Here is a 57,671-nt window from a genome sequence, read left to right as displayed (position 1 = left end):
GGATGCGGCCCTGCAGCCAGACCGCCTCGGGGCCGCTGCCCACGGTCGCGACGTAGAGGTCGCGACCCGTCTCGGAGGTGTTCACCGCAGTGCCCGCCTCGGCGAGCGTGAAGGCGTCGAGACCGAAGCGCGAGGTGTTCTCGAGCTGCTCGAGCTGGGCGACCAAGTCGGCGTAGTCGACGATGCTGGCGGTGTTGGTGTTGCCGTTCGGCGACGGGAAGTTCGCGTCGGCGAGGGCGGGAGAACCCGCGGCGAGCGGGGCGGCGAGCGCGAGCGCTGCCGTGGCGGCGAGCGTGATCGAGCGTCGGTTGCGTGAGTGGGACTTCGAGCCGTTGGTCATGTGCTTCTCCTCTTCGAGATAGGCATGGCGCGTATGCGACACGAATCCAAGGGAGTCGGTACGACCATTCCCCCCAGGACGTATGGGCAGCCTAGGGATCGCTGCTATAACGATTCAAGAGACGGGTGTCCGGATTGTTGAACGATCTGCACCCGTTCGTCCCTGCTTGGCACGGACCCCTTCGGGCATCACCCCGACCGAGTACGCTGCGCCCCGCGAGCGGACCCGGCCCCAGCGGCACCCGGACTCGGTGGTCCGCGGGGTCAGCGGTACGCGGGGTCCGCGGTACGCGCGGTCAGCGGTACTCGGGATTCGCCTCGAAGCCGGAGTGGTCGCCACCGTCCCACTCGGCGCGCAGGTTGCCGCCGACCGGAAAGCCGCCCGCGTCCTTCAGCAGCCGCGCGAGGTGCAGCAGGTTGTACGTCATGAACGTCGTGTTGCGATTGGTGAAGTCGTTCTCGGGCCCGCCGGAACCGGGGTCGAGGTAGCTCGGTCCGGGCCCCGCCTCGCCGATCCAGCCGGCATCGGCACCCGGCGGAATCGCGTAGCCGATGTGCTGCAGGCTGTAGAGCAGGTTCATCGCGCAGTGCTTGATGCCGTCTTCGTTGCCCGTGATGATCGCGCCGCCGACCTTGCCGTAGTAGACGTATTGGCCGCGATCGTTGAACTCTCCGCTCATCGAGTAGAGCCGCTCGACGAGCCGCTTGGTGATCGAGGAGTTGTCGCCGAGCCAGATCGGACCGCCGACGACGAGGATGTCGGCTGCTTCGACGAGCGGCCACACCTCATCGGGCCAGGCATCCGTCGCCCAGCCGTGCTCGCGCATGTCGGGGTAGACCCCGGTCGCGACCTCGAGGTCGACGAACCGCAGCTCGTCGACGTGCACGTCGCGCTCGCGCATGAGGGCGATGCTCGCGTCCATGAGGCCCTGGGTGTGGCTCGGTTCGGGACTTCGCTTCAGCGTGCAGTTGACGTAGAGCGCTCGCAGGTCTGAGAAATCCGGCAGCTCGGCCATGGCGCAGATGCTACTCGCGGGTCGGATCGACCGACAGGGCTGCGAGTGCCTCAGCCGCGTCGGTCGAGCAGTTCCTCCTGCGTGGGCCGCTGATCCGCGGCGCTCCGGCGCGGCCAGTACGACAGGGCGCGCTCGGCCATGGCGGTGATCGTGAGCGACGGATTCACGCCCGGGTTCGCCGGCATCGCGGCACCGTCGACGACGTGCAGCCCCGGGTGGCCCCACACGCGGTGGTACGGGTCGACGACGCCCCGCTCGGGAGTCCCTGAGACGACGGCGCCGCCGAGGAAGTGCGCGGTCAGGGGGATGCCGAACACCTCGGGCCACGAGCCGCGCGCCTCGACGGGCACACCGCCCGCCGCCTGCATGCGAGCGGCGATCGCCTGGGCCGCGAGGTGCGCACCAGGCAGGTGGCTCGGGTTCGGCTCGCCCTCGCCCTGGGCGCTCGTGAGCACCGTTCGCCCGAAGCGGCGTCGGAGCGAGAGGGTGAGCGAGTTGTCGGCCGTCTGCATGACGAGCGCGATGATGCCGCGTTCGCTCCAGCGCCGCAGCGAGGTCAGACGCAGGGTCGTGATCGGATGCCGCAGCGCCCCGCCGATCAACGCGCCGAGCCGTCCGAGGAGGGGGCGACCGCCGGGCACGAGGCCCGTCGCGAGCGCACCCATGAGATTCGACCCCGGGCCGTACCGCACGTTCTCGACGTGGGTGCGCTCATCGACGTGGAACGAGGTGGTGATGGCCACGCCGCTCGCGAGGCCGAGCTCCTCGGGCACCGAGACCGCGACCGCGCCGTCGAGCGCCTCGGAGTTCGTGCGGGTGAGGCGGCCGAGCGCGTCGGACAGGCCGGGCAGCGCGCCCGAGTCTTTCATGCGGTGCAGCAGCTGCTGCGTGCCCCAGGTGCCGGCGGCGAACACCACCTGCTCCGCGCTCACCGCGCGGCGATCGCGACCGAACCATGCGCCGCTCCGCACCGTCGTGACCGTGAAGCCGCCGCCGGGGCGCTCGCGCACCTCGACGACGGTGCGGAGCGGCTCGATCGTCGTGCCGAGTCGTTCGGCGAGCGCGAGGTAGTTCTTCGCGAGCGTGTTCTTCGCGCCGACCCGGCAGCCGACCATGCAGTTGCCGCACAGCGTGCACCCGGTGCGGTCGGGACCCTCGCCGCCGAAGAACGGGTCGGGCACCGTCTCGCCCGGGCGGCCGAACCAGACGCCGACGGGTGCCCGTCGGAACGTCGCTCCGACGCCGAGGTCGTTCGCGGCATCCTCCATGATCTGCTCGACCGGCCCGAAGTGCGGGTACTGGGGCACGACGCCGAGCATGCGCTTCGCCGTCGTGTAGTGCGGGGCGAGCTCGGCCTGCCAGTCGGCGAGGCCGCGCCATTGCCGGTCCTCGAAGAACGACGGGCCGGGTTCGTACAGCGTGTTCGCGTAGTTCAGCGATCCGCCGCCGACGCCGGCGCCGGCCAGCACCATGACGTGCGGCAGCTTGTGGATGCGCTGCACCCCGAAGCATCCGATCGCCGGCGCCCACAGATAGCGCCGCACATCCCACGAGGTCTTCGCGAAGTCGGCGTCTGCGAAGCGGCGACCCGCCTCGTAGACGTGCACGCGGTAGCCCTTCGAGGCGAGGCGCAGCGCCGCGACGGAGCCGCCGAAGCCCGAGCCGACGATGACGACGTCGTGGTCGAAGCCGGTCATGCCGCGACCTCCCCACCGGACTCGGTCTCGGCGCCGGCGCCGGCGCCGGCGCCGGCGCCGGCCTCGCCGTACCCGTCATGCTCATCGGCCGCGCCGACCGTAGCGGGCACGAGCATCGTGAGCGCACCGGGCACCACCCGGATGCGCGCCCGCCCGGCGCCCACCCGCTCGCCGTCGGCATAGACCACGAGGCCCGGCGCGTCGACCTCGACGTGCGTCGCCCGCACCGTCGTCACCTCGGGTCGTTCGCCATGCGTGCCGCGCAGCAGCAGCGGGAAGAGGCGCACGAGCTTCGCACGCCCGAGCGGTGCGACGTGCGTGACGTCGAGCAGGCCGTCGGCGGGGTCGGCGTCGGGGCACACCGGCATGCCGCCACCGTAGCTGCGCGTGGAGCCCACGGCGATGAGGGTGCCGGGCATGGACTGCATCGCACCGCCGTCGAACGCGACGGCGAACGGCATCGGGCGCAGCCGGGCGACCTCGATGAGGATCGCCAGGTAGTAGCGGACTCGCCCGCGCGGCCACTTCAGCCGATTGGTGCGCTCGCTGACGTGCGCGTCGAAGCCGAGCGCGGCGACGGTCAGGAAGCGCGCGATGCCCGCCGCCGACTCCACCTCGCCGACGTCGATCGGGCGGGGCGTGCCGTTCAGGGCGAGCTCGGCGGCGGCCGAAGCGGCGTCGGATGCCTCGAACGGCAGGCCGAGGGCGCGCGCGAGGTCGTTGCCCGTGCCCGCGGGCACGAGTGCGATCGGCACGCCGGAACCCACGACGGCGTCGAGCACCGACGAGAGGGTGCCGTCGCCGCCGACGACCACGAGCGCGCGCGGCGCGCCCGCGACGGCCTCGCGTGCGAGCCGCCGGGAGTCGTCGACCGAGTCGCCTGCGAACACGCGCACCTCGTCGGTGAGCGCCTCGAGGCGTTCGACGGCCCGGGCTGCCGCGGCGGCGCCGCGACCGCGACCCGAGCTGGGGTTCACGAGCACGGCGATGTGCCCGGTCATGTCAGTTGCTCCCGGGCTCGAGGAGCGCGCCGGGGTTCATCACACCGGCAGGGTCGAGCTCCGCCTTCACGGCGCGGAGGATCCGCAGCCCAACCGGACCGATCTCGCGTTCGAGCCACGGGGCGTGGTCGCGCCCGACGCCGTGGTGGTGGCTGATGGTGCCGCCACCCGACATGAGCGCGTCGTTCACCGAGGCCTTCACGGGCTCCCAGGCGGCGAGCTGGTCGCCCTTCACCCCCGCGAGGATCGTGAAGTAGAGCGCGGCACCGGTCGGGTAGATGTGCGACACGTGGCAGAGCACGAGCGACTTGGCACGCTGCTCGGCGAAGCCGTCGGTGATCGCGGCGGTGACCTCACGCTTCAGCCGCTCGAGGTTCGCCCAGGTGGTCGCGGTCTCGAGGGTCTCGCAGAAGACCCCGTGATCGAGCAGGGCGTCACGGAGGTACGGCGCGTTGAACCGCCCGTGCACCCACTCCTCGGCGGGCGCGGTGCCGGCCGAGACGCCGCCCGACTCGCGCAGCACCTGCGCCGTGCGGGCCTGCCGCTCGGCGGCGAGCTCGGCGTCGCCCTCGAAGATCGTGACCGCGCTCGCGCCCTTCGCGAGCGCCTTGCCGATGCGGCCGACCTGAGCGAGGGAGACGCCCGTCTCCGCCTCGTCCGAGAGGCGGATGACGGTCGGGCCGGTGCCGAGCTGTGCGACCCGGCGCAGGGCATCGGCGCCTGCCGCGAAGTCGGGGAAGGTCCAGGCCTCGGCCAGCCGCGCCTCCGGTGCACGGTGCACGCGCACCCGCACCTCGGTGATGACGCCGAACGCCCCCTCGGAGCCGAGGAAGAGCCGCAGGAGGTCGGGGCCGGCGGCCGATCCCGGCGCACGACCGAGCTCGAGCTCACCGGTCGGGGTCGCGACGCGCAGGCCCGTGACCATCGCGTCGAAGCGGCCGTTGCCGGCCGAGTTCTGGCCGGAGGAGCGCGCGGCGGCGAAGCCGCCGATGGTCGCGTAGCGGAAGCTCTGCGGGAAGTGCCCGAGCTCGAACCCGTGCTCGCCGAGCAGCCGCTCGGCCTCGGGCCCGGTGGTGCCGGCCCGCAGCGCCGCCTCGCCGCTCGTCTCGTCGAGGGAGACGAGCCCGGTGAGCCGGCGCAGTTCGAGGGCGATCACCGCGCGGTGCGTGCCGCGTTCGGGGTCGAGTCCGCCCACGACACTCGTGCCGCCGCCGAACGGCACGACGGCGATGCCGCGCTCGCCCGCCAGTCGCAGCACCTCGACGACCTGGGCGTGGTCGGCCGGCGAGACGACCGCGTCGGGGGCATCCTGTCGACGCGCGCGACGGCGGAGCAGGTCGGGCGTCGAGCGCCCACCGGAGTGACGGATGCGCACGTCGTCGTCGCTCGCGACGTGCGCGTCGCCGACGATCGCGGCGAGCGCGGCCCGGTCCGCGCCGTCGAGCGCCGACGGCGCGAGCTCGACCTCGTCGAGGGCGACAGCGGCATCGGGCTTCGGCGTGCGCCCGAGCATGACCGGCAGCAGCGCCCGCACTGCGAGCGGCAGCTCCTTCGCCTTCGCCGGGTCGCCCCAGCCGTTCCACCGCATCGGGGTGGATGTCTCGTCGCCGACGCTTGCGGCAGTGGGTGAGGTGTCTCCGTCGACCATGCGTTACAGTGTGACACATCATGGAAGATCGTCAAGCAGTCCTGCTCGACCGGCCCGTCTGGGACGAGGCCGAGACGCGCATGCTCGACGCCGCGGTGGAACTCATCGCCGCGCGCGGAGTCGGCGGGGTCACGGTCGCCGAGGTCGCGCGCAACGCCGGGGTCAGTCGGCCCACCGTGTACCGCCGCTGGGCCAGCGCCGACGAGATCGTGCGCGCGGCACTGCTCCGCGCCACGGTGTCGCTCATCGAGCAGTTCCCCGAACCCGCCCGTTCGCGGAGCGACCTCGTGCGCGACGTGATGCGCTTCTCCGAGCTGTTCCGCACCGACCCCCTCTACGGACGCCTGCTCGAGCGCGAGCCCGAGGTCTTCACCCGGTACACGTTGCAGCGCATCGGCCAGAGCCAGCGCGTCATCCTGCAGTGGCTCTCCACCGCGATCGAACTCGCCCAGCAGGGCGGCTCGGTGCGCGCCGGCGCGCCGGGCGATCTCGCGGTCATGCTCCTGCTCATCGCCCAGTCGGCGATCCTCTCTCACAACACCGTCTCCGCCCTCATCGACGAGCCGCATTGGAGCAGCGAACTTTGGCACGCACTCGACGGACATCTCCGCCCCTGAACCCGAAGGGCACCGGTGCGCGGGAGCAGCCGAGCCCTGCGGCGCACTCCCCTGCGCTGAACGCCGCCCGCCGAGCCCGGGACCTCGACGCACTCGCCGCGCGCAGCGAGCCGGTCGACCTGCTTGTTATCGGCGGTGGCGTCACGGGCGCCGGCGTGGCGCTCGACGCCGCGAGCCGCGGACTCTCGGTGGTGCTCGCCGAGGCGCACGACCTCGCGTTCGGCACCAGCCGCTGGAGCTCGAAGCTCGTGCACGGCGGGCTGCGCTACCTCGCGACCGGTGACGTCGCCGTCGCCCGCGAGAGCGCCGCGGAGCGGCACATCCTGATGACGCGCGTCGCGCCGCACCTCGTGCGGAGCCTCCCCCAGCTACTGCCGTTCGTGCCCTCCGTCTCGACGAAGCAGCGCGTGTTCGGCGGCCTCGGCATGGGCATGGGCGACGGGCTGCGCATGCTCGCGCGCACGCCCGGCGATGTGCTGGCGCACCCGCGCCGCATCGGCCGCGACGAGGCGCTGCGACTCGCCCCCGCCCTGCGCCGCGAGGGCCTGCGCGGCGGGGTGCTCTCGCACGACGGCCAACTCGTCGACGACGCCCGCCTCGTCGTGGCGCTCGCCCGCACCGCAGCCGCATACGGTGCGACGGTGCTCACCCGAGTTCGCATCTCGAACGCGGATGCCGACGGCGCGACGCTCGTCGACACGATCGGCGGCGGCTCGCTGCGCGTGCGCGCCCGGGTCGTCGTGAACGCCGCCGGAGTCTGGGCGGGTGAGCTCGACCCCGGCATCCGCATGCGCCCGAGTCGGGGCACCCACCTCGTGCTCGACGCCGCCGCGCTCGGCCACCCGACCGCCGCACTCACCGTGCCGCATCCGGGCTCGATCAGTCGCTTCGTCTTCGCGCTGCCGCAGCAGCTCGGTCGAGTCGTCGTCGGCCTCACCGACGAGGAGGCTCCGGGGCCGGTGCCCGACGTGCCGCAGCCGCAGGACGCCGAGATCGACTTCCTGCTGCGCACCGTGTCGGCGGCCCTCGAACGCCCCCTCGGCCGAGACGACGTGCTCGGCGCCTTCGCCGGGCTCCGCCCGCTCATCGACACGGGTGGCGACGGCTCGACCGCCGACATCTCCCGCCGGCACCACGTCGCCGTCTCGGAGGCGGGCCTGCTCAACGTGCTCGGCGGCAAGCTCACGACCTACCGGGCGATGGCCCGTGACGCGGTCGACCTCGCGTGCCGGCACGCCGGCCTCGCCGACCCCGGCTGCCGCACTGCGACACTCGCCCTGGTGGGAGCGCCCGGCTCGGCGGTTCCGGTGGCGACCGGCGCGACCGGCGCGACCACGCCGGCGGACTCGCCGGCCCACGCGACCACCCGCCCCGAGCTGCCTGCGTCCCTCGTCGCCCGCTTCGGCGCCGAGGCATCCGCTGTGCTCGACCTCGCCCGCTGCACCGACCCCGCCGAGCGCGTCGCACCCGACCTCGACGTCACGCGCGCCGAGATCGAGTTCGCGGTGCTCGCCGAAGGGGCGCTCGATGTCGACGACGTGCTCGACCGGCGCACCCGCATCGGCCTCGTCGCCTCCGACCGCGAGCGGGCGCACACGGCGGTCGCCGAGATCGTCGAGGAGGCGTTGGCCCAGCAGTCGAGATGACGCGACGTGCCGCTGCTCGCCCGCACCTCCCGACGAGTCGTGTCGTTTCGACGCCCATGCACCCCGGACGCGCAGAACGGGCGGCCCGATCGGGCCGCCCGTTCCGCGTCTCTCGACTACGGCAGGTCGAACGCCTGCACCTCGGCGAGTTGCAGCCGGTAGAACCCGATGCGCCCCTCCTCCGCGGTCGGACGTCCGAGCTCGGTGACGAGCACCCGCAGGTACTGCGCCTGCACGGCGTCGAAGCCGTAGGTCTGCGGCCTCGGGCCCGGGTCGGCCTGCCCGGACACCTCGTGCACCGTCGTCCACGTGGTGCCGTCATCGCTGACCTGTACCGCGAACGACTTCGGGAAGTGCGCCCCGTCGGTGCCGTCGGCGGCCTTGTCGTCGGCGGTCGCCGTCCTCGGGTAGAGCACGACCGTGTCGAACGACTTCGGCGCTCCGAGGTCGAAGGCCAGCCACTGGTCGACCCCCGTCTGCGACCGGTCGGGGCCATCTGAGGTGTACCCCTTCGCGCCGCCGGCGAGGCTCTCGCGCTTGCCGTCGACGAGGTTCGCCGTGCCCCAGCCCGGAGCGGCCTGCAGGCTCGTGCGCGCCGTGACGGCCGATCCGGCCAGCACGTTCTCGGCCGCGTCGAGGCCGCCGGCGAGCGGCAGGATCCACACGTCGGCGATCGACGGGTCGTACGCGCCGTCCACATCCTGGAACCGCAGTCGCACCGTGCCGTCGGCCGTGGCCTCCGAGTCGTCGACGACGAACTGGTAGGTCATCGTGCCGGCGCCGCCCTCGGTCCGGGTGTAGCGCTGCCCGAGCACCGTCTCGCCGTCGGCGGAGATGTCGTAGGTCTTCTGCCGCGCCGCGTCGAACGTCTCGACCGCGCGCACCACGAACGGTTCGCCGGCCGGAACCGCGACGTCGAACTCGAACCAGCCGCCCGGGTAGGAGGTGTGGGTGTACCGGCGGGTGAGCCCGGCCTCGGGCGACGTGCCCGAGTGCTCGGACGCGGTCAGCCCGTGCGCCTGCTCGGAGGCCGCGAGGCCGAGGTCGACGTGGTCGACGACGACGGCCGGCGTGCTCGAGAGCTCGACCGCGAGCGAGGCCGTGCCGCGCTCCTCGGCCGACGAGCCGACGGCCGCGGTGAGCACGGCGGCTCCCGCGGTCACCGTGTGGGGAACGGCGACCTCGACGGTCGAACGAGCGGATGCCTCAGCGCCCGCCTCGAACGGAACCTCGACCTCGCCCCAGCCCTCGGGCCCGGTCACCCGGACCGAACCGGAGCGCACGTCGGCCGTGCGGTTCACGAGCTCGACCGAGACCGCCACGACGTCACCGGGGTGAGCGGCCGCGGGCTCGACCGTGACGGCCCCCACCGTCACGGGCGCCGCGACCGTGAGCTGCGCCGCCAACGGCAGCGTCACCTCGGTGCCGTCGTAGCGGTAGCTGAGGGTGCCGTCGAGGCCGTAGCCTCCCGGTGCCGCATCGGCGGGGATCGCGATATCGAACGCGAACGTCGTCGACGAACCTGGCGTGTACTTCCTGGCGCCGTCGGCTCGCACCGCGGTGACCTTCCACCCGTCTGCCGACGTCAGTTCGGCCTCGACGTCGCTCAGCTTCTTCTTGCCGCTGACGTCGACGACGATCTCGGCGCGCGCCGCGTCTCCCGGGAAGCTCCCTTCGGCAGGCGTGGTCAGCGAGACCGACGCACCGGCGAGCGTCGCGCACGCGGCGGCCAGCTTCTCGGCTGCCGGAGCGAGGATCGCCCGGAGCGAGTCGGCGGTCTCGACCGCGAGCGTTCCGCGCCCGACCTCCCGATCGAGGTAGGCGGTGATCGCCTGCATCGAGCTCAGCGTCTTGTGCGCGGCGACCGCGGTGCGCACGTCGCGCTCCAGGCCCTTCTTGCCGTCGACGAAGGCGTCCCAGGCCTTGTCGGCCCGGTCGTCGAACGTGTCGGCCAGGTCGTCGAGGGCCTTCGCCTGCGACTTCGTCAGCGCGCCGTCCTTGTGCAGCGCCGCCACCTGGACCTCGGTCGCCGACGCCGCGTCACGGGTGTCGCCGAGGTGGCCGAGCGTCACGTTCTGCGCGAACGCGTACTCGCCGGAGCCCACCGCGAACACGGCGTCGCCGTCGGCGTACCGCACGAACTCGATGCCCTTCACGGATGCCGCGGGCTTGCCGCCCTCCGTGATCGCCCAGCGACTCGTCGTCGGGATGCGGATCTCGGCGGTCGTGTTCGCGGGAACGGTGACGTCGAGCTGCATCGCGCCCGAGGCATCCGTGCGCCACGACGATGCGACCTCGCCGTACGGCGTGTCGACCGAGGAGGCGACGTGGTCGATACCGGCGCCCGTCTCGGGTGCGATGAGCACCTTGCGGTAGCCGGGTTCGAGCGCGGAGATGCCCGCCATCGTGCGGTACATCCATTCGCCGACCGCACCGTAGGCGTAGTGGTTGAACGAGTTCATCTCGACGGGCCCGAAGGTGCCGTCGGGCATGATCGAGTTCCAGCGCTCCCAGATCGTGGTCGCGCCCTTGCCGATCTCGTAGCCCCACGAGGGGTAGTCGGTGTTCTGCAGCAGTGTGTAGGCGATGTCGGTGCGCCCGATCTCCGTGAGCGCCGGCAGCAGCCCGTCGACGCCGAGGAAGCCGGTCGACAGGTGGTTGTTCCGCCGCTCGAGCGTCTCGACGAACTGCGCAGCGACCTGGTCCTCGAGCCCTGCCGGGATCAGGTCGTTCGTGATCGTCAGGATGTAGGCCGTCTGCGAGTCGCCCCGCACCGTGCCGTCCGCGCTGACGAATGCCGCGCCGAATGCCGCCTTGATCGCCTCGTAGCGCTCCATGTAGAGCTGCGCGTCGTCGTCACGACCGAGCGCCGCCGCTATCTCGGCGAACTCGCGGGTGCCCTTCGCGACGAACGCGGTGTCGATGACCGTCGCCGGGGTGTCGTCGTCGAGGTTCAGCCAGTCGTTGTAGCCGCCGACGTTGCGGATGTGGTCGGTGGAGGTGGCGTCGAGGTAGTCGACGTACCGCTTCATCGAGTCGTAGCTGTCGACGAGGATCTGCGTGTCGCCGTAGGCCTGCCAGAGCGAGTAGGGCACGTGCACGCCGGCGTCGGCCCATCCGGCTCGACCGTAGCCGCCGTCGAACCTGCCGGGCACGACCGGGGCGACGCCGGGGAAGGCGCCGTCGGCGCTCTGGGTGTCGCGCAGGTCCTGGAGCCACTTGGTCAGGAAGAGCTGCGAGTCCATGTTGTAGTTCGCGGTGTTCGCGAACACGTTGATGTCGCCCGTCCAGCCCATGCGCTCGTCGCGGGCCGGGGTATCGGTCGGGATCGACAGGAAGTTGCCGCGCTGACCCCACACGATGTTGCTCTGCAGCTGGTTGACGAGCGGCGAGGAGGTCTCGAGCGCGCCGGTGGAGATGTTGTCGGTGCCGACCACGACGCCGGTGATGTCTTCGGCCGAGGGGGCCTCGTCGACCCCCGTGATCTCGACGTAGCGGAATCCGTGGAAGGTGAAGTTCGGCTCCCACGTCTCGGCGCCGTCTCCCGCGAAGGTGTAATAGTCGGTCGCCTTCGCTCCGCGGAAGTTGGCCGTGTAGAGGGTGCCGTCGGAGTTCAGCACCTCGGCGACGCGGATGCGGGCCGTCTGTCCGGCCTCGCCCTTCAGCGTCACCCGCGCGTGGCCGACCATGTTCTGGCCGAGGTCGTAGACGTGCACGCCGTCGGCCGGGCTCGCGAGTTCGGTGGCCTGCAGCTCCTGGGTGACGCGCACCGGCGGGTCGATCTGCGGCTCGAGCTTCGCGGTGGCGGAAGGCCGCACCACGACCTTCGACCACTCGCCGTCGTCATAGCCGGCCTCCGACCAGGCTCCCAGCGCTGCGGCGCGGCGGGCGTCGTACGTCTCGCCGTCGAGCAGGTCGGCCGAGGTCGTCGCGCCGTTCGTCGTGCGCCAGCCGTCGTCGGTGGCGACGAGCTCTTCCGAGCCGTCGGTGTACCGGATGCGGAGCTGGGCGATCAGGGAGGTGTCGCTGCCGTAGACCGAGTCGCCGAACATCGCGACGTTGCCGGCGTACCAGCCGTTGGCCACCTCGGCGCCGAACGCGTTGTCGCCGGCTTCGAGCTGTTCGGTGACGTCGTAGCTCTGGTACTGGATGCGGGTGTTGTAGTCGGTCCACCCGGGGGCCAGCTGCTGGTCGCCGACGGGCTCGCCGTTGAGCTGCAGCTCGTACACGCCGCGCGCTGCGGCGTAGATGCGCGCCGACTCGACCTGCTTCTCGACGTCGAACTCCGTGCGGAGCAACGGCACGTCGGCGCCGAAGGCGAACCACGGCTCGGTGTTGCCGGCCACGAGGAGCTTGCCGTCCTGCACCGTGCCCGAGGTGAAGGTGCGGTCGCCGGCAGGGAATGTCGTGTCGACCAGCACCTCGCCGGACTCGGACGTGACCTTCACCTCGGAGACGAGCCCGGTCTCGGCCCCGTTCGTGCGGAAGCCGACGAGCCCCGGCGCGGTGTTCGCCGTGACGGTGCGCGTGTCGAGCACCTCGCCGTCGACCTTCGTCACGACGGTCGTGCCGTCGACGGTGATGGAGTACTCGTGCTCGGCGGCGAAGTCGAAGCCGGCGGGGAAGGGCGTCGCCGGGAGCACCGCGAAGCCTCCGTTGGTCTTCACGTGCGGGCGAAGCGAGCGCTCGCTCTGGCTCAGCTGCCACATGTCCGCGTTGCCGCTGTCGCTGCCGCGGAAGTACACGCCGAGCGCGCCGGAGATCTTCGACGCCGTGAACGTCAGGGTGTAGTCGGTCCATTCCTCCGGGATCGACGCGTCGGCGCCGATCCACTCGGCACCCGCCCAGTCATCGGTCGAGGCGAGGGCGGTCTCGAAGGTCGCGGCGTCGCTCCACTCCGAGGCCTGACCGCGTGCATCCCACACGCGCACCTGCCAGGCGTACTCCGTCGCCCCCTCGAGGTCGGGGCCGCCGAACGGCACGTCGACCGAGGCATCCGATGCGACCTTGCCGCTGTCCCAGACGTCGGGACGCTCCAGATTGCGCTCGCTCGACGCGACACGCACCTGGTATGCGGATTGCATCGCGCCTCGACTGGTCGAGGTGAGCTGCCAGCTCAGCCTCGGGGCGGTGAGCGGGATCCCGATCGGGTCGGCGGCCGAGTTGGCCTCGAGCGCCCCGACGGCGACTCGATCGGTGTGACGTGACGCCGCGACGGCCGGAGCCGGTGGTGCGGTGAGCACTGTTGCGAAGACCGTACCGGCGATGAGCACACCGGCAGCGGCACTGCGGAAGTAGGGTCGCACGCGTTTCTCCTCTTTGATGAAACGATTCATTTTGCAGCGAACAGTCAGGAGCCTATCCAGCTCGTGAACGCCCGGTCAACCCCGAGTCGGCGAACCGGGGTCCGCCATCCGGCACGCCTGCCGCAACCCCGGGGACGAGAGCGTGCGGTTCGTCCGGGGCGCCCGCTCTCCCGGTATTCGCGCGCGCGATTCCGCGCGCGGGGCGCCGAGGAGACGCCGGATCAGCAGTCGAGATGACGCGAATCGTCGCTTCTCGCCCGCGCGTACCGACAGGTTGTGTCATCTCGACGAACTGCGAGCAGCGCAAATACGCGAGCACGCGAACCGGGCGGGCAGCGCGGGCCGCGCGAACACGCACGCACGCGAACCGGGCGGGCAGCGCGAGCAGCGCGAACACGAGGGCAGCGCAAAGCACGCGAACAGCGCGAACACGCGAACGGGCCCGGATGCCGCGCGGCATCCGGGCCCGTTCGGGCGTGAATCGACTACGCCCCGGCGCCGTCGGCGGCAGCCGTCGCGTGCGCAGCCCGCAGCGCGGCGCCGAGGTCGGCGTCGACGTTCGTCCAGTACTGGAAGAACCGCTCGCGGATCTCGTCGATCGTGATCGACGCCGCCTGGCCGGCGAGGGTCGCCTGCAGGCGCAGCTTCGCCTCGGGCGAGTAGACCTCGCGGTAGAGCGTGCCGGCCTGGCCGAAGTCGCTGTCGTCGGAGCGCAGCGTGTACGCGGCGCGCACGAGCTCGCCGTCGCTCTCCCAGCCGCCCTCGGCGGCCGCCTCAGCCGACGCCACCGGGCCGCCGAACGAGTTCGGTGCGTAGACCGGCGTGGTCGGCGCGTTGAACCCGTGGCGCTGGGCGCCGTCCTGCGAGTAGTTGGCGACGGATGCCGCGTGCGGCGCGTTCACCGGAATCTGGTTGTAGTTCGTGCCCACGCGGTAGCGCTGCGCGTCGGGGTAGCTGAACACGCGCGCCATCAGCATCTTGTCGGGGCTGATCGCGATGCCGGGAACGGTGTTCGCGGGCGAGAACGCAGCCTGCTCGATCTCGGCGAAGAAGTTCTGCGGGTTGCGGTCGAGGGTGAGCGTGCCGACCGGGATCAGCGGGTAGTCCGCGTGCGGCCACACCTTGGTGAGGTCGAACGGGTTGAACCGGTACGTCTTCGCGTCGTCGTAGGGCATGACCTGCACGTGCAGGTCCCACTTCGGGTGGTCGCCGGCCTCGATCGCCTCGTGCAGGTCGCGGCGGTAGTAGTCGGCGTCGGCACCGGCGATCGCCTCGGCGCTCTCCGCGTCGAGGTGCAGGTCGCCCTGCTGCGAGCGGAAGTGGTACTTCACCCAGAACCTGTCACCCTCGGCGTTGATCCACTGGTAGGTGTGCGAACCGAAGCCGTGCATCTCGCGCCACGACTTCGGCAGGCCGCGGTCGCCCATGAGGTACGTGACCTGGTGGGCCGACTCGGGCGAGAGGGTCCAGAAGTCCCACTGCATGTCGGCGTCGCGGAGGCCCGACCCCGGCAGGCGCTTCTGCGAGTGGATGAAGTCGGGGAACTTGATCGCGTCGCGGATGAAGAACACGGGCGTGTTGTTGCCGACGATGTCGTAGTTGCCCTCGGTCGTGTAGAACTTCAGCGAGAAGCCGCGCACGTCGCGCCAGGTGTCGGGCGAGCCCTGCTCACCGGCGACGCTCGAGAAGCGCAGCAGCGTCTCGACGGTCGAGCCGGGCTGGAACACCGCGGCACGCGTGTAGGCCGAGACATCCGCGGTCACTTCGAAGCTGCCGAACGCGCCGCCGCCCTTCGCGTGCACGATGCGCTCCGGGATGCGTTCGCGGTTGAACTGGGCGAGCTTCTCGACGAGGTAGCGGTCGTGCAGCACCGTCGCGCCGTCGGCGCCGATCGTGAGGGAGTGGGCGTCGCTGGCGACCGGGGTTCCGGTCTGCGTCGTCGTCGTGGTGGGTTCAGACATGGCGTCCTTCTCTCTTCGTTTCTTTCTCTGGGGTCGCCGGCCCTGGGGCCGACGGGGCGCAGGTAGGGAAGCGCCCGAGTTTCGGGGCGCGCCGGATCGACCCGGCGCGGGGTAGGGGTGTCGACTTCAGGTGCGAGGGTGTGCCGGTGCGACCGGCTTCGGCTCAGCTCAGCGCGCCGCTCGCACTGCACTCGGGGCAGAGGCCCCAGAAGGTGACCTCCGCGGTGGCGATGCGGAAGCCGTGGGTCTCGCTCGGCGTGAGGCATGCGGCCTCGCCGACGACGCAGCCGACATCCAAGACCTTGCCGCACCCCGTGCAGACGAGGTGGTGGTGGTTGTCGCCGACGCGGGTCTCGTAGAGCGCCGGCGAACCGGCCGGCTCGATCTTGCGGAGCAGCCCGGCCTCGGCGAGCGCGCCGAGCACGCCGTAGACGGCCTGGCGGGACGTCGTCGGCAGCGCCACGGCGACGCGGGTGTAGACGTCGTCGGCGTCGAGGTGCTCGCCCGCGTGGAACGTGCCGAAGACCGCGAGACGCGACTCGGTGACCTTGAGCCCCGCGGCGCGCAGGCGGGCAGCGGCCTGTTCGCGTTCGTCGGCGGCAATCGAGCTCATGCCTCGAACCTAACAGTTGTATTGATCTTATCAAAACAACCGAGCACGACTCGACTCTTCCCCCGACCGCGCGAATGCCGCATGATGGCTTGCACCCGCAGATCGAAGGAGATCTCAGCATGGCCAGGAGCACCTACCCCGACCTCACGGTTCCCGACACCTCGATCTACGAGTTCCTCTTCGGCGACCTCACCGACGCCGAGCTCGATCGGGTGGCGCTCATCGACGGCGCCAGCGGCGCCGAGACGAGCTACCGCCAGCTGGTCGGCCAGATCGGACTCCTCGCCGGCGCGCTCGCGGCCCGCGGCGTCGGCGTCGGCGACGTCGTCGCGCTGCTCTGCCCCAACGTGCCCGCATTCGCCACGGTCTTCCACGGCATCCTGCGCTCGGGCGCCACCGCGACCACGATCAACTCCCTCTACACGCCCGACGAGATCGCCAACCAGTTGACGGATGCCGGTGCCACCTGGTTCTTCACGGTGTCCCCGCTCCTCCCGGGCGCGAAGGCCGCGGCGGCACGCCTCGGCATCGCCGACGACCACCTCGTGGTGCTCGACGGAGCCGAGGGCCACCCGTCGCTGCGCGACCTGCTCGGCGAGGGGCATCCGGCACCCGAGGTCTCGTTCGACCCGGCGACGCATCTCGCCGTGCTCCCCTACTCGTCGGGCACCACCGGGCGCCCGAAGGGGGTCATGCTCACGCACGCGAACCTCGTCGCGAACATCGAGCAGGCGCGAGGCTCCATCGGCCTCGTGCCCGACGACCGCGTGCTCGCGGTGCTGCCGTTCTTCCACATCTACGGCATGACGGCCCTCTTGAACTACGCCCTCAAGCTCAGGGCCGCACTCGTGACGATGCCGAGGTTCGACCTCGTCGAGTTCCTCCGCATCATCAGCGAGCACCGGGCGACCTGGGTGTTCATCGCGCCGCCGATCGCGGTGGCGCTCGCGAAGCATCCGCTCGTCGACCAGTACGACCTGTCGAGCGTGCGGGTCGTCTTCTCGGGCGCGGCTCCGCTCGACGGCGCCCTCGCCGAGCTCGTCGCCTCCCGCATCGGCTGCACGGTCGCCCAGGGCTACGGCATGACCGAGACGAGCCCCGTCACGCACGTGATCCCGACCGACCGCGACGACCTCGACCGCTCGTCCATCGGCTTCCTGGTGCCGAACACCGAGGCGCGCCTCGTCGACGTCGAGACGGGCGTCGACGTCGAGACGCCGGCCGGCGGCGGCACGAGCGAGCCGGGCGAGCTCTTGATCCGCGGCCCGCAGGTGATGCAGGGCTACCTCGGCAACGCCGCGGCGACCGCCGAGATGCTCGACGACGACGGCTGGCTGCACACGGGCGACATCGCCACGGTGACCGCCGACGGCGTCTACCGCATCGTCGATCGCCTCAAGGAGCTCATCAAGTACAAGGGCTACCAGGTGGCGCCGGCCGTGCTCGAGGCCGTGCTGCTCGGACACCCGGCGATCGCCGACGCGGCCGTCATCGGCGTGCTCGACGCCGACGGCCAAGAGGTGCCGAAGGCCTTCGTCGTGGTGCAGCCCGGTGCCGAGCTCGACGCCGACGCGGTCATGGCGCACGTCACCGCGCACGTCGCACCGCACGAGAAGGTGCGCGTCGTCGAGTTCATCGAGGTGATCCCGAAGTCGAGCGCCGGCAAGATCCTGCGGAAAGACCTGCGGGCACGCGAGCAGGCGGCCACCGCCTGAGCCGTGAGCGAGCGGATGCCTCGTGCTGCGGTGGGCGCGCGGCATCCGCTCGCTCGCGCGCTCGCCCGACCACCGCGATGTCCCGAACAGCGGATGTCCCCGACGACCGCGATGATGGAGCGATGACCGCCACCCTCTCCTCCGAGCTCGACGCGACGCTGCGCGAGATCTTCGAGCGCCGCGACCGCGCGAACATGCAGCCGACCATCGACGAGTTCCTCGCCGTGCTCGCCGACCACCCCGGCGACCCCTACGTGCTCTACGAGGTCGGCGGCTCGTACGACACCGCCGGCGAGGAGGAGACGGCGCTCGGCTACTACGAGCGGGCGCTGGGCTCGGGCCTCGGGGGCGATCCGCTGCGCCGCTGCCTGCTGCAGTACGGCAGCACGCTCCGCATCCTCGGGCGCATGGACGACTCGCTCGCGGCGCTCGACCGGGCGCTCGCCGAGTACCCCGACTCCGAGTCCGTGCGCCTGTTCCACGCGCTCGGGCTGCACGCAGCGGGCCGCAGCGATGCCGCGGTCGGCGAGCTGCTCGCCTTCGCCGCCGACGCGGTGCGCACCCCCGACGTGCTGCGCTACGAGGCGGCGCTGCGCGGAAACGCCGGGTACCTGCTGGGGCTCGATGAGGCACGCACCACGGCCTGACCGCCGCGTCGCTCGCAGCCGGTCGACGTAGGCTGGATCGTGCAGCACAACGCAGCGCAGAGGAGGCCGAGTGACGACGACAGCAGCACCGCAGGCCACCGTCGGTCAGGTCATGGCCGACCTCGCCGCGCTCGAAGACCCCAAGGTGCGGGCGGTGAACGAGCGCCACGGCGACGACCACGGCGTGAACCTCGCGAAGCTGCGCGCCGTGGCCAAGCGGGTCGGCACGCAGCCCGAACTCGCCCGTGAACTCTGGGCGACGGGCGACACCCCGGCGCGCCTCGTTGCGCTGCTGATCAGCCGGCCGAAGCAGTACACCGCGGCCGAGCTCGACGCCATGCTCCGTGAGGCCCGCGTGCCCAAGGTGCACGACTGGCTCGTCAACTACATCGTCAAGAAGAACCCGCATGTCGAAGAGCTCCGCGTCGCGTGGTTCGACGACGCCGACCCCATCGTCGCGAGCGCCGGGTGGGCGCTCACGACCACCCGCGTGGCGAAGTCGCCCGAGGGGCTCGACCTGCCCGGGCTGCTCGACCTCATCGAGGCGCACATGAAGCAGGCGCCCGATCGCCTGCAGTGGGCCATGAACGAGACCCTCGCGAACATCGGCATCCACCACCCCGAGTACCGCGCCCGCGCGCTCGAGATCGGCGAGCGCCTCGAGGTGCTGAAGGACTACCCGACGCCGCCGAACTGCACCTCGCCGTTCGCGCCGATCTGGATCAACGAGATCGTCCGCCGGCAGACTCGCTGAATCGGGGGCACGGACGGGCGGCGGGAACTATCCCGCGTCGGTCGGCCGGAGAGCGGCGCGGGCGGCGCGGGCGGCGAGGACCGTGGGGACGTGTTCCTCGGCCCATTCCCTCACGGCGCGGAGCGGCACCAGCAGCGAGCGGCCGAGTTCAGTGAGCTCGTACTCGACGTGAGGGGGGTTCTCGTCGAATACGGTTCGGGATACCAGACCGTCTTCCTCCAGAGACCGGAGCGTTTCCGCGAGGACCTTCGGAGTGATCCCTTGGATTCGGGTCGCGAGCGCGGTGAATCGCATCGGCTCGTGTTCGAGCGCGTTGACGATGAACACCGTCCATCGTGCGCCGATGCGCCGCAGCACGATACGCGATGGGCAGCTCGCCGACATGATGTCGTACGTCATATGGAACCTCTCCGGTTACGTTGAAGTCACCAGTTACTTTTCCATAGCGTCGGGTGCATCACATCCGATCGGAGCAGAACATGACTGGAAGATTCGCCAACCACACCGTCCTCGTCATCGGCGGAACCCACCGATTGGGCGCTGCCATCGCGGCGGCCGCAGACGCGGAAGACGCCCACGTGACCGTTGCATCGCACGCGCCACGTGACGAGAGCACAGTGCGCATCGACCTGCGTGACGAGGCGTCCGTGGCTGCGGCCGCGCAGCGCATCGGCCCCATCGATCACCTGATCTCGACCGCCAGCATGACCTACAGTGCGCCGATCCGCGAGATGGAGCTCTCCCGGGTGCAGGAGGCGATCGCGGCGAAGATCACCGGCCCCCTCCTGCTGGCCAAGCACTTCCAGATCCGGCAGTCGCTCACCCTCTTCTCCGGTCAGGTCGCGTGGCGTCCCGGTTCCGGGACTTACGCCACTGGAATCACCAACGGCGCCATCGCGTTCGCAGCCCAGCACCTGGCCGCCGAGCTCGCTCCGGTGCGCGTGAACGCGATCTCTCCGGGGATCATCGATTCAGGTCTTTGGGATGCCCGCGGTGCGGAGAAGGCGGCGTTCCTCACGGCAGCCGCCTCCCGGACGCTCGTCGGCAGCACGGGAACCGTCCAGGACATCGTCGATGCCGTGCTGTGGATCATGTCGGCCCCGTTCTTCACCGGCGAGACCCTGCGGGTCGACGGCGGACGACGGTGATGCTCGCCGCGCGAGATGCGCCGGAGCGGGCCGCCTCAGCGCTCGGGGCCGCGTTCGGTCGGCTCGGGCAGCACCCAGCGCTTCGGCCGGTCGTGCTCGACCGGTTGCGCCCGACCGCGGATGTAGAACATCACGAGGGATGCCGCGATGAGCGCGGTGCCGAGCGGCAGCACGAGTGAGTTCAGCAGGTCGATCGCCAGGAGCCAGAGGACGAGCGCGGTCTGCCCGGGCTCGGTGTTGAGCCAGACGGTCGCGTAGAGCTCCGGATGCACGTACGTGGCCAGGACGGCACCGCCGACCGACAGGCCGATCCCCCACCACAACGTCCGCTTCGGCATGCTGTCCTGCATCGGACCTCCTCGTTCGGTGGCACACGCTACCAAGGAATGTCCACGACGACCACGACGGTTCCACAGGCGGATGCCGCGGCATCCGCTCGCCCGACCGGCGCTCAGTACTGCAGCAGCGAGAAGATCTCGTAGCGGTCGCCGAGCGCCTCGCGGCCGCCGAGTCCCTCGAGCTCGAGCGCGACCGAGATGCCGGCCACCTGCCAGCCGGCCCGTTCGACGAGACGCGCCGCGGCGGCGACCGTACCGCCGGTCGCGAGCACGTCGTCGACGATGAGCACGCGGGAGCCCGGCGGCAGTTCGCCCTCGTGCACCTCGAGCGCGGCGGTGCCGTACTCGAGCGCGTAGTCCTCGCGGAGCACCGCGCGCGGCAGCTTGCCGGCCTTGCGGATGGTGAGCACGCCCGCGCCGCAGATCGCCGAGGCGGCGCCCGCGATGAGGAACCCGCGCGCCTCGACCCCGCCGATGTCGTCGAACCGGCCGGCGAACGGCTCCGTCAGCGAGGCGCCGAGCGCGTGCAGTGCCGGCCCGCTCGCGAACACGGGGGTCAGGTCGCGGAACGTCACGCCGGGTTCGGGGAAATCGGGGATCGACGCGATGAGGCTCGAGACGAGCTCGCGTGCAGACTGCTCGGTCACCGCCCAAGGCTACCGCGCGCCTCGAGCACGACCGAGGCCGGCGAAGACCGCGCGGTCGGGTGATGCGCGAGTCGGTCGGACAGTTGCGGGCCAGTGCACGGGTTGGTCGAATGGAAGAATCGGGCCGAAGCGCCCGAAGCGGCGGTGGGGAGGCGCGAGCAGGGGAACGGAGCCGATCGTGGAAGTGAACGCACCCGAGTCGATGACACCTTGGCTGCACATCGAGGTCGATGCACCACCCCTGGTTCCGGTCTCGGAGGAACTGACGGTCGGTGAGGTCGCTTCGCTCGTCGGGATCAGCGTACGGACGCTGCACCACTGGGATTCCGTCGACCTGGTTCAGCCTCACGGCCGCACGGCCGGTGGGTACCGGGCCTACTCGGCGACCGATGTGGAGCGTATCCACCGGGTGCTGGTCTATCAGGAACTCGGATTCAGTCTGAGGAAGATCGCAGCACTGCTGGACGATCCCGCCGTCGATGAAGCCGCACAGCTCCGCCAGCAGCGGATCCTGATCGAGGAGCGCATTGGCAGACTGCGGCAGATGGCGGAAGCGGTCGATCAGGTCCTGGCTTCGCGGGCAGACGGGAAGACGCTCACCGCGCAGCAGCAAGCGGAGATCTTCGGTCGAGGATGGCGCGAAGACTGGGCGGAGGAAGCACGGCAGCGCTGGGGCGCCTCTGACGAGTGGGCGCAGTTCGAGCGGAATGCGGTGAAGCTCTCCGAAGCCGACCGCGAGCGGATACGGGACGACGGTGAGGCCCTGTACCTCGAGCTGGCCGACGCGAAGCGCTCCGGCGTGGTGCCGGGCAGTGACAGCGCCGACCGTCTCGCGGAGCAGCATCGGGCGATGGTCGGCCACCTCTTCGACTGCACCCATTCCATGCAGGTCTGCCTCGGACAGCACTACGTCGGCGACGAACGCTTCAAGGCCTATCTCGACGATGTGGAACCGGGACTCTCCGAATGGCTTGTGGAGGTCATCAACGCGAACGCTCGGCGCAATGGCGTCGACCCCGACCGCGCCGTATGGGAGTGATCTCGGCGCCCACCTTGACCCTCACGTCGCGTCAGGCCGCACGCTGGTGCGCATGGCGGCAGCGACGAGTACGAGAGCGACGACATTCGCACCGGCGACGGTGCAGCGGATCGACAGCGCACGCCACCCTGCAGCCCGGCGCATCGCCGATGTGCTGCGCAGCCGCTCCGAGAGACCGAAGGTCTTCGTGCTCGACGACCTCGAGAACATCGAGCAGGCGGTCGCGTGCGGAGTCGAGCTGGACGGTCTGTACGCCACCGAATCCTCAGTCGCGAACGGACCGCCCGCCCTCATCGGCGTCGATCCCGATGTGCCGGTGCACGTCATCGACGATGCGGTGGCGCGTAGCCTGTTCGGCGAGCAGAAGCACTCGCGCATCTTCGCACTCGCGCACTCACCCCGATCGCCGAGGCTCTCCGACCTGATCGAGACGACGGGCGACATCATCGTGCTCGACGGGGTACGACTCGTCGGCAACATCGGCGCGATCACCCGAACCGCCTGCGCGCTCGGCGCCGCAGGCATCGTCCTGCTCGAGAGCGGCCTCCGCACGACCCTCGACCGTCGCCTGATCCGTGCCAGCCGCGGGCTCGTGTTCGCAACACCCGTCATCCTCGCGAGTCGCGCGGAGTGCGCAGACTTCATCCAGCGGGAGCAGCTGTCCGTTGCCGCCCTCTCAGCGGATGCCGTCGACGCGTTGAGCTCGATCGGGGCCGTGACGAGACGCCTCGCGATCGTGCTGGGGGGCGAACGCGACGGAGTGTCGTCCGAGCTCGACGCCCTGACCGCCCACCGATATGCGATCCCCATGAGCCCGAACGTCGAATCCCTGAATGTCTCCGTCGCGGCAGGACTCGCCCTCTACGAACATCGGAGCCGGTAGCAACAGTTCGGCGAGGCGGGTCATGCGAATCAATCGTTCGTTCGATGCCCCCGCTCAGGGGCGGCTGCGAGGATGGAACCATCCCCCGAACTCTGGAGCCTTCCGTGTCACCGAAACGCCTCTATCGCGCCCTGGCCTTCGCCGAGGCCGTCACGTGGACGATCCTGATCGCCGCGATGATCCTGAAGTACGCCGCCGGCGTCGAGTGGGCGGTGCTGGTGGGCGGGTCGATCCACGGATTCGTGTTCCTGTCGTACGCGCTCACCGCGGTCATCGTCGGTGTCAACCAGCGCTGGAACCTCGGCCGCATCGCCTTCGCCGTGCTCACCGCGATCGTGCCCTACGCGACCATCCCGTTCGACCTGTGGCTCGTGCGCAAGGGTCACCTCGAGGGCGACTGGCGCCGCGAGAAGACCGACCACCCGGCCGACTCGAACTGGGTCAACGGGCTGCTGCGCTGGTTCCTCGCGCGCCCCGTGCTGCTCATCTCGCTCGCGGTCGTCGGCATCGTCGTCGTCTTCGCCGGCCTCCTCGTGATCGGCCCGCCCGGGGGCCGCGAAGCCTGAACCCGCCCAGGGAGCGCAGAATGGTGACATGCCCATCCTCAACAAGGACATGTCGGTCTGCATCTCGCTCGCGGGCCGGCCGTCGAACCTCGGCACCCGGTTCCACAACTTCCTCTACGACGAGCTCGGCCTGAACTTCGTCTACAAGGCGTTCACGACCGACGACATCGAGGGTGCGGTGCGCGGCATCCGAGCGCTCGGCATCCGCGGATGCTCCGTCTCGATGCCGTTCAAGGAGGCGGTCATCCCCCTCGTCGACGTCGTCGAGCCTTCGGCCGCGGCGATCGAATCGGTCAACACGATCGTGAACGACGGCGGCGTGCTCACCGCGTCGAACACCGACTACGAGGCGATCGCGCAGCTCATCGCCGAGAACGACCTCGACCCTACGCAGTCGGTGCTCGTGCGCGGGTCGGGCGGCATGGCGAAGGCCGTCGTCGCGGCGTTCCGCGGCGCGGGATTCGACGACGTCACCGTGCTCGCCCGCAACGCCTCGCTCGGCCCGGCGCTCGCCGGGCAGTACGGCTACGCGTGGACGGCCGCCGACCCCGAGCCCGGCGCCGACGTCATCGTGAACGTCACCCCGCTCGGCATGCAGGGCGCGGATGCCTCGGCGCTCTCGTTCTCCGAAGCGCACATCGCCGCGGCATCCGTCGTGTTCGACGTCGTCGCGTTCCCCGCGGAGACGCCGCTCGTGGCGGCCGGCCGCGCCGCCGGCAAGCTCGTCATCAGCGGCGCCGAGGTGCACGCGATGCAGGCGGCCGCGCAGTTCGAGCGCTACACGGGGGTCGCGCTCACGCGCGACCAGATCGAGCGCGCCGCCGCGTTCTCACGGGCGGAGTAGCCGCACGGTCAGTGGTGCACGCGGTTGACCAGCGCCGTCCACACGAGCGCGACCGTCGCGCACGCGAAGAGCGCGACGAGCACCCACGGCAGGGCCGCGAGGCCGATCACGCCGTAGAGCGCCGCGCCGAGCAACGCGCCGCCGCCGATGCCCGTGTTGAACGCGGTCGTGTAGAACGACGCCGCGGCATCGCGGATCCTCGCGGAAGCCGAGTGCAGCAGCCGCGTGTTGAGCATCGTCGGCAGCGCGCCGAACGCGGTCCCGAACAGCAGGAAGCTCGCGATGCCCACCACCGGCACCTGCGGGAACACGGCGAGGCCGACCGCGCCGAGGGCCGTGCCGACCATCGCGACCACGAGACCGATCGTCGGGCGCCGCCCGAGCACGGCACCCGCGAGCACCAGCCCGACCGCGCCGGCGATGCCGTAGGCGAGCAGCATCGGGCTGATCGCACTCGCCTGCAGGCCCATGACGTCGGTCAGGTACGGGGCGACGTAGGTGTAGAAGCTGTACATGCCGATCATCGCGGTCGCGGTGATGAGGCACACCACGATGACGGGTACGAAGGTCGGGTCCCTGCGCACACGCACCGGCGCAGCATCCGCTTCGCCCGCGTGATGCCGCACCGAGGGAAGGAACCGCCAGACGAGCACCGCACCCACGAGCGTGAGCACGCCCATCGCGGCGAACGCGAAGCGCCAGCCGAGCGCCTGCCCGAGCGCCGTGCTGAGCGGCACGCCGAGCACGAATGCGGCCGAGCCGCCGGCGACCGAGATCGAGACCGCGCGGGCGAGCTGCTCCTTCGGCACGAGGTGCCCGGCGTACGCGCCCACGACCGACCAGAACACGCCGTGCGCGGCTCCGCCGAGCACGCGAGTCGCGACCACCGTCGGATAGTTCGGCGCCAAGGCGGTGAGCACGCAGCTGATCGCCAGCACGACGAGCGCGATCACGATGAGGCGACGACGGCCGACCTTGCGGGTGAGGGCCGCGAGCGGCACCGTCAGCACGACCACTGTCGCGGCGAACACGGTGACGAGGAGGCCAACCAGCGGTTCGCCGACGCCGAGCTCGCGACTCATGTCGGGCAGCAGACCCGTCGGGAGCATCTCGATCGTGACGGAGAGGAAGACGGCCGAGGCGAGCACGATGAGGCCCAGCCACGGGAAGGGCGGCGTGACGGCGGGAGTGGAGGACGTGGAATCGACGGGAGTTGACGGCGTCATGGGATACCTGAACGAAGGGCGTTCCCCGCGGGCGCGGGGCGGGGCTCCGCGAGCGCTACGGCGGGTCGACTGCGCGCTGATGTGCGCGCCCAGGGCCATCGAGAATGCGACGACCGCCGAACAGTCTACCGGCTCGTCCGTCGAGCGCACAGGATGCCGCGTGGCGTCCGCCGCTTCAGCCCAGCAGTGTGCCCGTCGGCGACACGACCGGCTCGCCCGAACCCAGGCCCGTGCCGCGCAGTGCCAACTCGGCCGCGAGCCGGTCGACCGGCCCGACGCCGATGCCCAGCACGCCCAGCAGGTCGCGCAGCATCGCGGCGGATGCCACCGGCCCGTCCGCCGCAGGGCGCGCGGTCCGCACCACCGTCGTCAGCGCGCGGACCTCGAGGGCGCGCGCGCCCTGACTCCGCGCGATCGCGAGCGACTCGTCGAGCAGCGCATCGGCCGCTCGGGTGAACCCGAGCCGCCCCGACGGATGCTCGGCGGCGAGCGTGAGCAGCGCCTCCGCGCGGCAGCGCAGGAGCTCGGCGAGATACCACCGGTCGCCCGTCGAAGCGACCGCGGCGAGCGCGGCATCGATGATCACGACCGCCCGTTCGGTGTCGCCGCAGGCGGCCGCGCCCTCCGCCGCCAGGCCGAGGTGGTACGGCCGCCCGAACCCCATGCCGTCGGCGAGCAGGCGTTCGACCAGCTGCTGCACCTCGGCCGCCGCCTGCGCGGGATCGGGATCGTCGAGCCGTGCCCACGCGTCGAAGGCTCCTGCGATCGCCGACCAGCGCGGGTGCTCGTGCTCGGCCGCCCTGGCCAGCTCGCTCGCGTGATGCTGCACCCGGCGCCGCTCCCCGCGAAGCTGGTGCACCGCGATGACGGGCCAGAGGCTGCGGCAGACGATGCCCGCCGCGCCCGTCTCGTGCGCAAGACGGAGCCCGTCGTGCGCGAGGCGCTTGGCGTCCTCGGCCGATCCGACGAGCCAGCTCGCGATCGCCGCGCTGGATCGACCGAGCACCGCGGCCTCCGAGCGACGGTGCGGCCGTTCGTCGTCCGAGTCGGATGCCGCGGTGGAGACCCGATCGACAGATACCCGGCCGGCCTCGAGCGCGAGCGCCGGCGAGCCTTCGGCGAGCAGCGTCAGCGCACGGGCATCCGCGACCTGGAGCTCGAGCGCCGGATCCTCGACGCCGGTCGCCGCCTCCTCGACCGCGACGAGTCGAGCCGAGGCGGCGAAGAAGTCGCCCGCCATGAACGCGACGCTCCAGGACAGGTGGCGCGCCAGGATCACCTCGGGGCCGCGACCGACGGCGTCGGCGAGCACCTCGGCGGTGTCGACGGCGTCGGCGACCACCGGTGACGTGGGTCCGTGCTCCTCGAGCAGGGCCGCCACGAGGCAGAGCTGCAGTCCGAGCCGTGCGGAACCCGGCACGACCGCCCCTGCCGAGTCGGCGATGGCGATGCCGCGGCGCGCCAGGTCGAGCGCCGTGCCCGGGGCGAGCCGGCGGCGCGCGGCATCGGCGGCGCGCGCGTAGTGCATGACGGCGCGCGCGGGATCGCGCCCGAGCTCGAAGTGCTCGGCCGTGGCCCCGGCCCACGCGACCGGCATCGCCACCGCCTCGTGCGAGGCGCCGATCGCGCGGTGCACGGCCACCCGCCCCGCACCACCGAGCTGCTCGTGCACGACATCGCGCACGAGCCCGTGCACGAATCGGTAGCGCTCGCCGATGCTGCCGTCGGCCCAGGTCATCGGCTCGGCCTCCACGATGACGCCCGTGCGTTCGGCCAGGTCGGCGAGCGCTGGCGCGACCTCGGTCTCGTCGCCCGCCCCGCGGTGCGAAGCGGCCGCGAGTGCCGCACGACCGGCGGCGACCTCGACGACCGCGAAGTCGACGCCGCACGCGGCCGCGGCCTGGAGCAGGTCGAGATCGCCCGTCCGCAGACGCGAGAGCCGGTCGACGATCAGGCGGCGCACCCCGTCGGGGATGCCGAGCGCGGCGATCGGCTCGCTCGTCCGCAGCACGCCGTCGGTTTCGCGCAGCGCCCCCTCGCTGACGAGACGATCGGCGAGCAGCGTGACGAACAGCGCATTGCCCTCGGTGCGCTCGAGCACCTCCTCGGCGAGTGCGTCCGACGGGACGCCGGGTGAGAGACGGGCGGCGAGCACGCTCGTCACGGCGTCGAGGCCGAGCGGCGGGAGATCGAGGCGCTCGCACCGTCGCAGGGCGCCCAGGCCGCCGATGACGTCGCCGAGCGCATGCCCCGAGGCGCCCGTCGGCGTCGGGCGCGAGGTGGCGACCAGCAGGAGCCGTGCGCGGGTCGGCCGCTGCGCGAGGTGCGCGAACAGGTCGATCGTCGAGCGATCACCGGAATGGAGGTCTTCGATGACGATGACGACGGGTGCGATCGCCGACATCGCGTCGAGCACCTCGGCGGCCTCCCGCATGAGCCGGCCGGCCGGCCGGTCGGCGACGCGGCGCCGGAGCGCGTCGAGGGCCGACGACTCCACGATGCCCGACATCTGCAGCAGCCAGGTCGGCGCGACCTGCCACAGGAGTTCGCGGAACCGCGCGCCGCTCGGGCCGCGGCAGATCGCCGAGAACGCGTCGAGGAACGGCAGGTACGGCTCGCCGCCTCGCCCGTCGACACACCGTCCCTCGCCGATGGCGACCGGATCGTCCGCGGAGCGTCCGTCGATCGTGCGGATCGCCGTGAGGAAGTCGTGCACGAGGGTCGTCCGGCCGGCGCCGGCCTCTCCCGTGACGAACCCCACAGTGCGCGTGCCCGAGCGGGCGGAGTCCCACCACCGCGAGAGCTCGGCGAGCTCGAGCGCCCGGCCGGCCCCGGCGGGCTCGACCTCCGTCGGCTGCGGGGCGGTCGTGACGGGCGCGATGAACCGGTAGCCCCGCCGATGCACGGTCGCGATGCAGCGCGGCTCGTTCGGGTGCTCGCCGAGCGCGCGCCGCAGTTCCGCCACGCACACCGCGACCGACTCGTCGCTCGTCGTGCCGTCCCACACCTCGTCGATGAGCTCGGCCTTCGTGACGACCTCCCCGGCTCGCCGGAGGAGCAGCAGGAGCACCGCGGCGGTCTTCGGCCGCAGCCGCAGCCGCTGCTCGCCGCGGATCAGGCGGCCGCTCGGCGGTTCGAAGCGGTGCTCGGCGAAGTAGAACACCGCGGGCGTGACGAATGACGCGGGGTCGCCGAGCTGTCCGGTCATGCGCCATCCGTTCGTCCGCGCGGATTTCCGAAACCGTCTGCTTGAAGGGTAATTGAAGGTTTCCTTCAGGACACGGCACCAGTTGTGGGGTCGACTTGACGTGGCCCGGTGCGTCGCAGCACCCGCCGCCGACCCGAGTGATGACGGAGGACTGCCATGTCTGCAGGACGCACCGCGGTGAAGACGGTGGCGGTCGTCGCCGCACTGGCGTTGGTCGCGACGGGGGCGATCGCCGCGACCGGTGGATTCGGCGGCGGCGCGAAACCCGGTGAACCGCTCGCACGCGAGTCGATGCTCACGCCCGACGAACTCGGCGACGGCACCTTCGACGGGCTGCAGTACGCCGACCCGTCCGACGGGCTCGCGCTCGTCGAGGCTCCCGAGGCGTCCAGCGACGGCAGCGCGCAGCTGTCGTACCCGATCCTGGTCCCGCAGGGCCGCGGCATGACTCCGGAGCTCTCGATCGACTACACCTCGTCCACCGACTCGAGCTGGGCCGGCGCCGGCTGGGATCTCGGCCTCGACACCGTCGAGGTCGACACGAGCTTCGGCGTGCCCTACTTCGACCCGGCCAAGGAATCGGAGTCGTACTCGCTCGACGGATCAATGCTCGTGCCGAACGCGCTCGGCGACGCGTGGACGGACCGCATCGCCGATCGCCAGGACTTCACCCGGCAGGTCGAGACCGAGTACGAGCAGATCATCCGCCACGGCGACGGCCCGAAGAACTACTGGTGGGAGGTCCGCGACAAGATGGGCGGCATCCGCTGGTACGGCGCCGTGCCGGACGCCGGGGGCCCCATGGGCGGCCCGCTCGGCGTCACCCGCGGCTTCGTGGACCCCGGCCCGAACGTCGGCGCGCTCGATCCCGACTCGGTCGTCGTCGACGACGACGGCAACATCGTCAAGTGGCTGCTCTCCGCGAAGCGCGACGTCGGCGTCAACATGTTCCGCTACGAGTACGACACGCTGCGCTACCGCTTCGACGAGGGCTCCGGCGCCTGGGTGGCGGATGCCGCGTGCGTCGACGACGCCGACACCCTCTGCGCACGCCACACCTACCCGCGCAGCATCTTCTACACCGAGGCCGCCGAGGCCTCCGACGAGAACCACCCGGTCGAGGGCTACCACGAGGAGCCGCCGTACGAGATCCGCTTCATCCGGATGACCGAGCGCACGAACCCGTCGACGAACCAGCCGTACGGCCTGCGCATGGACACCGCGCTCGACGCGACCGGACGCTACCTCGACCTGCTCGCCGAGCAGCTCGCGAGCGTCGAGGTCTGGCACGGCGATCTCGAGGTCGATGGGGGTCGCGTCTACGACCGGCTCGCCACCCGGTACGACCTCGGCTACGCGACCGGGCCGTTCGGCAAGACCCTGTTGTCGACGGTGACCCAGGGCGCCGGCACCGCAGCAGCGGTCACCCACACCTTCGAGTACTTCAACGAGGTGCAGGACGCCCCGGATTCCTACGCGGGCTTCGCGACCGACCCGACGTGGGACACGGGCGACACGGGCGATGCCGACGACATCGGCGACCGCGCGTTCCTCGACGAGAACATCTCCGGCGGCGCACTCGGCGGCGCCGAGTCGAACTCCGCCGAGGGGCATGTCTATGTCGGCTTCAACCCCGCGGTGCCGCAGAAGGTCGGCTCCTTCGGCGCCTCGATCCAGATCGGCGGCGGCCAGACCGACGGCATCGAGGAGCTCATCGACCTCAACGGCGACGGATTGCCCGACAAGGTCTGGAAGCAGGACGGCCAGGCGACCGCGAGCGCGGTCTGGTACCGGCTCAACCTCGGCGGTCCCGATGGCGAGCAGAAGTTCAGCGAGCCGATTCCGCTCACCACCCTCAGCGGCAAGGGACTCTCGCGCGACCACGAGTTCCAGCTCCAGGTGGCACTCGAGGCCCACATCATCGTGACCGCCTCGTTCGGCGTGGGCGGGGCCGTGGCCTGGGGCGACGTGTACTTCACCGACGCGAACGCCGACGGACTGCCCGACCTCGTGCACGAGGGTGCGGTCTACTTCAACCGGCTGACGGACGGCGTCCCCACCTTCCTCGCCGGCAGCACCGGCACGCCAGTGCCCCTGGCCGACGGCGGAATGGCGCCCGAAGTGAACAGCGCCGAGCTCGACCTGCTCCAGCAGCGCCTGCAGGAGGCGTCTCCGCCGATCGACACCGTGCGACGCTGGGTCGCACCGTTCGACGGCACGGTCTCGGTCGAGGGCGCCGCCCTCCTCGACCCCGTCGCGAGCGCGACGACCGACGACGGCGTCCGCGTGGCCATCCAGCTCAACGAGGAGCAGGAGGTCGCCGAGACGCTCGCCGCGGCCGGCGACCACGCATTCGACACGCCGACCGTGCTCGACGTGCAGCGCGGCGACCGCGTCTACTTCCGCGTCGGGTCGCTCGACAACGGTGCGAACGACGAGGTCGCCTGGTCGCCGCAGGTCGTCTACACCGCGATCGACGGCGCCGCCGTCGTCGACGAGGGCTCGGTCGATCCGGTGCCCGATGACACCACCGAGATCCCGCTCGATGTGAACGGGCTCTCGCAGACCTCGTACAACGCCGCCGCCGACTTCACCCTGTCGGGCCGGCCGAACACCCGCGTCGTCATGCCCTACGACGGCACCGTGCGGTTCACCGCGACCGTGGTGAAGTCGAAGGCGACGAGCGACGATCTGGAAGTCGTGCTCGACCGCACCGACGCGGATCCCCTGGAGGTGATCGCCGTCGACATCCCCGATGCCACCGGAGTCCCCGAGGGCGGCGGCGCCGCCGTTCCCATCGTCGACGGCGTCATTCCGGAGGACTTCGTCGGCACCATCGAATTCCAGGCGGAGGTCACGGTGTCCGGTCCGGTCGCGGCCGACCCCGACGTCGCGGGCGACCAGCCCGAGACCGACTCCCTGCACACGCACCTCGAGGTCGACTCGACCATCGACCTGAGCGCGATCTCGTGGAATCCGGCGATCCACTACACCGACGCGACCGACACGAACGGCGACCCGATCGAAGTGCAGAAGACGATCGAGGGCGTGCTGACCGACACCAAGCGCGTCGAGCTCGCCCCCGAGATCGAGCAGTACCCGAACCGTTCGACCGCGCAGGTCTCCGAAGGCTGGGTGGCCGACGAGACCACCGAGTACGACGAGCTCCGGATCGAGCACGCCGCGCTCTCGTCGATCGCCGACGAGATGCCGAGTCGTGAGGTCGTGCTGACGATCAAGACCCGCGACGGGCTCGAGTGGAAGCGGTCGGTGACGCTCGCAGCCTCGGCCGAGGAGACCGTCGTCGACCTCACTGATCCGTTCACCGACGACGAGCCGATCGGGCTCGAAGACGGCGAGGAGTACTGGTTCGAGCTGAGCGCCCGCGAACCCGCGCTCTCCGACGCGCTCTCGCAGGGGTCGGTCACGGTCACGCTCGGCGAGGAGGGGGCGTCTCCCGATGACGTGACGCCCCCGGTCGCGCTCACGTGGACCGGCCGGCAGGGCATCTTCCCGCTCGCATACCGAGGCTGGGGCATCGCCGGCTACACGGCGAGTGGAGCCCTCGCCACTGCACCCATCGACGAGGACGCGTTCGTCATCGATGAAGACGCACAGCAGGCCGCGGAACCGGCCGGCGGCTTCGACGACCTGTGCACCGGCCCGGTCACCGAGTGCGAGGCCGAGGCCGACATCGACCCGTCGTACGCGTACCTGCCGCTGCAGAACCCCGACTCGCTCGGCGCCGAGGCCGATCCGATCGACGCACCGCAGTGGCGCGGCACCCGGGACAACCTGGCCGCGTCCGCCGATCGGGCGCGCTCGTCGCGGCTCTCATCCGACACCGCTTCGCTCGGCCTCGACGAAGGCGGGGCCGCCGACGGCGTCACCCGCATCTCGGTCACCGGCCCCTCGCTCTCGCTCGCCTTCGGATTCGGTCCGCTCGGCGGTTCGGTCGGCGTCGGTCCGAGCTGGAGCCTCGTCGACTACGAGGACCTGAACGGCGACGGCTACCCCGACGTGATCACGCCCGAGAAGGTGCAGTACACGAGCCAGCGCGGCATCCTCTACAAGTCCGTCGACGGGCCGAGCGAGCGCCGGGCCCTGGTCAATCAGGACCTCACCATCAACGCCTCGGGCGGCCTCGACGCGGGCCTCGTCGACATCGCGGCGAACAACAAGGGCAAGACCAACACCTCGCAGGGCAACGCCGCCTCGAAGGGCGGCAAGGCGGCCGACAGCGACCCGGGCCTCGGCGCCGGGTTCGGCCTGAGCATCGGCGGCGGCTTCGACCTCGGGTTCACGAACCCGAACGAGTCGGGCCCCGCGGGAGGGCCGTTGTCGGCCGACTACGGCCCGCCGGCCGAGGCATCCGACATCCCGGAGGGCGACGGCACCGCGCCGATGTCGCAGGAGCTCGCCGACGTCAACGGCGACGGGCTGCCCGACGTGGTCTACACGAACCCGAGCGGCGTCTTCGTGCGCTACAACCTCGGCTACGACTTCGCCGACGCGGCGCTGCCGCTCGCGACCGGCGGGTTCAACACCCAGGAGTCGATCGGCGGGCACGCCTCGGCCGGCTTCGCGACGCCGTGGGGCGAGTTCTCGGGCGGGCTCTCGTTCAACTGGAACTACGACATGACCCGGTTCGCGTGGATCGACGTGAACGGCGACGGCATTCCCGACCGACTGCACAAGGCCTCGGCAGGCGGGCAGCCGACGGTCGAGTTCGGCACCGGCTCGGGCCTCGCTCCCGCGGTCGACTTCGGCGACTTCGCGCGGGCGTCGGGGGTCGGCGTCGCCGATCTGGGCGCCTCGCCGCAGGTCTCGTACGACCGCTCGCAGGGCATCGGCGGCGGTGTCGACTTCACGGTCTACGCCGGCCCCCTGTGCCTCGTCGCGTGCTACCTGGTCGTCAACCCCGGCGCGTCGTACCAGAACTCGGTGAGCTTCTCCGAGGTCACGCTCGAGGACATCGACGGCGACGGCTTCGTCGACTCGCTGGCCTCGACCGACGACCACGAGGTGCAGGTGCAGCGGAACACCACCGGCCGCACCAACCTGCTGTCCGCCGTCAGGAACCCGCTCGGCGGCACCGTCGGGCTCGACTACGAGCGCTACGGCAACACGGTCGACCACCCCGACTCGACCTGGGCGCTCAGCCGCGTCGCGGTCGACGACGGCCGACCGGGCGACGGCGTGGATGTCTCGGTCTCGACCTTCGACTACGAGAACCCGCGGTTCGACCGGCTGTTCCGCCAGAGCCTCGGCTTCTCGAAGGTCACCGAGCGGGAGCTCGACCCGAGCAGCGTCGCCAAGCGCATCACCGAGACCGAGTACCTCAACGACAACGTGTTCGTCGCGGGCCTCCAGACCTCGATGACCGTGCGCGACGGCGCGAACGACACGGCGCTGCGCGCGGCGACGCTCGACTGGGGCATCCGCGACGTGCAGGGCGTGCCCGGCGGCTTCGACCCGCTCGCCGAGGCCGACCTCGTCGACGTCCAGACGGCGATCCCCGCGCTGAGCGGCACCGAATCCCTCACCTGGTCGTTCGCACCGCTCGTGACCGACAGCGAGGAGCGGTACTTCGCGGCCGACGGCACGACCGTCGGCAACGAGACGAGCGTGAGCTTCGTCTACGACGGCCTCGGCAACGTGCTGGAGCAGCTCGACGAGGGCGAACTCGAGACCGACGCCGACGACGTGCTCACGGTCACCGACTACTCCGACTGCCGGATCTCGGCCTCCGAGGTCGAGCTCGACGACAACGGCGACTACGACACGGGCGTCGGATGCTTCGGCGACACCCCGTACTACCCGATGCCGACCGACGAACAGGCGTCGCCGATCTTCTCGCCCGACGTCTGCCCGACGTGGGTGAGTGTGCCGGCCGTCATCACGATGTACGACTCCGACGGCGAGATCCTCCGGCAGCGCGACGGTCGCGACTCGGTCTGCGACAACCAGTCGGTGACGCTCCTCGAGGAGCGCATCAGCGCCGACGAGGTCGCCGTGACCGAATTGCAGTACGACTCGTGGGGCAGCTACAACCGCATCGTCTACCCCGAGGGCGAGGGCGGCGTGCGCTACGCGGTCGAGTACATCTACGACACGAACGTCGGCCACGCGAACATCGCCGAGGTCTCCGAGTACGACTTCGACAGCCAGGACGAGGTCGACGTGTTCCTCGACTACGAGCCGGACACCGACCCCGATCCGCTCCGCACCGGCATGACCTCGACCGCGACCTTCGACTGGAGCTCGGGCAAGGTGGCGAGCCGCACCGATGCGAACGACAACACGACGTCGTACACCTACGACGACCTGTCGCGTCTCGCCTCGATCAGCAACCCGCTGCAGGCCGGTGCCGTGACGTTCGAGTACCACCCGAGCGCCCCGGGCTACGGCTACGCGATCGCCCGGCACGCCGACGCGTTCAACGCCGACCCGATCGAGACCGTGCAGTTCGCCGACGGCATCGGGCGCATCACCCAGCAGAAGCGCGACGCGCGCACCGTGAACGCCCAGGGCGTCGCGCTCGAGGGCCGGGTCGTCAGCGGCGCGGTCGTCTACGACCTGTTCGGCCACGAGGCGGAGGTCTACCGACCCACCTTCGACACGGTCGCGCAGACCGTGTACGAGACGGCGACCTCGCCCGCCCCGACGAAGACGACGCACGAGTTCAACCTGCTCGACCAGGAGACCGTGCAGACCGAGCCCGGCGCACGCGTGACGGCGACGACGTACGGATTCGGCGACGCCGAGCTCAGCGGCCACGGAGTCGACGTGCAGCAGGCCGTGAGCACCGACCCCCGCGGCCGGGTGACGACGACCTCCACCGACATCCGCGGCAACGAACTGCGGATGGACGACCAACCGCTCGACCCGGCCACGCCGAACCCGCTCGACCTGCTGCCTCCCAAGACGGCGACCTACGAGTACAACCCGCTCGGCGAGCTGCTGCAGGTCGTCGACGTGGCGGGCAACGCGACCACCCACACCTACGACGGGGTCGGCAACAAGCTGACGACCGACACTCCTGACGGCGGCCTGGTGGAGACCTGGTTCGACGCCGAGGGCAAGGTGATCAAGGAGGTCTCGCCGACGCTGCGCGAGGAGGACGTCGAGACGACCTACCACTACGAGCTGCAGAATCTCGTGAAGGTCGACTACCCCGAGGACACCCCCGACGTGACGTACACGTACGGCGAAGTCGGAGCCGACGGCAACGGCGCGGGCAGGATCGTGCAGATCGACGACGCCGCCCGTGTGGTGACGCTCGAGTACGACGCGCTCGGCAACACGACGAACCAGCTCAGCGAGATCAAGCTGCACAACTGGAAGCCGGGCGACGAGAAGTTCCAGTGGACGACCGAATGGGTCTACGACGGGCTCAGCCGGATCTCGACGATGACCTATCCCGACGGCGAGGTGCTGACGTACGACTACGACGCCGGCGGCCTGACGAAGTCGGTCGTCGGCGACGAACCCGGCCTCGTCCGGGTGCCCCAGCTCGACGCCGACGGCAACCCGATGTTCGACGCGGACGGCAACCCGCTCTACGTCGACGAACCGACCACCTGGCACTACGACTACGTGACCGACCGCCGCTACGACGAGTTCCTCACGCCCGCGGCGATCGACTACGGCAACGGCGCGACCACCTCGTGGACGTACGAGCCGCTCACCCGCTGGCTCAGCAACGTGCGCACGGTCTCGGCGGATCGCCCGTTGAAGGGCAACCCCGTCGCGTACCGCGAGGTGCAGGACCAGTCGTACACGTACGACGCGGTCGGCAACCCGAAGACCTACTCGAACAACGTGCCGGCGACGGTGACCAACCTGTTCGGCAGTCCGGTCTCGATGACGTACACGTACGACCCGTACGACCGCCTCACGTTCACCTCCGGCTCGGCCGCGGTGTGGAAGAACACGCGCAGCTTCACGTTCGACCTCGACTTCGATGACGCCGGCAACGTCGAGAAGAAGGCGCAGGTCGACAAGCTCGGCAGCAAGGTGCAGGCCGCGACCTCGTACTCGTTCACCCGCACCTTCGACGCCGACGGTCCGCACCAGGTCAGCACCCAGGGCCAGGACACCTTCCACTACGACGCCGACGGCGAGCTCATCCAGATCGTCAACGGCACCGGCAAGAAGGCGAAGATCACTCGCGAGATCACCTGGAACTGGGCCGGCAAGATGGAACTCGTCGACGAATACGGGCAGACGACCGAGTACGCCTACGACGACGCCGGCCGCCGGGTCATCGAACGCGGCCCGAACGGCGAGCACGCGTTCATCAACCCGTGGGTCACGGTGCGCAACGGCACCGAGCTCACGAAGCAGATCTGGATCGACGACGAGCTGATCGCGCAGCAGCGCGACCCCGGCGACGACCCGTACGCGCCCGAGGGGCAGCGGTACTTCCTGCACAAGGACCTGCAGGGCAGCACCAACGTCGTCACCGACGCGGGCGGTCAGGCGTTCCAGCACCAGGAGTACTTCCCGACCGGCGAGGTGTGGATCGACGAGCACTCCACGGTGTACCGCACGGCGTACCAGTACGCCGGCGCCTACACCGACGAGCGGCGGAGCCTCATCGACTTCGGGGAGCGCTGGTACGACGCCAGGCGCGAACTGTTCCTGACGGTCGATCCCGCGTTGAGCGAGCCATTCAGCATCCTCGAGGCTCCAGAACTCCAGGCCTCCTATGCCTACGCGGGGTCCAACGCCATCAGGTACACCGATCCGAGCGGTGCCCTCTTCACGATCGCGAAGGCCAACGACATCGTTCGGGCGGCCTGGGACAAGAGCGACGCCGCCGGACAGATGTCGGGCTTCGGCGCCCTCGGACCGCTCGGCTCGTGGATCGACGCCGGCACGGCGAACCACCTGCCGACGTCGTTCGCCACGCTCGGCGCGGGCATGGACCGGGCCGCCGCGAAGAAGTGGCAGGACACCGCCGAGATGTTCGACCCGAACCCCCTCATCGACATCGATCTGGGCGAGGGCACGGTCAAGCTGGGCGCGCCATACGGCAAGCGGGCGAAGTTCGGCGGCACGGATGCCGCGGCCACGGCGAAACCGGTCGGCGCCGCCACCGGCAACGCGACGTCGGGCGGCACCCCGGCGGTGAACAGCAGCCAGAGCTCGAGCGCGGCGGGCACCTCGAGCGGCGCCGGCGGCATCGCGAAGGCGTCGGGCACTCCCAAGCCGCTGCCGGCGACGCCCACGAAGGCGAAGCAGGGCGCCCCGACGAAGAAGGCGCTGCCGACGCCGCCGACGAAGAACGGCACGCAACCCTCGGCGCCCAACACCAGCGGCACCTGAGCGGCACCGCCCGCGCGCACCGGGCGGACCCACCGGCCGTGCTCGACTGAGCACGGCCGGTACACTTGCAAGGGTCAGGCATTCGCCCCGCGGCATCCGCCCGCCGCCGTTCTCTGGAGCTCGCCACTCGTGACCACTGAAGCACCCGCCAACACCGCTGCTCCGACGACTCCGGTGCTCGACACCGTCGAGGTCGCGGCGACCACTCCCGAGAAGGAGCAGCCGTACGCCGCCCTGGGCCTGAAGCCCGACGAGTACGAGCGCATCCGCAACATCCTGGGCCGCCGCCCCACGAGCGCCGAGCTCGCGATGTACTCGGTCATGTGGAGCGAGCACTGCTCGTACAAGTCCTCCAAGATCTACCTTCGCCAGTTCGGCAAGAAGGTCACGCCCGAGATGAAGAAGAACCTCATGGTGGGCATGGGCGAGAACGCGGGCGTCATCGACGTCGGCGAGGGCTGGGCGGTCACGTTCAAGATCGAGAGCCACAACCACCCGAGCTACATCGAGCCGTTCCAGGGCGCCGCGACCGGCGTCGGCGGCATCGTGCGCGACATCATCTCGATGGGCGCCCGCCCGGTCGCCGTCATGGACGCGCTGCGCTTCGGCGCCATCGACCACCCCGACACGGCCCGCGTCGTGCACGGCGTCGTCTCGGGCATCAGCTTCTACGGCAACTGCCTCGGCCTGCCCAACATCGGCGGCGAGACCTGGTTCGACCCGGTGTACCAGGCGAACCCGCTCGTCAACGCCCTCGCGGTCGGCGTCATGCGCCACGAAGACCTGCACCTCGCCAACGCCAAGGGCGCCGGCAACAAGGTCGTGCTCTTCGGCGCCCGCACGGGCGGCGACGGCATCGGCGGCGCGTCGATCCTCGCCTCCGACAGCTTCGACGAGGGCGGCCCGACCAAGCGCCCCGCGGTGCAGGTCGGCGACCCCTTCGCCGAGAAGGTGCTCATCGAGTGCTGCCTCGAGCTCTTCGCCGGCGACCTCGTCGAGGGTATCCAAGACCTCGGCGCCGCCGGCATCTCGTGTGCGACCTCCGAGCTCGCGTCGAACGGCGACGGCGGCATGGCCATCGTGCTCGACGACGTGCTGCTGCGCGACCCCACGCTCACGCCCGAAGAGATCCTGATGAGCGAGAGCCAGGAGCGCATGATGGCGATCGTGCGCCCCGAGAAGCTCGACGGCTTCCTCGAGGTCGTCAAGAAGTGGGACGTCGAGACGAGCGTGCTCGGCGAGGTCACCGACACCGGCCGCCTCTCGATCATGTGGCACGGCCAGGAGATCGTGAACGTCGACCCGCGCACCGTCGCCGTCGACGGCCCGGTCTACGAGCGCCCCGTCGCCTACCCCACCTGGATCGACGCACTGCAAGCCGACACGGCCGCGAAGCTCGACCGCCCGGCCACGCCTGATGAGATCCGCGAGCAGTTCCTGAAGCTCGTCGGCTCGGCGAACCAGGCCGATGCCGCGTGGGTCACGAACCAGTACGACAAGTACGTGCTCGGCAACACGGCGCTCAGCTACCCCGACGACGCGGGCATGGTGCGCGTCGACGAGGAGTCGGGCCTCGGCGTCTCGGTCGCGACCGACGCCAACGGCCGCTACTCGCAGCTCGACCCGCGTCAGGGCGCGAAGCTCGCCCTCGCCGAGGCGTACCGCAACGTCGCCGTCTCGGGCGCGGTGCCCGCCGCCGTCTCCGACTGCCTGAACTTCGGCTCCCCCGAGAACCCCGAGGTCATGTGGCAGTTCTCCGAGACCGTCGAGGGCCTCAGCGACGGATGCCTCGAGCTCGGCATCCCCGTCACGGGTGGCAACGTCTCGTTCTACAACCAGACCGGCGACGTGCCGATCCACCCGACGCCCGTGATCGCCGTGCTCGGCGTGATCGACGACGTCGCCCGCCGCATCCCCTCGGGCTGGCAGGACGACGGACACAACATCTACCTCCTCGGCGACACCGCGCTCGAGCTCGACGGCTCCGCGTGGGCCGGCGTCGTGCACGGCCACCTCGGCGGTCGCCCGCCGGCGGTCGACCTCGCCGGTGAGAAGCGCCTCGCCGAGCTGCTGAACGCCGCGGCGATCGAGGGCCTCATCGACTCGGCGCACGACCTCTCCGACGGCGGTCTCGCGATCGCCCTCGCCGAGGCGGTCGGCCGCTTCGGCCTCGGCGCCCGCGTCGTGCTCGACGAGGTCGCCGGCGACGCCGGCATCGACCTCGCGACGGCGCTCTTCTCCGAGTCGACGGGCCGCGTCATCGTGACGGTGCCGCGCGAAGACGACGTGAAGTTCCGCGGCCTGTGCGACGGACGCGACTACCCGGTGCGCCGCATCGGCGTGACCGACGCCACGTCGGGCGCGCTCGAGGTGCAGGGTCTCTTCACGGTGTCAATCGACGAGCTGCGCGGCATCAACCGCGCACCGCTCGCCGACGCGTTCGGCCCGATCGTCGGGTACTGACCCGACCGGCTGAACCCGCTGGTCGAGTAGCGAAGCGTATCGAGACCCCGTGACCGACTCCGAGTCGTACACCGAGGCCTACGCGGCGTCGCACGGGCGCTTCGCCGTCATCCCGGCGGCGTACGTCGTGCTCCGGCGCGGCGACGAGGTGCTGCTGCAGCTGCGCCGCGGCACCGGCTACTTCGACGAGCACTGGGCGTGCGGCGCGGCCGGTCACGTGGAGCAGGGCGAGTCCCTGCTCGCCGCTGCCGTGCGCGAGACCAGCGAAGAGCTCGGCGTCGAGCTCGACGAGTCGGCGCTCACCGTGCTGACCGTCATGCACCGCACGGGCGGCGCACCGCACCGGGCGATCGAGGAGCGCATCGACGTCTTCTTCAGTGCGACCGAGTGGCGCGGCGAGCCGACGCTGATGGAGGACAAGGCGGCCGAGCTGGCCTGGTTCCCGCTCGACGCCCTGCCCGACCCGGTCGTGCCGCACGAGCTCGCGGTGCTCGAGGCACTGCGCGACGGCCGACTCTCCCCCATCACGGCGTACGGGTTCTGATCGTGGCATCCGAATCGTGGCCGCTCGCCCTCATCTGGGTGCCGGTCGCGGTGTTCGCGCTCGCGATCGTGATCGGCATCGTCGTGAGGTGGATCCGCGCGCCCCGCGGCATCCGCTCGCGCCTGCGGTACGCCCTCGGGCCGCTCATGAGCGCCGGCGAGAAGTACCAGGAACTGCACACCGGCCAGCGCGGGCTGCAGGACTCGATCATCGAGTCCATCCAGGAGCAGGAGTCGCAGGGTGCCGAGCGCGGCACGGGCGACGACGGGCCTCCCCCGACCACGACGAGCCCCGGAAGGTAGTGTGCCGCTCCGTGGCCCGCTCCGGCGCGAGCGCGAGCGGATGCTGCGCGCATGGCGGTAGCCTGTCGGCACTGGCCTGGCACGAGCACCGGCCTCCGACGGACGGAGCAAGACGGTGGACGGCATCTTCGGCTGGAATCTCCTCGCGATCATCGTCGGTGTCGGCTACCTCGCCCTCATCTTCTGGGTCGTGTCACGGATCCTCCGGTCCGACGAGCTGAACGAGCTCGAGCGCTGGGTGTGGGTGATCGCGGTGATCTGCTTCCCCCTCGTCGGCTCCATCGTGTGGTTCGCCGCCGGGCCGCACCCCTTCGGCATCCGCATCACCCGCGACCTCCGGTAGGCGACGGCCTCCGCAGTTCCTCGACGCGGACCTACATTCGACTCAGCTGGTCGGGGCTGAGCAATGCGGGCACCATGATCAGGCCGAACACCAACAGGATCGAACCGACGACGAGCCATTGGACGCCACGAGTTCGCACCTCTGCGCGCGTCTCGTTCGGAAATGCGGCGCTGTCGTCCGCGCGACCGGCCGTCGCAATGCGCACCGCGCCACGGGCCACCGCCACGAGCCCTGCCACCGTCAGCAGGATCGTCAGCACCCACTCGACCCAATCCTCGATCACGCGTCCACCCTGCTGCCTTCAGCTGGGGCTTCGCTGATCTCAGGCACGGGAAATCCCGCCCGGCTTCTGGCCGGCCTGCGGTGCTTCGTCGAGTTCGTCGCGGAGCCTCGCCTTGGCCACGGCGTAGCGCGATCGCGCCGTTGATGCTGGGATGTCGAGGACCACTGCGGCGTCGCTGATGCTGAGGCCTTCCCAGTGCACCAGGAGCACCAGCTCGCGCAGATCCGGACCAAGTGCCGCGACGGCTTCGCGAACGGCGAGGCTCTCAGCATGGTCCACCACTGCGGGGTGAGCCGCGGCGAGGTACCCACGCAGCGCCGTTGTGCCGGCGGTGCGCCGGCGACTGGCTTTGCGCGCGTTCAACAGCGTGTTGCGGGCGAAGGCGAACAACCACGGACGGAGTGCTTCATCGTCGGCCGGCATCTTCGCCCTGCGCCGCCACACTTGGAGCAGCGTCTCGCCGAGTGCGTCGGCAGCGTCAGCGGGTGTGTCGATGCGGCGTTCGAGGTACGCGAGCAGGTCGACGGCGTTCGCGCGAACGGCGCGCTCGAGCCGGGCACCCCGCTCACGATCAGTTCCCGTCATCTCGGCTGCCGTCATCGTCGCCGCAGAGCATGCCGCCTTCAACGACGATGTGCCCCGGGTCGAGGCCCGCAGCGCGGACGCCGTCTGCGATCAGTTCGGCGACGGTTCGACTGATGGTCTCGGCATCCGGGTCCGCTCGGGTGCCACGCTTCACCACTCCCAACGAGATCCTCCGCTCCATGTCGGCCGCAGCCCGAGCACGGTTCTCATCGCGTAACGCCGGATCGATCTCCAGGGTCTCGAGGTCGATCGCCGACAGCACCTCCCGCGCAACCACTACTGCCGGGTCCGTTTCCGGAACGCCCTCGGCATGCACCTTGAATGCCAGGGTGCACGACTCACCTGCTGGGTTCACCCGTTCGACAGCGCCGTCAGGGCTCGTGCCCCACGGCCAATGCAAGTCGGGAGCGGCCAACGCCACAGACGTCCCTCCGAGGAGCAATGCGAGTACCCCGGTACCCAGCATGAGCGCGCGCCGCTTGCGTCGCCGGCGCGGAATTCGCTCCTCCACAACCGTCTCGACAAGGTCGAAGAGCTCGTGGTCACGTCGCGCCACGGTCGGAGCCGTCGACGCGATCGCATCATCGATGGAGTCGATCACCTTCACCTCCCAGAAGTCGTCTCTCACCCAGTACATGTACCCGAACGTGCGAAACGTCCAGTCCGACGAGAATGAATCCGGTCCGACCAGTGAGCTCTCGCGCGAAGGCGGCCGACTACCGCTCCTACGGGGCAGCCGAGTCGACGCGCTCCGCGATCCGCAGTGCGGCCTGAGCGGGGGTGAGGTCTGTGGTGTCGATCACCTCCGCCTCGTCGTGCAGCCAGGTGCGGAACGCCTCGGCATAGGGATCGAGGTGCGCGAAACGGAACTCGGAGGGTCCGAGCACCGTGTCTCCCTCGATGCGTCGACGAAGGGTGCTCCGGTCGGCGTGGAGGACGAAGTGCCGCACCGGAATGGCGTAGTCCGCCAGTCCGTCGCTGATCTCCCGCCAGTACGGCTCCACGAGCACGGTCATCGGCATCACCAGCGTGCCGCCGGTGTAGTCGAGAATTCGCCGAGCGGTCTCGACCACGAGCGGTCGCCACGGCGGCCAGTGCTGGAAGTTGTCCGTCCGGGGCAGCCCCGGCCTGACGTCCATGAGCGTCTCGCCGACCTTCTCTGCGTCGAACACCCGTGAATCCGCGATCAGTTGCTGCACGAGTGCACTCGTCGTCGTCTTGCCCACCCCGTGGGTGCCGTTGAGCCATACGATCACACGACGAGACCCTAGCCGCCGAACTCGATCGACCGTGAACCTTCGATGGCGGGCCGCCTGGTCAGCACTGCCCACCTCCGCCTTCCGACATCCCATCAGCCGCGACCTCCGGCAGCCCCGCGCACCCCGGCCCAGAGTGCGGCCCACTGCGGCCCGGTGAGCCGGCTCGGCAGCACCTCGGCCGCCACCCCCACGGCGCCCAGCAGCTCGGCGACGCGTTCGGCCCGGACCGGCCGCGAGGTGCGGCGGAGGATCTGCGCGAGCCCGCGCCCCTTCCCCCGATAGACCTCGGCGACGAAGGCCTGGTACGCGGCGCGTTCGGCGGTCGGCACGAGCGGCTCGGAGCGCCGCTCGATCGTGAAGACGCCGCCGTCGACCGACGGTGCCGGCTTGAACGCCCGAGCCGGCACGCGCTCGTGCAGGCGGAACGTGAACCACGGGTCCCATTGAGCAGTCAGCAGGCTCGAACCGCCGACCCCGCAGCGCCGCCGCGCGGCCTCCCACTGGGTGAGCAGGATCGCGTCGGTCCAGCCTCCCCGAGCGAGGAGCGAGCGCATGATGGCGGTGGTCAGGTGGAACGGCACGTTGCCGACGATGGTGTGCTGTGCGGAGGGATACCGCCACGCGAGGGCGTCGGCTTCCACGATCGTCACGTGCGAGTGATCCTCGAACTCACGACGGAGGGAGTCGGCCCGGCGCCCGTCGATCTCGAGCGCGGTGAGCGGCCGGCCGAGCGCCGCGAGTTCGCGCGTGATCGCACCGCTGCCGGCGCCGAGTTCGATGATCGGGCCGCGCGTCGCGGCCGTGAGCGAGGCGAATCGTTCGACGACGCGGCGATCGACCAGGAAGTTCTGGCCGAGCTCGTGACGGCCGCCGGCCGACGGCCGGGTGAGCGCCGGGGCCGGATTCGATGCCCGGTGCGAACGAGCGGATCGACCGGAACGGGAAGCAGAAGACGAGAAGGGAAGGGAGGAAGGGATGTGTGTACGCAATGAGAACTCCGCTGGCGAGGATCGTCAGCCGGGCGCGCCGAAGCGGCACCGCGGCCAGGGTCATTGGCCGAGGCGGAGGGACGGGTGAAGGTTCGGTCGCTCCGCCTCAGGCGGTGCGGGGCCGAATGATCATTGCCGTGTAATTACAGGACACGATCGTCGACCCTAGCAAACGGAGGCCGACCGCGGAAGGCTCACGCACCGGACGGCGGGTTCGCGAGCAGCTCGACCCGGTCGGCGAGGTAGCGGTCGAGCGGGGTCAGCGCATCGGGCTGCGCCGGGCTCCAGCGCACGAACAGCTCGTCACCCGCGACGACGATCGGTCCGGATGCCCCGGCGCGCACGAGCTCGGCCGGGTCGACCGGCACGGCACCGAAGTTCACGGTCTCGCCCTCGGCGAAGCCGCCCTTCGCAGCGGCTGCCGCGTAGGCCCGCTGCTCGGCGATCGCCGCGGCGGGGGTGCTCCGCCGGACGGGGCGCTCGGCGCGCACGACGCGGCCCGTCGCGAAGAGGCGCCCGTCGGCGTCGACGAGCAGCACTCCGAGTCGCCACACCCGCCCGATCGGGGTCATCCGCGCCGCGCGCGGGACGCCGAGGGCGCGCCGCTCGGGCACGTACTCGGCGAGCGCCTCGTCGCGGGCGGTGTGTTCGCCGAGCTCGCGCGCGGCAGCGGAACCCGCGTCGGCGAGCGCCTGCAGCGCGGCCGGCACGGCAGGCACAGCCGACTCGGGCGGCACGGGCGCCGAGGCATCCGTCATCGCGATCGCTCGATCAGTTCGAGCAGGGCGAGCCCGTAGGCCTCGGCGACATCGGGATGCTCGAAGCGGCGCATCTCGCCGCCGAGCTCGATCTCGACCTCGAACGCGTCATCGAGACGTCGCAGCGCACGGAACGCCCCGCGCAGCAGCTCCCTCAGCTGGTCTTCGCGCGGCAGCCACACCGCGTCGCCGACCGAGACGGAGTCGAGCGCCCACTCGGTCGTGCCGTTGAAGCCGAGCACCGTGTCGGTCGGGAACTCCTGCGGCTCGATCGTCATCTCGCTGACCGTGAAGACGTCGGCCTCGACCTCGGACTCGACGGCGCCGGGCACGTGGAGCTGGAACCGGTCGCCCGACTCCGGGTCCCACGCGAGCCCGGCCTCCCGCAGTGCGAGCGCGAGCTCGCGACCGATCATGGGGCGCTCGCCGGCACCGCGACGCTGTAGTCGGCGTCGACGAGGATCGGCATGTGGTCGGACGAGCCGCGCGCGAGCGTCTCGACGCCGGCGATGTCGAGGCCGACCGACGTCGCGAGGTCGAAGTGCCCGCGGAAGAACTTGTAGCGGGTGTACGTGCGCTTGTCGCTGAGCGTCAGGTCGTAGCCCGAGTCACGCACCTTCTCGCCGAGATTCTCCTTGAAGATCGGGTAGTTGTAGTCGCCGACCATGAGCGTCGGCAGGCCCGGACCGAGGAACTGCAGTTCGCCGAGCGCCGACTTGATCTGGTGGCGCCGCAGGGAGTTCAGCGCCGTCAGCGGAGCCGCGTGGAACGAGGCGACGATGAGCTCGCGCTGCGCCTCGTTGTCGTAGAGACGCACGCCGATGAGGCGCTCGTGCGCGGGCTGCAGCAACCGGTCGTGCAACGACTTCTTGAGCGCGAACGCCTGGATGCGCACCGCCCGGAACCGCTCGGCGTCGTAGTACAGCGCGAGGCCGAGCCGGTTGCGCTGGGTCGCGTCGGCGAGCTGCAGGTCGTGGATGTGCGGCGGCAGGTCCTGCGTGTCGCACTCCTGCAGGCACAGGATGTCGGGCTCATGGCGCTCGACGAGCCCGACGAGTTCGCCGCTCGCCCGGTGCTTGCGAAGGTTGTAGCTGATGACGCGCATGATTCGATCAGCCTACGTCTCCCGGCTCCTCAGGTCTCCAGAATTCCGGATCAGATCGGCCGACGCCCCGGCGCCACCCCGACGCGCACGTGCAGGCCGGTCGCGGCCTCCTCGAGCGCGAGGTCGAGTTCGGCGAGCGGATGCGTCACTCCCACGAGTTCGTCGAACGGCAGCGACTGCCACGACCGCTCGAGGAACGCGACCGCCTGCTCGAGCTGGCCCGCTGTGTAGTTGTGCACGCCGGTCACGGTGGCGAGGCGGCGCACGACGGTCTCGGGGTCGAGGCTGACCTCCGAACCCGGCGAGACGCTGCCGACGAGCACGGCGACGCCGCCGACCCCGACGACGTCGAGCACGGTCCGCACGGCCGCTGCGGTGCCGGATGCCTCGATGGCGACGAGCACCTCGGGCAGCCCCCGCTCGGCGAAGCCGGCGAGCACGCTGTCGAGTCGTTCGGGCGACGTGCCCCGGGCCAGCGGGTCGGCCGTGACGGCGCCGAGCCGGCGGGCGAAGGCCCGCCGCGAGGCATCCGGATCGGCGACGACGACCTCGGCGCCCGCCTCGACGGCCATGGCAGCGACGGAGAGCCCGATCATGCCCGCCCCGGTGACGAGCACGAGGGCGCCGTCGAGATCGACCTTCGCCGCGGCGGCGTCGAGGGCGGCGACCGCCGTGGCCGTCGCGCACGAGGCCGGTGCGGCGATTGCCGCAGGCAGCGACTCGCTGACACGCACGGTCGCGGTGCCCGCGCGCAACTGCACGTGCGTGGCGAACCCGCCCGAGAGCTCCCAGCCGCGGTGCACGCGCTCGTGCCCGTATTTCGCGAGCACGCGGCACTTCTGCGTGAACCCCCTGCGGCAGCGGTCGCAGTCGCCGCAGCTGACCGTGACCGACCAGACGACGCGGTCGCCGAGCGCGAGCCGCGTGCCATCGGCGCGCACGGCACCGTCGCCGACGGCGACGACGCGGCCGACCTGCTCGTGTCCGAGCACGAGCGGCGCAGGGGCCGAGCGGTGGCCGCTCACGGTGTGCACGTCGGAACCGCAGACGGTCGCGAGCTCGACCTCGACGAGCGCCTCGCCTGGCGCGAGCCGCACCCCGGGCGCCGCGAGTGCCTCGTGCGGGCGCCCGGGTTCGTACCAGACCATGGCGACCGGCGACGGCTTGACGATCACATCGAGGTCGCCCACCCGCACCACGGTGTGCATCGACACGGCGCTACTCGCCGCGGAGGCCGAGCAGCGCGGGCAGCTCGACGATGGAATCGATGACGGCGTCGGCGCCTGCGGCCTCGAGGGCGTCGCGGTCGTGGGCGCCGCTCAGCACGCCCACGACGAACCCGGCACCGGCGTTGACGCCCGATGCGATGTCGCTGACGGTGTCGCCGACGACGACCATGGCGTCGACCGCGCTCGCGCCCGTGCGCAGCAGCGCCGTGAGCGGCATGTCGGGGTGCGGGCGGCCGCGGCCGGCGTCTGCCGGTGACAGCAGCGCGTCGGCGAGGTCGTGCCAGCCGAGCGAGTCGATGATCGCGTCACGGGTCGCGGGCGAGAACCCGGTCGTGAGCACGACGGATGCCCCGGCGCCCCGCAGTTCCCTGATGACGTCGGCCGCGCCGGCGATCTCGGCGACGCCCTCGCTCGCGACGAGTTCGGCGTAGGCGCCTTCGAAGGCCGCGTTCGCGTGCTGCGCGGCGTCCTCGTCGCCATCGGCGAGCACCCGGAACACCTCGATCTTCGACTGGCCCATGGTGTCGCGCACGTACTGCAGCGCGGCCTCGAAGTCATCGCCGGTCGCGATGCCGCTGCGCTCGGCGGCGAGGGCGAACGCCCGCTCGACGACCCCGTCGTCGGCGACGGTGGTGCCGGCCATGTCGAGCACGATCAGCTCGATGTCACCGGATTCCTCGTCGTCGTCGAAGTCGCCGTCGTCGTCGAGATCCTCGAGCTGCTCGTCGAGCTGCTCGGCCACGAGCGCGCGGGCGTCGACCTCGCCGGCCTCCGAGAGCTCGGCCAGCTCGTCGCGCTCGGCGAGTTCGTCGTCGGAGAGGACGGTGGGGGTGTTCGCGGTCATGATGCGCCTTTCTGCAGGGTGGTCGTGGGTGCCGAGGCGAAGCCCGGCTCGTCGGCGGTGGTCGTGACGTCGTCGGAGAAGGCGGCGACGACGTGCTCGGCGAGCCCGAGTCCGGTCGTCATGCCGATGCCGGTGGTCGCGCTTGCGAGGTGTACGCCGGGCTCGACCTCCTCGATGAGGAAGTCGTCGGGCCCGCTCGCATAGACGCCTTGCCAGCGCTCGACCACGCGCAGCGCGTCGACGCCGAACAGCACGCGGGTCTCGTCGAGCATCGACTCGAACGCGAACTCAGCCTGGAATGGCGCCACGGTCGCGCCCCGCGAGTGGGTGTCGCCCACGATGAGCGTGCCGTCGGGCAGTCGTGTGTACATCTGGTTCAGGTCGAGAGCGGCGAGGTCGGGCCGCTCGGAATGCAGCCGCTCGCGGAGCGCCGCAGCCGCCGGCGTCGCCGAGAAGGCGCCGTAGCGCACGAGCGACCACCCGGTGAGCAGTGGTGCGGCGAGCGGCATCCGCAGCTCGGCCGCGACCCGCATCATGTCGAGCGAGCACCGCACGATGCCGTGCCGCTCGGCGACCTCGGGGTAGAGCAGGTCGATGTCGTGGTTCACCGCGACGATGACGCGACCGACGTCGATCGGACCGCGGCTCGTCTCGACGCGTCCGGGGCGCACCGCGCCGACCGTGGTGCGGCGGCGGAACTCCACGCCCTCGCGCTCGAGGTGCGCGGCGAGCGCGGCGACGGCCTGGCGCGGGTTCGCCTGCAGGTCGCGCGGGAGGAAGGCGCCGCCGACGGCCGTGCCCGGGGCGAGCGGCATCCGCGCTTCGGCCTCGGCCGCCGTGAGCAGCTCGACCTCGACGCCGCGCGTGGCGGCGAGATCGCGGAGCACGGCGAACTCGTCGTCGCGGCGAGCGGCAACGAGGGTGCCCGATTCGCGCAGCCACACGCCGGCATCGAGGGCGAGACCGAGCCACAGCTCGCGAGAGGTGAGCGCGAAGTCGCGGGCGAGACCGGCCTGCGGGGTGAAGCACAGGTGGCCGAAGTTGCGCACGGATGCCCCGGAGGCCTCGCTGCCCCGCTCGATCACGACGACCCGCAGCCCGCGCCGGTGCGCGGCGAGGGCGGCGCCGAGGCCGACGATGCCCGAGCCGACGACGGCGACGTCGAAGCCCGCGTTCATCGGAACACCCGCCGCATCCACATCGCGATGCCCTCGACGATGAGCACGGTGACGAGGATCATCAGCACGATCGCGGTCACGACCGCGTAGTTCGAGCCCTGCCCGGCGTTCAGCAGGTAGTAGCCGATGCCGCCGCCGCCCACGATGCCGAGGATCGTCGCCGCACGGATGTTCGTGTCGAGCAGGTAGAAGCTGTGGCCGATGAGCGCCCGCGTGCCCTGCGGCAGCGTCGCCGAGGCGTACACCTGGCCGCGGTTCGCACCGGTGGCGCGCAGTGCACGCTCGGGTCCCGACTTCACCTCTTCGAACGAGTCGGCGATGAGCTTGCCGAGCAGGCCGATGCCGCCGAACGCGAGGGCGAGCGTGCCCGCCTGGCTGCCGAGGCCGGTGATGACGATGAGCACGATCGCGAGGATCACCTCGGGGATGCCGCGGATCACGACGAGCAGCAGTCGCATCGAGGTGCGGACCGTGCCGTTCGGAGCGACGTTGCGGGCGGCGAGCGAACCGACGAACACCGAGACGACGAAGGCGAGCAGGGTCGCGGCGAGCGCGATGCCGATCGTCTGCGCCATCGCCCCGAACATCGTGGCGGCGTCGTAGTTGCCGAAGCTCGGCGGCCAGAACTGCACGGCGATCGCGGGGATCTTCGCCCAGAACGTAACGAGGTCGCCCCACTGGATATTGCAGACGAGCACGCTGCCGATGACGACGGCGAGCGCGACCCAGCCCCAGATTGTGTTGCGGATCCGCACGGCGTCCCACGGGCGGCGGAGCGCCGCCTCGAGGTCGCCGCCGGACGCCGGTCGAGGCGCCGCGGGTACGGCGGTCGCCCGACCACGGGCCCTGGCGTTCTGCACGCCGCGCACGACCCGGTCGCCGAGACCGCGCCCCGACGGCGTGCCGCCGAGCATGGCCTGGCGCACGACGCTCGAGACGATCTCCATGACGACGCAGAGCGCGAACATCACGAGGGCGATGCCGAGGCCCTCGGAGTAGTTCAGCGACTTGAACGCGAACGACATCTCCATGCCGAGCCCGACGACGCCGACGTAGCCGAGCACGACCGAGCCGCGCAGGTTGATGTCGTTGCGGTGCAGCACGGTCGCGACCCACGACGGCAGCACCTGCGGCAGGATGCCGCTCGTGAACTCCTGCAGCTTCGAGCCGCCGGCGGCGCGGATCGCGAGGCGAGGTCCCTCGTCGATCTGCTCGATCGCGTCGGCGAAGAGCTTGGAGATCATGCCGACCGAGTGGATGCCGATCGCGAGGATGCCGGGGAGGGACCCGAGCGAGAACATGAGGACGAAGACCATCGCGAGCACGACGTCGGGGATCGCACGGGTCAGCACGGTGACGAAGCGTCCGAAGGCCTGCCAGCCCCTGCCCGGCGTCGTGTTCGATGCGGCGAGGTAGGCGACCGGCACCGAGATCACCGCGGCGAGCAGCGTGCCGCAGAGCACGAGGCCGATCGTGAGGGCGGTCAGGTAGAGGAGCTCCCCCGGCTCGGGGAAGGTGATGGTGCCGACGCGGGCGAAGAACCGCTCGGCGTTGCCCCAGCTCTCGATCATGCTCGGGATCGAGATGCCCGAGTCGGCGAGGGCGATGACGGATGCCACGACGATCGCGCCGAGCGTCAGGATCGCGGCGATGCGCTCCGGCGAGACGCGCCGGCGGGGCGCGCGTTCGGCGATCGTGGACGGAGACGAGGGCGGCGGGGCCGACGGGGCCGGCGGCGTCGCGGTGGCGAGGCTCATGAGCGCAGCGCGCCGTCGGCGAGGCGCGGCTCGGAGGCGGCGTCGGTCGCGGCATCCGCGAGCTCGACCTCGATCGCCTCGAGTTCGGTGGTCGACGTGGCGACCCGGCCGTAGATCTCCATGACCTCGGCCTTGGAGAGCCCCTCGGCGGGGGTGTCGAGCACGACCTCGCCGTGGCGGAGGCCGACGATGCGGTCGCCCCACGAGAGCGCGAGGTCGACCTGGTGCAGGCTGCAGACGACGGTGAGCCCCTCGTCCATCGCGATCTCGCGGATGAGCGACATGACCTGTTCGCTCGACTCGGGGTCGAGGGAGGCGACGGGCTCGTCGGCGAGGAGGATCTCGGGGTTCTGCATGAGGGCGCGCGCGATGGCGACGCGCTGCTGCTGGCCGCCCGAGAGGGTGTCGGCCCGCTGGTAGGCCCGGTCGAGCAGGCCCACCCGGTCGAGGTGGCCGAGCGCCGCGAGCTTCAGGCGCCGCGGGTAGCTCCAGAGCCCGATGCGCGGGCCTCGCAGCTCGGAGAGCGCACCGGTCAGCACGTTCTCGAGCACCGTGAGCGACGGCACGAGGTCGAACTGCTGGAAGACGAACCCCATGCGGCTGCGCAGGGCCCGGAGGCGCCGCCCCGAAAGGCGCGGCACCTCCTGGCCGAGCACCCGCACGGAACCGGAGGTCGGAGTCTCGAGCCCGTCGAGATGCCGCAGCAGCGTCGACTTGCCCGAGCCCGACAGCCCGAGGAGCACCACGATCTCCCCCCGCGCGACCGTGAGCGACGCCCCCTGCAGCGCCACGGTGCGGCCGAACTCCTTGGTGAGTCCGGTGACGTCGATGACGGCTGGATCCTCGTTGCCGACTGGCGTGCTCATCTGGTGCTCCGTGTTCCGTGTTCCGTGCGTTCTCGAGCGTGTTCAGTGCCGGGGCGTCAGCCCTGGCACTGCTCCGCGTTCGTCTTCTCGCAGATGTCGCGGATGGTGTCGTAGTACGCGTCGTCCACCGGCGAAGTGGCGAAGAACACGCTGCGGAACCCGTCGCTGTCGGCGCTGTCGACGCCGGCGGCGATGATCTCGTCGATCGTGACCTCGCTGAGGATGTCGGTCAGCTGCGTCTGCAGCTCTTCGGGCAGCGTGTTCGACATCACGATCGGTGCGCCGGGCACCATGGTCTCGGAGATGATCTCGACCTTGTCGCTCTTGGCGACCTCGCTGTCCTCGGCGAAGCCGGCCTCGCACTCGACGCCCTCACCGGTCTTGGTGACCGAGACGTCGTGCTTGCCCGCGAAGACCGGGGTGACGTCGGTCTCGGGGTCGATGCCCTCGTTCAGCAGGTTGTAGCTCGGGAACAGGTAGCCCGAGGTCGACGACGGGTCGACGAAGCAGACCTTCTTGCCCTTGAAGCCGGCGAGGTCGGTGATGGCGCTGCCCTTGGGCACGATCGCCTGCGAGAAGTAGCCGGGCTCCTGGCCCTCTTCGGTGATGATCGACGAGATCGGGGTAAGGGCGGCGCCGTTGTTCGTCGCGGTCACGTAGGTGAAGCCCGAGAAGGAGGCGACGTCGATCTTGCCGGCGACGGCGGCCTCGATGAGCGCGGCGTAGTCGGTGGACTCGTGGTACTCGACCGTCTTGCCGGTCTCCTGCGCGATGTAGTCCATGAGCGGCTGGTAGTTCGTCTCGGTGTCGACCGAGTCGGGCACCACGCCGAAGACGAGCGTGTTCTCGTCGACGGCGAACTTCGCGCCCGAGGCATCCGCTGCGGTGTCGTCGGCCGTGGAGGGCGACGAGCACGCGGCGAGGCCGAGGGTGAGCAGGGCGGCCGCGGCGACCGCGGGCCAGGCCTTGGAGTTGAGCTTCATCGGAAACCTTTCGTGACCGCTGCGCCCGGTGCAGGCGCATGCTGTGTGTTCCGTTGCCTCAACGTAGGCAGCCGCCGCCAACGAGCGACGGCGACGTGGTTACCGGAAGATGAACCACAGGCGGCGGCTCTGCGCGCCTGTACGTGCAAGTGCTCGGTTCGTCGCGCGATCTCGGCGTGATGTTCACCGGAATGCCCCGGTGGGACACGGAAGGCCCCCGCGAGGCGCCGGACGCTCGTCCGACGGACCGCGGGGGCCCTGGTGGGTGCCGTCGCGCCGTGTCAGCGCGCGGTGTAGCCCGAGACCACACTGCGCGTCACCGTCTCACCGTCGACCGCGGCCGTGACCTCGGCGACGGCCACGCCGGCCTCGATGGCCTGCTGCCGCGTCATGAACGGGTGGAAGACGGTCTTGCCCGGCTTCACGTCGTCGAACTCGTGGATGCCGTAGGCGGTGATCACCTTCGCGTCGACCGGCACTGCGCCGCGGTTCTCCACGGCGACCGTGAGCATGACCCGCTTGCCGGCCATGCGGGACTCCGTCGTGACCGCCACGTCCGGCTGCTGCGCGGCGAGGCGCCCCATCGGCAGGAACTCGGCGCCACCGCCCCACTGCAGGCCGTTCTGGGAGCTCAGGCCGGTCAGCCGGATGTAGCGGCCGCTCGTCTCGGCGAAGTCCACCTGCTTCCAGCCGGCGCCCGCCGCGAACGACCCGGTCGCCACCGGGTCGCCCCACTCGACGTTGTCGCTCGACACGTGGATCTCGTAGTCCTTGAGATTGCCGTTGGTGGCGGGCAGGGGGCGCGGCAGGTAGCGGTAGCCGTCGAGCACGTGCTCGGACCCGAGGTCGATCGTGATCCAGTGCGGGAACGTCGGTGCGGGCGCGGCCGACCACGCACCGTGCCACAGCGTCGCCGGGTCGCCGTCGATCGCGTTGACCGCGGCCTCGGCGGGTGCCTCCTCGCTGGAGACCCCGGCGATCGAGAGTCGCGAGCGCGGCACCGCTCCCTCGAGGATCGTCGTCAGCGAGGTGCGGCGGACGATCGAGCCCGGCCCGTCGGCCGTGGTGAAGCTCGCCTCGGCGGTCACCGTGTGCGCTCCTTCCGCGGTGCCGGCCGGGGGCACGACGACCCAATCGATGGCGCGCGTCGCACCGTCGGCGAGCTCTGCGAACCGGGACTCGGTCGCGGCGAGGGCGTGCCAGCCGTCGGGAACCGCGAGCGAGACGGATGCCTCGGTCATCGGCGTGCCCGACTGGTTGGTGACGGTCGTGGTGACCGTGGTCGCCTCACCGGGGATCACCTCGGTCGCCGTGGACGAGAGCTTCAGGCGTGCGGGCAGCGCCGCGGCATCCTCACCGCCGACGAACTCCACCGACTTCGTCTGCGAGCGGTTGCCGTACATGTCGACGGCGGTCACGTCGACCACGTAGTTCGTGCCCGGCGTCAGGCCGACCACCGGGGCGTCGACCTGACGGCCGTTGCGGATCGCGAGCGGGATGTCGAGCACGCTCGGTCGCGGCGCGATCTGGAAGTCGGACAGCACCTTCGCGCCGGCACGGATCGGGAGGGCGAGCGCGCCGGTCGCGGCATCCTTCACCCGCACGTCGTAGCCGTAGACGGACTCGTCATCCGTCGCGGCGGGAACCCGCAGGACGTCGCGCCCCTCGACCACGAGGTGCTCGGGGGTGCCGTCGAACGTCGGGGCGACGGTGTCGCGCTCGGCTGAGGTGTAGTCGAAGTTCTCGCGCACCTCAGCGGCGGTGCCGCCATCGAGGCGGACCGTCCAGGTGGGCCCGGCGAGCGTGCCGGCGCTCGTGAACGGGGAGTCGGACTGGTAGTCGCCCCACACGCCGTTCGTATACGTGCGGTCCTCGTCGGCGGCGAAGTTGATGCGATCGATCTCGGTGCGGTCGGCATAGACCTCGACGTGGAGCGCCTGGGCGGTCGGAATCGTCATCTCCTCCCACAGTGCGTCGCCGTATCGCTGGTACACGTCGTGCGGCGTCTCCGTGTACGACATCGATCCGTCGTTCACGGCCGTGAAGGAGTCCTGCCAGATCGACCGCTCGTCGTTCAGGTTCAGGTGCGAGTGACCTGAGAAGAAGACGACCTGCGGGTGCAGGGCGAGGTCGGCTCGCAGTGCCGGGTTCGACGACTGGGCGCCGTCGAACACGGTGCTCGTGGTCGGGCGGTGACCGACGACGAAGACCGGGCGGTTGAGGGCACCGGGCTCGGCGGCGAGCGCGGCGAGGCGGCCCTGCAGCCAGGTGCGCTGCGCGCCCGAGTAGCTCTCGGTGTCGACCACGAGGAACGTCTGGTCGCCGAAGGTCTTCTCGGAGTAGCCGCCGGAGGCGTTGGGGAACCAGTCGCCGTAGTACCGGGCCATGTCGGCGTTGCCGACGTCGTGATTGCCGTGCGTCATCAGGATCGACGTGTCCTCGAGGCCGAGGCGGGCGATGTTCTCGTCGAAGATCGTCTTGACGACCTGGTGGTCTGCCGCGGTGTTCCAGTTGTTGTCGTTGATCTGGTCGCCGTTGGAGACGATCAGGTCGGGGTCCGGGTCGATCGACGCGAGCGTGTCGAAATGGCTCGCCCAGATGCCGCGGTTGACCTCGCTGAGGCTCGACGTGTGCACGTCGCTCATCACGAAGAACGACAGCAGCGGCTGCTCGTCGGTCTTGACGAGGTACCCCTCGATCTCCGCGGGCGACGCCTCCCCGTCGACGATGGCGATCGCCGCGAGGTTCGCGGTCTCGGTGATGGCGATCGGCTCGGTGTACTCCGGACTCGCCTCGGTCGGCGTCGATCCGTCGAGCGTGTAGCGGATCTCGGCTCCCTGCTCGGCAGTGAGTTCGACGGTGGTGGGGCCGGTGTACCGGCCGCCGGGCTGGCTGAACACCGGGGTCTCGGGCGGTCCATCGGCCTGTGCGGCGGCGGTGGGCACGGCCACCCCGGCCACGACCGCAAGCAGCGCGCATGCGCTGGCGATCCTCGTTCTCATCTCGACTCGCTTTCGTTCCGTGTGCGTTCTCCGCTCCGACGGGCGGAGCGGTCGTCGGCAAGTAGACCTGTGCCACGCACACGGCTCCGGGTGCGGGCGCGAAGATCCCGTGAACGGCTCGCGACGAGCGTCGTTCCCTGTCCGGACAACTGCAACGCGGCCGCGCGATCGGAGCGCGACGGCTGGGACTTCACCTGCAGTTCACCCGGCCGGGCGAGACTTCACCACATGCCAGAGACGAGGTTCCGTCACATCGCCGACCGGCTGGTCTCGGAGTACGCCGAACTGCCGCCGGGCACCAAGGTCGCCGGCGAGCACGAGATCGCCGAACGGTTCGGCGTCGGGCGTGCGGCGGCGCGAGCCGCGATGCAGGAGCTCCAGCGGCGCATGCTCGTGCGCCGGATCAAGGGCGGCGGCACCTACACGGCGAAGCGCATCGACTACATGATCTCGGCCGATCGGGCGCCGTCGTGGAGCCGCACCGTGCGCGATGCCGGCGCCGTGCCGCGCAGCGTCGTGCTGTCGTGCGACCCGCTCGACCTCCCGCACGACGTCGCGGTGCATCTCGGCCGGGCTCCGGACGAGGCCGGCTACCGGCTCAGGCGACGCTCCTTCACCGACGATCTGCCGGCCTCGTGGGGCGACGAGTGGGTGCCGGTCGACGTGCTGCCGCAGCTGCCGACGGCGATCCGACACGAGTCGTCGTTGCACGAGATCCTCCGGCAGATGGCGGGCGCCTCGCCCGAGCGGGCATCGTCGCGGGCGAGCATCGAGGTCGCCTCCGACGAGGTCGCCGAGGGCCTCGAATGCGCGACGGGCGACCCGGTCTGGCTCGTCGAGAGCGTCAACCGGGACGCCGCATCCGGGCGGCTGCTGTGCTTCACCCGCCGATGGATCCGCGCCGACGCGATGCGGGTCGTCTTCGAGCTCGGCGGGTCCGTCCCGTCGGCGGACGCACCCGGATGACCGCAACCACGACCGCCGCCCCG

The 57,671-nt window shown here is 70.9% G+C and carries 45 protein-coding genes (2 of these 45 cut by a window edge); 17 read left to right on the top strand and 28 right to left on the bottom strand.

Annotated features, from left to right (window positions below; all coding sequences use genetic code 11):
- The 5 genes from BUR99_RS07110 to BUR99_RS07090 form a co-directional block, all read right to left on the bottom strand.
- Nucleotides 1-340, bottom strand: the beginning of a protein-coding gene (locus tag BUR99_RS07110) for a M14 family zinc carboxypeptidase (protein WP_074259697.1). 809 nt of this gene lie to the left of the window's left edge; 340 of the gene's 1,149 nt are visible here — the first part of the coding sequence; its start codon is at nucleotides 338-340; its stop codon lies off the left edge, out of view.
- 295 nt (nucleotides 341-635) lie between these two features.
- Nucleotides 636-1,355, bottom strand: coding sequence for a flavodoxin family protein (locus BUR99_RS07105; protein WP_074259696.1), 720 nt, complete (start codon nucleotides 1,353-1,355; stop codon nucleotides 636-638).
- 50 nt (nucleotides 1,356-1,405) lie between these two features.
- On the bottom strand, nucleotides 1,406-3,052 hold the full coding sequence (locus BUR99_RS07100) for a GMC oxidoreductase (RefSeq protein WP_074259695.1): 1,647 nt from the start codon (nucleotides 3,050-3,052) through the stop codon (nucleotides 1,406-1,408).
- Nucleotides 3,049-4,053, bottom strand: coding sequence for a diacylglycerol kinase (locus tag BUR99_RS07095; protein ID WP_074259694.1), 1,005 nt, complete (start codon nucleotides 4,051-4,053; stop codon nucleotides 3,049-3,051). Before BUR99_RS07095 ends, BUR99_RS07100 begins: the two co-directional genes overlap by 4 nt.
- 1 nt (nucleotide 4,054) lies before the next feature.
- Entirely contained in the window at nucleotides 4,055-5,701 is a 1,647-nt protein-coding gene (locus BUR99_RS07090) for an FAD-binding oxidoreductase (protein ID WP_234980779.1), read from the bottom strand.
- A gap of 20 nt (nucleotides 5,702-5,721) precedes the next feature.
- Here BUR99_RS07090 and BUR99_RS07085 point away from each other — a divergent pair, with 20 nt between their 5' ends.
- Both BUR99_RS07085 and BUR99_RS07080 read left to right on the top strand, forming a co-directional pair.
- Nucleotides 5,722-6,318 (top strand): TetR/AcrR family transcriptional regulator, encoded by a 597-nt coding sequence (locus tag BUR99_RS07085; RefSeq protein WP_074259693.1) that lies wholly within the window; start codon nucleotides 5,722-5,724, stop codon nucleotides 6,316-6,318.
- The gene (locus BUR99_RS07080; protein WP_234980778.1) at nucleotides 6,285-7,964 is read left to right on the top strand and encodes a glycerol-3-phosphate dehydrogenase/oxidase; all 1,680 of its coding nucleotides are present in this window, start codon (nucleotides 6,285-6,287) and stop codon (nucleotides 7,962-7,964) included. Before BUR99_RS07085 ends, BUR99_RS07080 begins: the two co-directional genes overlap by 34 nt.
- A 116-nt stretch (nucleotides 7,965-8,080) precedes the next feature.
- Here the strand turns inward: BUR99_RS07080 and BUR99_RS07075 are convergent, their stop codons facing one another.
- From BUR99_RS07075 to BUR99_RS07065, 3 genes are all read right to left on the bottom strand, one after another.
- Nucleotides 8,081-13,270, bottom strand: a complete 5,190-nt coding sequence (locus BUR99_RS07075; protein WP_200802700.1) for a family 78 glycoside hydrolase catalytic domain — start codon at nucleotides 13,268-13,270, stop codon at nucleotides 8,081-8,083.
- Between the two features lie 485 nt (nucleotides 13,271-13,755).
- Nucleotides 13,756-15,231: a catalase gene (locus BUR99_RS07070; protein WP_074259691.1), complete on the bottom strand. Its 1,476-nt coding sequence runs from the start codon at nucleotides 15,229-15,231 to the stop codon at nucleotides 13,756-13,758.
- Between the two features lie 163 nt (nucleotides 15,232-15,394).
- The gene (locus tag BUR99_RS07065; protein WP_074259690.1) at nucleotides 15,395-15,844 is read right to left on the bottom strand and encodes a Fur family transcriptional regulator; all 450 of its coding nucleotides are present in this window, start codon (nucleotides 15,842-15,844) and stop codon (nucleotides 15,395-15,397) included.
- 119 nt (nucleotides 15,845-15,963) lie between these two features.
- On the opposite strand from BUR99_RS07065, the gene BUR99_RS07060 reads away from it, so the two are divergent.
- The 3 genes from BUR99_RS07060 (at nucleotide 15,964) to BUR99_RS07050 (ending at nucleotide 18,960) form a co-directional block, all read left to right on the top strand.
- Complete coding sequence (locus BUR99_RS07060; protein ID WP_074259689.1) at nucleotides 15,964-17,559, top strand: AMP-binding protein; 1,596 nt, start codon at nucleotides 15,964-15,966, stop codon at nucleotides 17,557-17,559.
- 122 nt (nucleotides 17,560-17,681) lie between these two features.
- Nucleotides 17,682-18,206: a tetratricopeptide repeat protein gene (locus tag BUR99_RS07055; RefSeq protein WP_074259688.1), complete on the top strand. Its 525-nt coding sequence runs from the start codon at nucleotides 17,682-17,684 to the stop codon at nucleotides 18,204-18,206.
- 112 nt (nucleotides 18,207-18,318) lie between these two features.
- A complete protein-coding gene (locus tag BUR99_RS07050) occupies nucleotides 18,319-18,960 on the top strand; it encodes a DNA alkylation repair protein (RefSeq protein ID WP_074260259.1) in 642 nt (213 codons plus the stop codon).
- Nucleotides 18,961-18,987: 27 nt separating this feature from the next.
- On the opposite strand, the gene BUR99_RS07045 is transcribed toward BUR99_RS07050, so the two are convergent.
- On the bottom strand, nucleotides 18,988-19,359 hold the full coding sequence (locus tag BUR99_RS07045; RefSeq protein ID WP_074259687.1) for a winged helix-turn-helix transcriptional regulator: 372 nt from the start codon (nucleotides 19,357-19,359) through the stop codon (nucleotides 18,988-18,990).
- A gap of 80 nt (nucleotides 19,360-19,439) precedes the next feature.
- Between BUR99_RS07045 and BUR99_RS07040 the strand changes: the two genes are divergently transcribed.
- The gene (locus BUR99_RS07040; protein ID WP_074260258.1) at nucleotides 19,440-20,108 is read left to right on the top strand and encodes an SDR family oxidoreductase; all 669 of its coding nucleotides are present in this window, start codon (nucleotides 19,440-19,442) and stop codon (nucleotides 20,106-20,108) included.
- A gap of 35 nt (nucleotides 20,109-20,143) precedes the next feature.
- Here the strand turns inward: BUR99_RS07040 and BUR99_RS07035 are convergent, their stop codons facing one another.
- Both BUR99_RS07035 and BUR99_RS07030 read right to left on the bottom strand, forming a co-directional pair.
- Nucleotides 20,144-20,458: a hypothetical protein gene (locus BUR99_RS07035; protein ID WP_074259686.1), complete on the bottom strand. Its 315-nt coding sequence runs from the start codon at nucleotides 20,456-20,458 to the stop codon at nucleotides 20,144-20,146.
- A gap of 101 nt (nucleotides 20,459-20,559) precedes the next feature.
- A complete protein-coding gene (locus BUR99_RS07030) occupies nucleotides 20,560-21,093 on the bottom strand; it encodes an adenine phosphoribosyltransferase (RefSeq protein WP_074259685.1) in 534 nt (177 codons plus the stop codon).
- A 178-nt stretch (nucleotides 21,094-21,271) separates the two neighbouring features.
- Between BUR99_RS07030 and BUR99_RS07025 the strand changes: the two genes are divergently transcribed.
- The 4 genes from BUR99_RS07025 (at nucleotide 21,272) to BUR99_RS07010 (ending at nucleotide 24,425) form a co-directional block, all read left to right on the top strand.
- On the top strand, nucleotides 21,272-22,132 hold the full coding sequence (locus tag BUR99_RS07025; RefSeq protein ID WP_234980777.1) for a MerR family transcriptional regulator: 861 nt from the start codon (nucleotides 21,272-21,274) through the stop codon (nucleotides 22,130-22,132).
- A gap of 52 nt (nucleotides 22,133-22,184) precedes the next feature.
- The gene (locus BUR99_RS07020) at nucleotides 22,185-23,015 is read left to right on the top strand and encodes a TrmH family RNA methyltransferase (RefSeq protein WP_074259684.1); all 831 of its coding nucleotides are present in this window, start codon (nucleotides 22,185-22,187) and stop codon (nucleotides 23,013-23,015) included.
- Nucleotides 23,016-23,119: 104 nt separating this feature from the next.
- Nucleotides 23,120-23,581, top strand: a complete 462-nt coding sequence (locus BUR99_RS07015) for a DUF3817 domain-containing protein (protein ID WP_074259683.1) — start codon at nucleotides 23,120-23,122, stop codon at nucleotides 23,579-23,581.
- A gap of 28 nt (nucleotides 23,582-23,609) precedes the next feature.
- A complete protein-coding gene (locus BUR99_RS07010) occupies nucleotides 23,610-24,425 on the top strand; it encodes a shikimate 5-dehydrogenase (protein WP_074259682.1) in 816 nt (271 codons plus the stop codon).
- An 8-nt stretch (nucleotides 24,426-24,433) separates the two neighbouring features.
- Here the strand turns inward: BUR99_RS07010 and BUR99_RS07005 are convergent, their stop codons facing one another.
- Nucleotides 24,434-25,651, bottom strand: a complete 1,218-nt coding sequence (locus BUR99_RS07005; RefSeq protein WP_074259681.1) for an MFS transporter — start codon at nucleotides 25,649-25,651, stop codon at nucleotides 24,434-24,436.
- A gap of 175 nt (nucleotides 25,652-25,826) precedes the next feature.
- Nucleotides 25,827-28,859: a winged helix-turn-helix domain-containing protein gene (locus BUR99_RS07000; protein ID WP_074259680.1), complete on the bottom strand. Its 3,033-nt coding sequence runs from the start codon at nucleotides 28,857-28,859 to the stop codon at nucleotides 25,827-25,829.
- A gap of 156 nt (nucleotides 28,860-29,015) precedes the next feature.
- Between BUR99_RS07000 and BUR99_RS06995 the strand changes: the two genes are divergently transcribed.
- The 5 genes from BUR99_RS06995 to BUR99_RS06975 all read left to right on the top strand — a co-directional run bounded on the left by BUR99_RS06995 (nucleotide 29,016) and on the right by BUR99_RS06975 (nucleotide 41,844).
- A complete protein-coding gene (locus BUR99_RS06995) occupies nucleotides 29,016-38,192 on the top strand; it encodes a toxin TcdB middle/N-terminal domain-containing protein (RefSeq protein WP_074259679.1) in 9,177 nt (3,058 codons plus the stop codon).
- Between the two features lie 129 nt (nucleotides 38,193-38,321).
- The gene (gene purL / locus BUR99_RS06990) at nucleotides 38,322-40,655 is read left to right on the top strand and encodes a phosphoribosylformylglycinamidine synthase subunit PurL (RefSeq protein ID WP_074259678.1); all 2,334 of its coding nucleotides are present in this window, start codon (nucleotides 38,322-38,324) and stop codon (nucleotides 40,653-40,655) included.
- Nucleotides 40,656-40,704: 49 nt separating this feature from the next.
- Nucleotides 40,705-41,199: an NUDIX hydrolase gene (locus BUR99_RS06985; RefSeq protein WP_074259677.1), complete on the top strand. Its 495-nt coding sequence runs from the start codon at nucleotides 40,705-40,707 to the stop codon at nucleotides 41,197-41,199.
- Nucleotides 41,200-41,201: 2 nt separating this feature from the next.
- A complete protein-coding gene (locus tag BUR99_RS06980; RefSeq protein WP_074259676.1) occupies nucleotides 41,202-41,501 on the top strand; it encodes a hypothetical protein in 300 nt (99 codons plus the stop codon).
- A gap of 115 nt (nucleotides 41,502-41,616) precedes the next feature.
- The gene (locus BUR99_RS06975) at nucleotides 41,617-41,844 is read left to right on the top strand and encodes a PLDc N-terminal domain-containing protein (protein ID WP_074259675.1); all 228 of its coding nucleotides are present in this window, start codon (nucleotides 41,617-41,619) and stop codon (nucleotides 41,842-41,844) included.
- 31 nt (nucleotides 41,845-41,875) lie between these two features.
- On the opposite strand, the gene BUR99_RS06970 is transcribed toward BUR99_RS06975, so the two are convergent.
- The 15 genes from BUR99_RS06970 to BUR99_RS06900 form a co-directional block, all read right to left on the bottom strand.
- On the bottom strand, nucleotides 41,876-42,103 hold the full coding sequence (locus BUR99_RS06970) for a hypothetical protein (RefSeq protein ID WP_143231525.1): 228 nt from the start codon (nucleotides 42,101-42,103) through the stop codon (nucleotides 41,876-41,878).
- A gap of 63 nt (nucleotides 42,104-42,166) precedes the next feature.
- On the bottom strand, nucleotides 42,167-42,727 hold the full coding sequence (locus tag BUR99_RS06965; protein WP_084183755.1) for an RNA polymerase sigma factor: 561 nt from the start codon (nucleotides 42,725-42,727) through the stop codon (nucleotides 42,167-42,169).
- Entirely contained in the window at nucleotides 42,699-43,349 is a 651-nt protein-coding gene (locus tag BUR99_RS06960) for a hypothetical protein (RefSeq protein ID WP_074259673.1), read from the bottom strand. Before BUR99_RS06960 ends, BUR99_RS06965 begins: the two co-directional genes overlap by 29 nt.
- 88 nt (nucleotides 43,350-43,437) lie before the next feature.
- Nucleotides 43,438-43,968, bottom strand: coding sequence for a P-loop NTPase family protein (locus BUR99_RS06955; protein ID WP_074259672.1), 531 nt, complete (start codon nucleotides 43,966-43,968; stop codon nucleotides 43,438-43,440).
- 95 nt (nucleotides 43,969-44,063) lie between these two features.
- Nucleotides 44,064-44,960 (bottom strand): 23S ribosomal RNA methyltransferase Erm, encoded by an 897-nt coding sequence (erm, locus tag BUR99_RS06950; RefSeq protein ID WP_234980776.1) that lies wholly within the window; start codon nucleotides 44,958-44,960, stop codon nucleotides 44,064-44,066.
- 194 nt (nucleotides 44,961-45,154) lie between these two features.
- Nucleotides 45,155-45,718 (bottom strand): hypothetical protein, encoded by a 564-nt coding sequence (locus BUR99_RS06945; RefSeq protein ID WP_074259671.1) that lies wholly within the window; start codon nucleotides 45,716-45,718, stop codon nucleotides 45,155-45,157.
- Nucleotides 45,715-46,134 carry a pilus assembly protein CpaE gene (locus BUR99_RS06940; RefSeq protein WP_074259670.1) on the bottom strand — a complete coding sequence of 140 codons (420 nt, stop codon included), beginning with the start codon at nucleotides 46,132-46,134 and terminating at the stop codon, nucleotides 45,715-45,717. Before BUR99_RS06940 ends, BUR99_RS06945 begins: the two co-directional genes overlap by 4 nt.
- Nucleotides 46,131-46,823 carry an endonuclease/exonuclease/phosphatase family protein gene (locus BUR99_RS06935; protein ID WP_074259669.1) on the bottom strand — a complete coding sequence of 231 codons (693 nt, stop codon included), beginning with the start codon at nucleotides 46,821-46,823 and terminating at the stop codon, nucleotides 46,131-46,133. The genes BUR99_RS06940 and BUR99_RS06935 overlap by 4 nt, the downstream gene beginning before the upstream one ends.
- 50 nt (nucleotides 46,824-46,873) lie before the next feature.
- Nucleotides 46,874-48,031 (bottom strand): alcohol dehydrogenase catalytic domain-containing protein, encoded by a 1,158-nt coding sequence (locus tag BUR99_RS06930; protein ID WP_074260254.1) that lies wholly within the window; start codon nucleotides 48,029-48,031, stop codon nucleotides 46,874-46,876.
- A gap of 10 nt (nucleotides 48,032-48,041) precedes the next feature.
- Complete coding sequence (locus tag BUR99_RS06925) at nucleotides 48,042-48,896, bottom strand: phosphonatase-like hydrolase (protein ID WP_074259668.1); 855 nt, start codon at nucleotides 48,894-48,896, stop codon at nucleotides 48,042-48,044.
- Nucleotides 48,893-50,074 carry a TIGR03364 family FAD-dependent oxidoreductase gene (locus BUR99_RS06920; RefSeq protein ID WP_074260253.1) on the bottom strand — a complete coding sequence of 394 codons (1,182 nt, stop codon included), beginning with the start codon at nucleotides 50,072-50,074 and terminating at the stop codon, nucleotides 48,893-48,895. The genes BUR99_RS06925 and BUR99_RS06920 overlap by 4 nt, the downstream gene beginning before the upstream one ends.
- Nucleotides 50,071-51,831 carry a phosphonate ABC transporter, permease protein PhnE gene (gene phnE, locus BUR99_RS06915; RefSeq protein ID WP_074259667.1) on the bottom strand — a complete coding sequence of 587 codons (1,761 nt, stop codon included), beginning with the start codon at nucleotides 51,829-51,831 and terminating at the stop codon, nucleotides 50,071-50,073. The genes BUR99_RS06920 and phnE overlap by 4 nt, the downstream gene beginning before the upstream one ends.
- Nucleotides 51,828-52,697, bottom strand: coding sequence for a phosphonate ABC transporter ATP-binding protein (gene phnC / locus BUR99_RS06910; RefSeq protein ID WP_074259666.1), 870 nt, complete (start codon nucleotides 52,695-52,697; stop codon nucleotides 51,828-51,830). The genes phnE and phnC overlap by 4 nt, the downstream gene beginning before the upstream one ends.
- Nucleotides 52,698-52,753: 56 nt before the next feature.
- Complete coding sequence (locus BUR99_RS06905; protein WP_074259665.1) at nucleotides 52,754-53,680, bottom strand: phosphate/phosphite/phosphonate ABC transporter substrate-binding protein; 927 nt, start codon at nucleotides 53,678-53,680, stop codon at nucleotides 52,754-52,756.
- Between the two features lie 281 nt (nucleotides 53,681-53,961).
- Nucleotides 53,962-56,682, bottom strand: a complete 2,721-nt coding sequence (locus BUR99_RS06900) for a discoidin domain-containing protein (protein WP_084183753.1) — start codon at nucleotides 56,680-56,682, stop codon at nucleotides 53,962-53,964.
- 228 nt (nucleotides 56,683-56,910) lie between these two features.
- On the opposite strand from BUR99_RS06900, the gene BUR99_RS06895 reads away from it, so the two are divergent.
- Nucleotides 56,911-57,648 (top strand): GntR family transcriptional regulator, encoded by a 738-nt coding sequence (locus BUR99_RS06895; RefSeq protein WP_074259663.1) that lies wholly within the window; start codon nucleotides 56,911-56,913, stop codon nucleotides 57,646-57,648.
- Nucleotides 57,645-57,671: the beginning of an alpha-D-ribose 1-methylphosphonate 5-triphosphate diphosphatase gene (locus BUR99_RS06890; RefSeq protein ID WP_084183751.1), read on the top strand. Its footprint extends 1,176 nt past the window's final position; 27 of the gene's 1,203 nt are visible here — the first part of the coding sequence; it begins with the start codon at nucleotides 57,645-57,647; its stop codon lies beyond the right edge, outside the window. The genes BUR99_RS06895 and BUR99_RS06890 overlap by 4 nt, the downstream gene beginning before the upstream one ends.

The organism is Agromyces cerinus subsp. cerinus (assembly GCF_900142065.1).
Taxonomy (GTDB): Bacteria; Actinomycetota; Actinomycetes; order Actinomycetales; family Microbacteriaceae; genus Agromyces; species Agromyces cerinus.
This window is presented reverse-complemented; position numbering and strand designations above follow the sequence as displayed.

Excerpts from the sequence above, each read along its gene's own strand:
- BUR99_RS07105 (WP_074259696.1), bottom strand. The coding sequence starts at position 1,355 with ATGGCCGAGCTGCCGGATTTCTCAGACCTGCGAGCGCTCTACGTCAAC.
- BUR99_RS07100 (WP_074259695.1), bottom strand. The coding sequence starts at position 3,052 with ATGACCGGCTTCGACCACGACGTCGTCATCGTCGGCTCGGGCTTCGGC.
- BUR99_RS07095 (WP_074259694.1), bottom strand. The coding sequence starts at position 4,053 with ATGACCGGGCACATCGCCGTGCTCGTGAACCCCAGCTCGGGTCGCGGT.
- BUR99_RS07090 (WP_234980779.1), bottom strand. The coding sequence starts at position 5,701 with ATGGTCGACGGAGACACCTCACCCACTGCCGCAAGCGTCGGCGACGAG.
- BUR99_RS07085 (WP_074259693.1), top strand. The coding sequence starts at position 5,722 with ATGGAAGATCGTCAAGCAGTCCTGCTCGACCGGCCCGTCTGGGACGAG.
- BUR99_RS07070 (WP_074259691.1), bottom strand. The coding sequence starts at position 15,231 with ATGTCTGAACCCACCACGACGACGACGCAGACCGGAACCCCGGTCGCC.
- BUR99_RS07065 (WP_074259690.1), bottom strand. The coding sequence starts at position 15,844 with ATGAGCTCGATTGCCGCCGACGAACGCGAACAGGCCGCTGCCCGCCTG.
- BUR99_RS07060 (WP_074259689.1), top strand. The coding sequence starts at position 15,964 with ATGGCCAGGAGCACCTACCCCGACCTCACGGTTCCCGACACCTCGATC.
- BUR99_RS07055 (WP_074259688.1), top strand. The coding sequence starts at position 17,682 with ATGACCGCCACCCTCTCCTCCGAGCTCGACGCGACGCTGCGCGAGATC.
- BUR99_RS07050 (WP_074260259.1), top strand. The coding sequence starts at position 18,319 with ATGGCCGACCTCGCCGCGCTCGAAGACCCCAAGGTGCGGGCGGTGAAC.
- BUR99_RS07045 (WP_074259687.1), bottom strand. The coding sequence starts at position 19,359 with ATGACGTACGACATCATGTCGGCGAGCTGCCCATCGCGTATCGTGCTG.
- BUR99_RS07040 (WP_074260258.1), top strand. The coding sequence starts at position 19,440 with ATGACTGGAAGATTCGCCAACCACACCGTCCTCGTCATCGGCGGAACC.
- BUR99_RS07035 (WP_074259686.1), bottom strand. The coding sequence starts at position 20,458 with ATGCAGGACAGCATGCCGAAGCGGACGTTGTGGTGGGGGATCGGCCTG.
- BUR99_RS07020 (WP_074259684.1), top strand. The coding sequence starts at position 22,185 with ATGGCGGCAGCGACGAGTACGAGAGCGACGACATTCGCACCGGCGACG.
- BUR99_RS07010 (WP_074259682.1), top strand. The coding sequence starts at position 23,610 with ATGCCCATCCTCAACAAGGACATGTCGGTCTGCATCTCGCTCGCGGGC.
- BUR99_RS07005 (WP_074259681.1), bottom strand. The coding sequence starts at position 25,651 with ATGACGCCGTCAACTCCCGTCGATTCCACGTCCTCCACTCCCGCCGTC.
- BUR99_RS07000 (WP_074259680.1), bottom strand. The coding sequence starts at position 28,859 with ATGACCGGACAGCTCGGCGACCCCGCGTCATTCGTCACGCCCGCGGTG.
- BUR99_RS06995 (WP_074259679.1), top strand. The coding sequence starts at position 29,016 with ATGTCTGCAGGACGCACCGCGGTGAAGACGGTGGCGGTCGTCGCCGCA.
- BUR99_RS06965 (WP_084183755.1), bottom strand. The coding sequence starts at position 42,727 with ATGACGGCAGCCGAGATGACGGGAACTGATCGTGAGCGGGGTGCCCGG.
- BUR99_RS06960 (WP_074259673.1), bottom strand. The coding sequence starts at position 43,349 with ATGTACTGGGTGAGAGACGACTTCTGGGAGGTGAAGGTGATCGACTCC.
- BUR99_RS06945 (WP_074259671.1), bottom strand. The coding sequence starts at position 45,718 with ATGACGGATGCCTCGGCGCCCGTGCCGCCCGAGTCGGCTGTGCCTGCC.
- BUR99_RS06940 (WP_074259670.1), bottom strand. The coding sequence starts at position 46,134 with ATGATCGGTCGCGAGCTCGCGCTCGCACTGCGGGAGGCCGGGCTCGCG.
- BUR99_RS06935 (WP_074259669.1), bottom strand. The coding sequence starts at position 46,823 with ATGCGCGTCATCAGCTACAACCTTCGCAAGCACCGGGCGAGCGGCGAA.
- BUR99_RS06930 (WP_074260254.1), bottom strand. The coding sequence starts at position 48,031 with ATGCACACCGTGGTGCGGGTGGGCGACCTCGATGTGATCGTCAAGCCG.
- BUR99_RS06925 (WP_074259668.1), bottom strand. The coding sequence starts at position 48,896 with ATGACCGCGAACACCCCCACCGTCCTCTCCGACGACGAACTCGCCGAG.
- BUR99_RS06920 (WP_074260253.1), bottom strand. The coding sequence starts at position 50,074 with ATGAACGCGGGCTTCGACGTCGCCGTCGTCGGCTCGGGCATCGTCGGC.
- phnE (WP_074259667.1), bottom strand. The coding sequence starts at position 51,831 with ATGAGCCTCGCCACCGCGACGCCGCCGGCCCCGTCGGCCCCGCCGCCC.
- phnC (WP_074259666.1), bottom strand. The coding sequence starts at position 52,697 with ATGAGCACGCCAGTCGGCAACGAGGATCCAGCCGTCATCGACGTCACC.
- BUR99_RS06905 (WP_074259665.1), bottom strand. The coding sequence starts at position 53,680 with ATGAAGCTCAACTCCAAGGCCTGGCCCGCGGTCGCCGCGGCCGCCCTG.
- BUR99_RS06900 (WP_084183753.1), bottom strand. The coding sequence starts at position 56,682 with ATGAGAACGAGGATCGCCAGCGCATGCGCGCTGCTTGCGGTCGTGGCC.
- BUR99_RS06895 (WP_074259663.1), top strand. The coding sequence starts at position 56,911 with ATGCCAGAGACGAGGTTCCGTCACATCGCCGACCGGCTGGTCTCGGAG.